The sequence below is a fragment of the Oribacterium sp. oral taxon 102 genome, from assembly GCF_013394775.1.
Classification (GTDB): domain Bacteria; phylum Bacillota; class Clostridia; order Lachnospirales; family Lachnospiraceae; genus Oribacterium.
The window spans coordinates 2,395,172-2,452,842 of the sequence record NZ_JABXYT010000001.1 but is presented as its reverse complement, the minus strand read 5'-3'; the positions used below and the strand labels follow the sequence as shown (position 1 = coordinate 2,452,842).

General features: G+C 47.6%; 54 protein-coding genes and 3 pseudogenes (1 of these 57 cut by a window edge). 46 read left to right on the top strand and 11 right to left on the bottom strand.

Annotated elements, in window-relative coordinates; genetic code table 11:
• Window positions 1–276 precede the first annotated feature (276 nt).
• On the bottom strand, window positions 277–1,521 hold the full coding sequence (locus HW273_RS10975; protein ID WP_179012295.1) for an IS256 family transposase: 1,245 nt from the start codon (window positions 1,519–1,521) through the stop codon (window positions 277–279).
• A 656-nt stretch (window positions 1,522–2,177) separates the two neighbouring features.
• Here HW273_RS10975 and HW273_RS10970 point away from each other — a divergent pair.
• The 35 genes and pseudogenes from HW273_RS10970 (at window position 2,178) to HW273_RS10800 (ending at window position 37,621) form a co-directional block, all read left to right on the top strand.
• Window positions 2,178–2,381, top strand: a complete 204-nt coding sequence (locus HW273_RS10970) for a helix-turn-helix domain-containing protein (RefSeq protein ID WP_179012551.1) — start codon at window positions 2,178–2,180, stop codon at window positions 2,379–2,381.
• A 17-nt stretch (window positions 2,382–2,398) separates the two neighbouring features.
• On the top strand, window positions 2,399–4,123 hold the full coding sequence (gene dptF, locus HW273_RS10965) for a DNA phosphorothioation-dependent restriction protein DptF (RefSeq protein ID WP_179012292.1): 1,725 nt from the start codon (window positions 2,399–2,401) through the stop codon (window positions 4,121–4,123).
• Window positions 4,120–5,535, top strand: coding sequence for a DNA phosphorothioation-dependent restriction protein DptG (gene dptG / locus HW273_RS10960; protein WP_179012291.1), 1,416 nt, complete (start codon window positions 4,120–4,122; stop codon window positions 5,533–5,535). The genes dptF and dptG overlap by 4 nt, the downstream gene beginning before the upstream one ends.
• Window positions 5,516–10,861: a helicase HerA domain-containing protein gene (locus HW273_RS11605; RefSeq protein ID WP_179012289.1), complete on the top strand. Its 5,346-nt coding sequence runs from the start codon at window positions 5,516–5,518 to the stop codon at window positions 10,859–10,861. Before dptG ends, HW273_RS11605 begins: the two co-directional genes overlap by 20 nt.
• Before the next feature lie 85 nt (window positions 10,862–10,946).
• Complete coding sequence (gene dndB / locus HW273_RS10950) at window positions 10,947–12,026, top strand: DNA sulfur modification protein DndB (RefSeq protein WP_179012287.1); 1,080 nt, start codon at window positions 10,947–10,949, stop codon at window positions 12,024–12,026.
• A gap of 10 nt (window positions 12,027–12,036) precedes the next feature.
• Window positions 12,037–13,563 carry a DNA phosphorothioation system sulfurtransferase DndC gene (gene dndC / locus HW273_RS10945; RefSeq protein WP_179012285.1) on the top strand — a complete coding sequence of 509 codons (1,527 nt, stop codon included), beginning with the start codon at window positions 12,037–12,039 and terminating at the stop codon, window positions 13,561–13,563.
• Entirely contained in the window at window positions 13,560–15,512 is a 1,953-nt protein-coding gene (gene dndD, locus HW273_RS10940; protein ID WP_179012283.1) for a DNA sulfur modification protein DndD, read from the top strand. Before dndC ends, dndD begins: the two co-directional genes overlap by 4 nt.
• 2 nt (window positions 15,513–15,514) lie before the next feature.
• Window positions 15,515–15,895, top strand: coding sequence for a DNA sulfur modification protein DndE (gene dndE, locus HW273_RS10935; protein WP_243206797.1), 381 nt, complete (start codon window positions 15,515–15,517; stop codon window positions 15,893–15,895).
• A complete protein-coding gene (locus tag HW273_RS10930; protein ID WP_179012280.1) occupies window positions 15,892–17,043 on the top strand; it encodes a cysteine desulfurase family protein in 1,152 nt (383 codons plus the stop codon). Before dndE ends, HW273_RS10930 begins: the two co-directional genes overlap by 4 nt.
• 217 nt (window positions 17,044–17,260) lie before the next feature.
• Window positions 17,261–17,725 (top strand): hypothetical protein, encoded by a 465-nt coding sequence (locus tag HW273_RS10925; RefSeq protein ID WP_243206796.1) that lies wholly within the window; start codon window positions 17,261–17,263, stop codon window positions 17,723–17,725.
• Between the two features lie 97 nt (window positions 17,726–17,822).
• Window positions 17,823–18,859 (top strand): annotated as a pseudogene (locus tag HW273_RS11600) (IS3 family transposase); the annotation flags it as partial.
• A 53-nt stretch (window positions 18,860–18,912) separates the two neighbouring features.
• A pseudogene (locus HW273_RS11870) lies at window positions 18,913–19,143 on the top strand (SIMPL domain-containing protein); the annotation flags it as partial.
• A 34-nt stretch (window positions 19,144–19,177) separates the two neighbouring features.
• Window positions 19,178–19,342 (top strand): hypothetical protein, encoded by a 165-nt coding sequence (locus HW273_RS10910; RefSeq protein ID WP_179012277.1) that lies wholly within the window; start codon window positions 19,178–19,180, stop codon window positions 19,340–19,342.
• A gap of 564 nt (window positions 19,343–19,906) precedes the next feature.
• On the top strand, window positions 19,907–20,515 hold the full coding sequence (locus tag HW273_RS10905) for a hypothetical protein (RefSeq protein ID WP_179012275.1): 609 nt from the start codon (window positions 19,907–19,909) through the stop codon (window positions 20,513–20,515).
• A 23-nt stretch (window positions 20,516–20,538) separates the two neighbouring features.
• Window positions 20,539–21,531 (top strand): hypothetical protein, encoded by a 993-nt coding sequence (locus HW273_RS10900; protein ID WP_179012273.1) that lies wholly within the window; start codon window positions 20,539–20,541, stop codon window positions 21,529–21,531.
• A gap of 744 nt (window positions 21,532–22,275) precedes the next feature.
• Window positions 22,276–22,446 carry a hypothetical protein gene (locus HW273_RS10895; protein WP_179012272.1) on the top strand — a complete coding sequence of 57 codons (171 nt, stop codon included), beginning with the start codon at window positions 22,276–22,278 and terminating at the stop codon, window positions 22,444–22,446.
• 52 nt (window positions 22,447–22,498) lie between these two features.
• On the top strand, window positions 22,499–22,690 hold the full coding sequence (locus tag HW273_RS10890; protein ID WP_179012270.1) for a hypothetical protein: 192 nt from the start codon (window positions 22,499–22,501) through the stop codon (window positions 22,688–22,690).
• Window positions 22,691–23,079: 389 nt separating this feature from the next.
• Entirely contained in the window at window positions 23,080–23,274 is a 195-nt protein-coding gene (locus tag HW273_RS11595) for a hypothetical protein (RefSeq protein ID WP_243206795.1), read from the top strand.
• A gap of 9 nt (window positions 23,275–23,283) precedes the next feature.
• Window positions 23,284–23,811 carry a cysteine hydrolase family protein gene (locus tag HW273_RS10880; RefSeq protein WP_179012268.1) on the top strand — a complete coding sequence of 176 codons (528 nt, stop codon included), beginning with the start codon at window positions 23,284–23,286 and terminating at the stop codon, window positions 23,809–23,811.
• Window positions 23,808–24,479, top strand: a pseudogene (gene sfsA / locus HW273_RS10875) (DNA/RNA nuclease SfsA). The gene HW273_RS10880 and the pseudogene sfsA overlap by 4 nt, the downstream one beginning before the upstream one ends.
• A gap of 1 nt (window position 24,480) precedes the next feature.
• Entirely contained in the window at window positions 24,481–25,086 is a 606-nt protein-coding gene (locus HW273_RS10870) for a DNA-3-methyladenine glycosylase I (RefSeq protein ID WP_179012266.1), read from the top strand.
• A 1-nt stretch (window position 25,087) separates the two neighbouring features.
• The gene (locus HW273_RS10865) at window positions 25,088–25,696 is read left to right on the top strand and encodes an SOS response-associated peptidase family protein (protein ID WP_179012265.1); all 609 of its coding nucleotides are present in this window, start codon (window positions 25,088–25,090) and stop codon (window positions 25,694–25,696) included.
• A 17-nt stretch (window positions 25,697–25,713) separates the two neighbouring features.
• Window positions 25,714–26,217 carry a rhodanese-like domain-containing protein gene (locus HW273_RS11415; protein ID WP_207718946.1) on the top strand — a complete coding sequence of 168 codons (504 nt, stop codon included), beginning with the start codon at window positions 25,714–25,716 and terminating at the stop codon, window positions 26,215–26,217.
• 40 nt (window positions 26,218–26,257) lie between these two features.
• Window positions 26,258–26,380: a cyclophilin-like fold protein gene (locus tag HW273_RS11865; protein WP_207718988.1), complete on the top strand. Its 123-nt coding sequence runs from the start codon at window positions 26,258–26,260 to the stop codon at window positions 26,378–26,380.
• Between the two features lie 102 nt (window positions 26,381–26,482).
• Window positions 26,483–26,707, top strand: a complete 225-nt coding sequence (locus tag HW273_RS10850) for a hypothetical protein (RefSeq protein WP_179012263.1) — start codon at window positions 26,483–26,485, stop codon at window positions 26,705–26,707.
• Between the two features lie 126 nt (window positions 26,708–26,833).
• Window positions 26,834–27,286, top strand: a complete 453-nt coding sequence (locus HW273_RS11860; protein ID WP_442950862.1) for a transposase — start codon at window positions 26,834–26,836, stop codon at window positions 27,284–27,286.
• 284 nt (window positions 27,287–27,570) lie between these two features.
• A complete protein-coding gene (locus HW273_RS10840) occupies window positions 27,571–28,917 on the top strand; it encodes an ABC transporter substrate-binding protein (protein WP_179012259.1) in 1,347 nt (448 codons plus the stop codon).
• Window positions 28,918–28,985: 68 nt separating this feature from the next.
• Window positions 28,986–29,867, top strand: coding sequence for a carbohydrate ABC transporter permease (locus HW273_RS10835; RefSeq protein ID WP_179012258.1), 882 nt, complete (start codon window positions 28,986–28,988; stop codon window positions 29,865–29,867).
• Window positions 29,864–30,691, top strand: coding sequence for a carbohydrate ABC transporter permease (locus HW273_RS10830; protein ID WP_179012256.1), 828 nt, complete (start codon window positions 29,864–29,866; stop codon window positions 30,689–30,691). Before HW273_RS10835 ends, HW273_RS10830 begins: the two co-directional genes overlap by 4 nt.
• 15 nt (window positions 30,692–30,706) lie before the next feature.
• Window positions 30,707–31,564, top strand: coding sequence for an MBL fold metallo-hydrolase (locus tag HW273_RS10825; protein WP_179012254.1), 858 nt, complete (start codon window positions 30,707–30,709; stop codon window positions 31,562–31,564).
• Between the two features lie 46 nt (window positions 31,565–31,610).
• The gene (locus HW273_RS10820) at window positions 31,611–32,636 is read left to right on the top strand and encodes a LacI family DNA-binding transcriptional regulator (protein WP_179012252.1); all 1,026 of its coding nucleotides are present in this window, start codon (window positions 31,611–31,613) and stop codon (window positions 32,634–32,636) included.
• A 25-nt stretch (window positions 32,637–32,661) separates the two neighbouring features.
• Entirely contained in the window at window positions 32,662–34,017 is a 1,356-nt protein-coding gene (locus tag HW273_RS10815; protein ID WP_179012250.1) for a glycosyl hydrolase family 28 protein, read from the top strand.
• A 257-nt stretch (window positions 34,018–34,274) separates the two neighbouring features.
• A complete protein-coding gene (locus HW273_RS10810) occupies window positions 34,275–35,099 on the top strand; it encodes an MBL fold metallo-hydrolase (RefSeq protein ID WP_179012248.1) in 825 nt (274 codons plus the stop codon).
• An 11-nt stretch (window positions 35,100–35,110) separates the two neighbouring features.
• A complete protein-coding gene (locus HW273_RS10805; RefSeq protein ID WP_179012247.1) occupies window positions 35,111–36,274 on the top strand; it encodes a CdaR family transcriptional regulator in 1,164 nt (387 codons plus the stop codon).
• A 12-nt stretch (window positions 36,275–36,286) separates the two neighbouring features.
• A complete protein-coding gene (locus HW273_RS10800) occupies window positions 36,287–37,621 on the top strand; it encodes a GntP family permease (RefSeq protein ID WP_179012245.1) in 1,335 nt (444 codons plus the stop codon).
• Window positions 37,622–37,745: 124 nt separating this feature from the next.
• On the opposite strand, the gene HW273_RS10795 is transcribed toward HW273_RS10800, so the two are convergent.
• The 3 genes from HW273_RS10795 to HW273_RS10785 all read right to left on the bottom strand — a co-directional run bounded on the left by HW273_RS10795 (window position 37,746) and on the right by HW273_RS10785 (window position 40,178).
• Window positions 37,746–38,636 (bottom strand): selenium metabolism-associated LysR family transcriptional regulator, encoded by an 891-nt coding sequence (locus HW273_RS10795; RefSeq protein WP_179012243.1) that lies wholly within the window; start codon window positions 38,634–38,636, stop codon window positions 37,746–37,748.
• Window positions 38,590–39,753 (bottom strand): aminotransferase class V-fold PLP-dependent enzyme, encoded by a 1,164-nt coding sequence (locus HW273_RS10790; protein ID WP_179012241.1) that lies wholly within the window; start codon window positions 39,751–39,753, stop codon window positions 38,590–38,592. The genes HW273_RS10795 and HW273_RS10790 overlap by 47 nt, the downstream gene beginning before the upstream one ends.
• A 71-nt stretch (window positions 39,754–39,824) precedes the next feature.
• Window positions 39,825–40,178 carry a hypothetical protein gene (locus tag HW273_RS10785; RefSeq protein ID WP_179012240.1) on the bottom strand — a complete coding sequence of 118 codons (354 nt, stop codon included), beginning with the start codon at window positions 40,176–40,178 and terminating at the stop codon, window positions 39,825–39,827.
• Between the two features lie 292 nt (window positions 40,179–40,470).
• On the opposite strand from HW273_RS10785, the gene yedE reads away from it, so the two are divergent.
• The 4 genes from yedE (at window position 40,471) to proS (ending at window position 43,638) form a co-directional block, all read left to right on the top strand.
• Entirely contained in the window at window positions 40,471–41,541 is a 1,071-nt protein-coding gene (gene yedE / locus HW273_RS10780) for a YedE family putative selenium transporter (RefSeq protein WP_179012239.1), read from the top strand.
• 23 nt (window positions 41,542–41,564) lie between these two features.
• Window positions 41,565–41,774, top strand: a complete 210-nt coding sequence (locus tag HW273_RS10775) for a sulfurtransferase TusA family protein (protein ID WP_179012238.1) — start codon at window positions 41,565–41,567, stop codon at window positions 41,772–41,774.
• Window positions 41,775–41,776: 2 nt separating this feature from the next.
• Window positions 41,777–42,040, top strand: coding sequence for a DUF3343 domain-containing protein (locus HW273_RS10770; protein WP_179012237.1), 264 nt, complete (start codon window positions 41,777–41,779; stop codon window positions 42,038–42,040).
• A 161-nt stretch (window positions 42,041–42,201) separates the two neighbouring features.
• Window positions 42,202–43,638 (top strand): proline--tRNA ligase, encoded by a 1,437-nt coding sequence (gene proS, locus HW273_RS10765; protein WP_179012236.1) that lies wholly within the window; start codon window positions 42,202–42,204, stop codon window positions 43,636–43,638.
• Window positions 43,639–43,759: 121 nt separating this feature from the next.
• Here the strand turns inward: proS and HW273_RS10760 are convergent, their stop codons facing one another.
• Window positions 43,760–44,419, bottom strand: coding sequence for a hypothetical protein (locus tag HW273_RS10760; protein WP_179012235.1), 660 nt, complete (start codon window positions 44,417–44,419; stop codon window positions 43,760–43,762).
• Between the two features lie 197 nt (window positions 44,420–44,616).
• On the opposite strand from HW273_RS10760, the gene rho reads away from it, so the two are divergent.
• Window positions 44,617–46,389 carry a transcription termination factor Rho gene (rho, locus tag HW273_RS10755; RefSeq protein WP_179012234.1) on the top strand — a complete coding sequence of 591 codons (1,773 nt, stop codon included), beginning with the start codon at window positions 44,617–44,619 and terminating at the stop codon, window positions 46,387–46,389.
• A gap of 73 nt (window positions 46,390–46,462) precedes the next feature.
• Here rho and HW273_RS10750 read toward each other — a convergent pair whose 3' ends face one another.
• From HW273_RS10750 to HW273_RS10735, 4 genes are read right to left on the bottom strand one after another with little or no spacing between them, the layout of a single operon-like run.
• Complete coding sequence (locus tag HW273_RS10750; protein ID WP_179012233.1) at window positions 46,463–47,236, bottom strand: Rossmann-like domain-containing protein; 774 nt, start codon at window positions 47,234–47,236, stop codon at window positions 46,463–46,465.
• Window positions 47,214–47,987: an ATP-binding cassette domain-containing protein gene (locus HW273_RS10745; protein WP_179012232.1), complete on the bottom strand. Its 774-nt coding sequence runs from the start codon at window positions 47,985–47,987 to the stop codon at window positions 47,214–47,216. The genes HW273_RS10750 and HW273_RS10745 overlap by 23 nt, the downstream gene beginning before the upstream one ends.
• Window positions 47,980–48,783: an ABC transporter permease gene (locus HW273_RS10740; protein WP_179012231.1), complete on the bottom strand. Its 804-nt coding sequence runs from the start codon at window positions 48,781–48,783 to the stop codon at window positions 47,980–47,982. The genes HW273_RS10745 and HW273_RS10740 overlap by 8 nt, the downstream gene beginning before the upstream one ends.
• Complete coding sequence (locus tag HW273_RS10735; RefSeq protein ID WP_179012230.1) at window positions 48,780–49,646, bottom strand: substrate-binding domain-containing protein; 867 nt, start codon at window positions 49,644–49,646, stop codon at window positions 48,780–48,782. Before HW273_RS10735 ends, HW273_RS10740 begins: the two co-directional genes overlap by 4 nt.
• Window positions 49,647–49,967: 321 nt before the next feature.
• Here HW273_RS10735 and HW273_RS10730 point away from each other — a divergent pair, with 321 nt between their 5' ends.
• Together HW273_RS10730 and HW273_RS10725 are read left to right on the top strand one after the other, a co-directional pair.
• Window positions 49,968–50,642 carry a Crp/Fnr family transcriptional regulator gene (locus tag HW273_RS10730; protein WP_179012229.1) on the top strand — a complete coding sequence of 225 codons (675 nt, stop codon included), beginning with the start codon at window positions 49,968–49,970 and terminating at the stop codon, window positions 50,640–50,642.
• A 142-nt stretch (window positions 50,643–50,784) separates the two neighbouring features.
• Window positions 50,785–51,591, top strand: coding sequence for a class I SAM-dependent methyltransferase (locus HW273_RS10725; RefSeq protein ID WP_179012228.1), 807 nt, complete (start codon window positions 50,785–50,787; stop codon window positions 51,589–51,591).
• A 140-nt stretch (window positions 51,592–51,731) separates the two neighbouring features.
• Here the strand turns inward: HW273_RS10725 and HW273_RS10720 are convergent, their stop codons facing one another.
• Together HW273_RS10720 and HW273_RS10715 are read right to left on the bottom strand one after the other, a co-directional pair.
• On the bottom strand, window positions 51,732–52,763 hold the full coding sequence (locus tag HW273_RS10720; protein WP_179012227.1) for a glycosyltransferase family 2 protein: 1,032 nt from the start codon (window positions 52,761–52,763) through the stop codon (window positions 51,732–51,734).
• 74 nt (window positions 52,764–52,837) lie between these two features.
• Entirely contained in the window at window positions 52,838–54,337 is a 1,500-nt protein-coding gene (locus HW273_RS10715) for a L,D-transpeptidase (protein WP_179012226.1), read from the bottom strand.
• 414 nt (window positions 54,338–54,751) lie between these two features.
• On the opposite strand from HW273_RS10715, the gene HW273_RS10710 reads away from it, so the two are divergent.
• The 4 genes in view from HW273_RS10710 to HW273_RS10695 are tightly spaced (at most 19 nt apart) and all read left to right on the top strand, a layout consistent with a single transcriptional unit that may run on beyond the window.
• A complete protein-coding gene (locus HW273_RS10710) occupies window positions 54,752–55,864 on the top strand; it encodes a DegT/DnrJ/EryC1/StrS family aminotransferase (RefSeq protein WP_179012225.1) in 1,113 nt (370 codons plus the stop codon).
• A 19-nt stretch (window positions 55,865–55,883) separates the two neighbouring features.
• Complete coding sequence (locus HW273_RS10705) at window positions 55,884–56,906, top strand: ATP-grasp domain-containing protein (protein WP_243206853.1); 1,023 nt, start codon at window positions 55,884–55,886, stop codon at window positions 56,904–56,906.
• Entirely contained in the window at window positions 56,894–57,607 is a 714-nt protein-coding gene (locus HW273_RS10700; RefSeq protein ID WP_179012222.1) for a glycosyltransferase family 2 protein, read from the top strand. Before HW273_RS10705 ends, HW273_RS10700 begins: the two co-directional genes overlap by 13 nt.
• Window positions 57,604–57,671, top strand: the 5' end (the start) of a protein-coding gene (locus HW273_RS10695) for a polysaccharides export protein (RefSeq protein WP_179012221.1). Its footprint extends 1,300 nt past the window's final position; 68 of the gene's 1,368 nt are visible here — the first part of the coding sequence; its start codon is at window positions 57,604–57,606; the stop codon falls past the right edge of the window. Before HW273_RS10700 ends, HW273_RS10695 begins: the two co-directional genes overlap by 4 nt.

Sequence of the window (57,671 nt, the reverse complement as noted above, 5' to 3'; positions counted from 1 at the left end):
ATGGCAAAATGGATGTTGAAAAGATAAATAATCGAGAGTATGAAAGTTTTTTCCTTGTAGCCGTTACGGTAGTCGTGGGAGTCGAAGCGCTCGGATTTTCATATCGAGTGTGTGAAGGAATCTCTGTAAATAGGATTTCCTGTGATAGGATTTATGCCTGAGGGATTACAAAAAGCAGCGTTATCGGCCTTCAGATGGTTGCTTATTTTATAACGGATACAGGTTGACATGTCAACAGCGGGCGGAGAAATCCGCTCGTTTCGGCTGTTTATCGTATCATTCGGGAAGCCGGTCTTCGTACATGATCGACAGCTCGCCGTAACCCTGCCCCCAGTTCCGGATTGGCATGCTCCATTTTTTCGCAGCTTCAAAGGTGGCCAGATACAGGGCCTTCAGAAGAGCCTGGGCACTGGGGAAAATGCTTCTCTGACGGTTCAGCTTGCGGTATGTGGCGTTCAAACTCTCGATCGCGTTCGTCGTGTAGATGACAGTTCTCACATTTGCGGAAAACTTGAAGATCGGAGTGATGACATCCCTGTCGCGTTCCCAGCGTTTCAGGGCGTTCGGATATTTCTCCGACCACTTTTCTGTGATCCGGTCCCGGTTGGCGCGCTCCTGTTCCTCGTTGGGAGTATTATAGATCGTTTTGAGGTCATTGGCGAAGGCCTTGCGGTCTTTGCCTGCCACGTATTTTAAAGTGTTCCGAACCTGGCGGACGATGCAGCGCTGATATTCTGTCTTCGGGAAAGCCGTCTGGATCGCCTCGCGGATCCCAGTCAGCCCGTCAGTGCAGATGATCAGGATATCCTTAACCTCACGGTTCTTAAGGCTGTTGAGGACGGCCAGCCAGTACTTGGCATTCTCGTTATCGCCGACCTCGATCGTCAGGACGTCTTTCTTTCCTTCGCAGCTGATCCCGAGGATGACGTAAGCCGTCATCCTCCGAATGATCCCATTATCCCGGACGGAGTAGTGAATTGCGTCGATGTAGAGGACGGGGTAGATGTCGTCGAAGGGCCGGTTCTGCCAGTCCTCGATCTGGGGCAGGATCTTATCCGTCACGTCCGATATGAAGCCCTCAGAGGCCGCAAAACCATAGATATCCATGAGCGTGTCGGAGGTCTGACGGGTGGTCATCCCCTTGGCATATATGGAGATGATCTTCTGATCGATGTCAGAAATGTCTTTCTGCCGCTTCTTGACGACTTTGGGCTCAAACGTGAACTTGCGATCCTGCGGGACGTCGATTCGCATGGAACCGTAGCTGGAGTTGACAGTCTTTTCCTTGTAGCCGTTACGGTAGTCGTCGGAGTCGAAGCGCTCGAATTTTTCATATCCGAGGTGCTCATTCATCTCGGCTTCCATCATCTCCTTGAGGGTACCGCCGAGCAGGTCTTTGAGAGCATCCTGGATATCCTCGGCAGTCTCAATGTCGTATTCCTGTAGGAGTTGCTGGATGATCTGGCGTTTGCCTTCGGTCATCACGACTTTGTGGACGGGTTTCTTTTCTCTTTTTGCCATAGTAAAGGCCTCCTGTGATTAGTGTATATCACAGGAGAGCCTGAAGGAATTCCTTATTCCGTTTTTACAGAAAAACTTTCATACTTTCGCCCCTGACTCTGTATTGACATGCACAAATGCCACGATATAACGCGGATAAGGGGAAAAGCCGATATCATCAGCCTTGCCCCAGTGTATCAATTGCCTCAACTAATCGAACTCATCTCAAAAAAGAAGGCAATGCTTAAAACTCAACAAAGCACAATCCATGAATCTCAGACGAAGTTTTAAGAATTATGGGCAACAAAAAGCCAGTACAGGAAATAACGAATGAAGAATCGATCCGCGGGCTCTATGGCTTGAAATGAAAAGTAATATCGAAATATCTGTCTATCACTGAACAAAAACACTTCTTCGTAGCGAAAACCAATAAAAAGTAATACCGAATTCATTTCATAAAATCCACGTTTTTAAAGCATTTCAGTAAGGGTTCGGTATTACTCGTCATTCGGTATAACCAAGTCATGCCAGGTGTGCATTTTGGTCTGATACCTTTGATCTGATATAGCCAAAATATGTTTTGCGGTTGCGAAGAATTATATATGAATTTACATAAATTAATGCTAATATATGCATGTGCTTTTGTATTTCCATCATTTGATAAATGGAGCGTCATCATGATTGTGTCATATAACGGTTTATGGAAATTACTGATTGATAAGAACATGAAGAAAATGGATCTGGTTCAGAAAGTGGGAATCAGCACTAGTACACTAGCCAAGATGGGAAAAGGTGAGCCTGTATCGCTTGAAGTGTTGGGGAAGATCTGCGATAAGCTCGGATGCGATTTTGGTGACATTATTAATTTCACCAGAAGCTAATAGAGGGAGAATTCATAATGGGAGTTTGTGCATTAGTTGACGAATTGAATCGACTTAGAAAATCGTCTAGCGATTCTATCGATAGTGAGAAGAGCTTCGATGAATTTAAAAGATATATGCATATCCGCAGAAATGTGGAGGATGATCTGAAAAGTATTCTTCGTGATGTAAGGACTGGTGAAATCAAGAGCCTGTTTCTGCTATGCGGCAGTGCTGGAGATGGTAAATCTCATATACTTTCGTATTTAAAGAATTGCAATGAGGAGAATTTGCTTGATGGATTTCGAATTCATAATGATGCCACGGAAAGTAGTTCGCCAAGTAAGACTGCCGTTGAAACACTGAATGAAGTGCTGGACGGTTTTTCAGATGAAAAACTTGAGATGCCGGGTGAAAACATGATCCTGGCAATTAATTTGGGTGTATTAAATAATTTCATTGAGTCGGAATTTGGCCAAAGATTTACGAGACTCAAAGAATATGTTGAAAGTCATAGCATTCTTACCAATGATGTCGTAGATAACCATTATGAGGAATCGAGCCATTTCCAGCATGTGAGTTTTGCAGACTACCAGTTGTTTACCCTGTCCTCTGCAGGCGCAAGGTCAAAATATATTGAGGAGATCTTGGAAAAGATATTTGGATCTGAGGATGAAAGTCCATTTCTTCAGGCATTTCAGCATGGATGTGGGCAATGCCCTCTTCAGAAGAAGTGCCCGGTTCGCTACAACTATATGTTCATGCAAAAAGAAATTATTCGTAAATCTGTGGCGGATTTACTTGTGAGGGCAATTGTCAAAGAAAAGGAGATACTCACTACACGAGAAATTCTGAATTATTTTTATGATATTACTGTCCCGCAAGATTTCACTTACAATAAACTCAATGATTCCCTTTCCAATACAGAAAGTGCGATGAAATTATTTGTGGCTGATATGACACCTAATCTGATTTTTGATCAAGATGGTGTTTCGAAGCTAATGAACATTGTAAAGAAAAATGATCCCCTCCTAGAAAGAAATGAGGCAGGGGATGACTTTGCTGTTGAGTATTACGTAGCAACTGATTGCTCTCATATTCTGAAGGAAAATTTTAAAGATAGAGAATACGGGGAGTACATTCTGCAACCTGAATGTATAAAAACTATTAATCAGGACAGAGAAATTAAAGCCGAACTTTTTAAAACCTTGATCAGAATCAACGCTATGGAGAATAATAATTTCAATGATTATGTATATCAATATTACATACACGACTTATATATTTTTAATGCCGGGAAAAGAAAAAAACTCGGTTCAATATACAATGCAGTTCAAAAAGCTGTAATGCAGTGGTGTGGAACAGACGGAAAACATCATGTCTGTCTGGATTTACGGAATAACAAATATTCGCTATACGAAGAGGTTGAATTTGAAGAGAATCTGGAATGCATACCAGCCGAAAATAATGCAGAGGAACTTCAAAGGTTTTCTCCAGAACTTCTAATCGGATATGAGTCGGAAAATCAGCAACCGGTTTTCTTAAATATTGATTTTCAGCTTTATAAGTTATTGGTTAGATTAAACAATGGCTACGTGCATACAGCAAGCGATAGAAGCAATCATGCAGATTTTATTAGCTTCGTTAACAGAATTTTGAATACTGGAAATGCCAATAACGAAGTCTTTGTGTTATCTGAGAATGGTGAACATTCAGCACTGTTAAGAACGAAATTTGGCTATAAGTATGAGGTGATCCGATGAAATATATCATTTCTGAAGAAGCATTTAAGGAAAAATTCAATTGGAAATCAACCGAAGAGAAGAGTGCTGACTCCCTTCGGATCACACATACACAAGATCAGAGATTTCATCTGTTCCCTTATAAAGCTAGTGGAAAAACCGCATCACCTCTAGTTGTAAATATGGCTGAGGCGATTGCTGATTTTATTAAGGAATCACTAAGAGTAAGTTCCCCTGATACTTCGTTTGAACATGTATGGAAAAAGATACTTGATGAGGTAGATGTTGAGTCCAAAGATGAAGAGCCTCTAAAAAAAATAATAAGTTCTCTTTTTTATAAGGATAATGAGTTCATTGCGGATAACATCGGGCTATATGCATTTCAGGGAGATTCTCAAAACAAAAGCGCCGTAAGACTGGCACAATTTCTTCGAGATGTATTTGATATCGATGACAATGTTTTAGAAGCCATTAAGATAGCGATGAAGAATTATCCATATAATGCGCTGGAAAGATTGATGACAGAGTGTCTGGGAACAGAACAAAGCGTTTCTACTAAAAATGATCCTGTATATTTTAGGATTTTTGATGACGCTTCAATAAAGTTCGAACGTGATTTTCGTTATATGTTGGAAAATGGAATGACTTCCCCAGAAGACCTTTCTAATCTGATTTCTCTATATTACTTGTACTATACCTCGCAAACCTGCATTATGCTCGATCACTTTGGGAGCGCTAATCGGAATGCTCCAGTAGAAATATATTTTGCTCTTGATTGGGAGAAGGTAAGTGCGAATAGAAAATGCTGCACCGGAGGATGGCGAAAACTCCAAGAAAATGTGTCACATATATTCAGCCACGCAGTCACGTTGGAGCTTTTGAACCAAACAGAAGAGCCAAATGAGATGCTGGATTACAAAAAGATTGCGGATTACGTTAAAGGAGGCCTATTAGATGATCATGCCACTGCATCAGAGGTCAAGAAGATTGAAAATCAATATATAGATGCAGTGGGTGATTACAAAAAGTTTGATCAGGTTCAGAATGAGGAAAGCTTCAGTGAAACGGATTCAGCTATTAGACATTTATTTGGTTGTGTGCTTGTTCAATTCCAGAATACTGAACGAAAAAGGGCAAATGATTTCTATGTTGAGAAATTAACTGAATTTTATAGAAATAGATGGCTCAAGAACAGGCGTAAAAGTGGATTGGTTTTCAATTTAACAGAAAGCGACATTATTTTTCTAACCAAAATATCTATACAAGATAAGGAACGCATCAGATTGGTGGACTTGTTTAAAGAATATGAAACAAGAGGAATCTACCTGGACAACACATCAAAGGCATTGCTTCAGGAGTTCTTCACAAAGCTGAATCTTTTGGATAAAAAGAGCGATAGCGGGGATGCACAGTATGTTAAACGAATTTTATGAGTTTATTGCAAACAGAATAAATCAGTATTTCCAGGAGCAATCTGGTGCTGGAATGCTACTACCAGGAGAGAGTTTCTGCTTAAAACTTGACGATGACGACATGGTTCAAAAAGTAAGCCATGCGCTAGAGACGTTATTAGATAAAAACGGAAACAAGGGCAAGTATTCTTATTATTGCATGGATGGTTCCATGTATTCGACATTTACAATCCGTGTAAAAGACAACGAAGTGATTGTTGCCGCACAGGATCCCAATATGACGAGTGATTTTCTTGGCGCATCACTCCGGAATGCTGCAAATGAAGAGAGAAAACCGTTGCTGATGGTGACTGCAAGACCAATTGACAGCGCTCTTAGTGGATCTAGAGATATGTCCGCAAAAGGCATGCCCTTTTATGCTGACAATTTGGTTTCTGAAATAAGAGAAATGATTTCCACGAGTACAACGTTGTCTTTGGTGGAAAAAAATATTCTCAAGTATGAGCTGGATCGTAGGGAAGAAGACGTATTTAGCGATAAAGCTTCACTTTACGAATATAAAGAGTTGCTGGCAATTATGAGCAGTGGAAGTATAGATGAAAGCGTATTTCCGGGATTCCGTCTTTTTTATATCAATGGAAAAACTGAATTTGATACCTATGGGGAGAATCAGATCAAGAAGGAGATTCGAAGAGATCATGAACTTTTCGAGAGAATAGACCGAAGTGTGCACTTTGGGAATGTAGAGACTGATTTATCTGCTGACTTTGATGATCGATTCATTAACAACATTATTTCCAGAAAGAATAAGAATACCGAACAATGGAGCAGATTATTAACATATGCACAGGTACTTGCTGCTATGGAGCGTAAGCAAGCTAAGAAGGATAAGCCATTATTAATTGAAAAAGAAAATATTTATGCCTACCGGGATATGGAGCTGAATCAATATGTTGATGACGTCGAACTCTTTATTCGAAACGAGGGGTCTCAGAAGGCAAAAAAACGCACGAAGAATATCTTGATTTTTAATGCGGACAGTTATCCTGTTGTTCACTTGAAAGTGGATTGTAACATTCGGATTCTAAATTCTGGAGTGAATTCTGATGCAAATGCCTGCGAACGCGATAAAAATGCATTTATTTTTAGTTTCGAGGATGAGCAGACAGGGTTTCATAGAATAACTATCTCTGATGAGACAAACAAGATTACCTATGTATTAAAAGTTTGTATCCTAAATATTTCGGCGCAGTACATGATGCCGACGATCAAAACTTCTTTTGTAATAGATTCCAACAAGAATAAGAAAAAATGCAGGATCAAATTATTAGGGATTGGAACAGATTTAAGCTTTAACCAAACAGGCGAGACGGTTGTTCCAGAGAAGCTGGAAGATAACAAGCAATATGACTGTGACTATAGAACTCGGCTGACGCTAACCTCAACAGAGGATGAACTTTCCAATTATGGAAATGGAATCAGTCTGGATATAAATTTTGCAGGAGTTCTTGTGCCGTTTGTCCTTTATCCTGATGAAGCAAAAAGCCAAGAAATTACTGGAAGGAGAATACTGAGAGACAAGTTATCATACCACAATAGCTTTAACTTGTCTGGTGATGGACAAATCCAGAGGGATTCACAGGAATACTTTGTTAAAGGACACTTGGCAAGGGAACTGAATATTGAAAATACGATGATCAATTGCAGGGTGTCAACTGGCATTATAAATGATGATCAAGATAATAAAAATCCGAAGATTCAAGTAGTCGACTTGCAACTTAGCTCAGCCTTGAAGTCATCTTATTTAAATTATCTTGATGCATTTAAAGGAAAAGAGACTACTCCAACATTGGCATATATTGGAGATGAAGAACTCAAGAGCGCAGCTGAACAATATCTCAATGCATTTATAAATGAATTCGCCCAACTAAAAGAGCGTATGACATTGACGCTAGAGCAGCAGAATGCTTTGCAGCTTGGAATGCTTATTGTTGGAAATGATGCATCGGAAATTCTTTTAACACCGTTTCATCCGTTGAATGTTGCCTATCAACTGTTGTTACTAAATGAGCATGATATGGAACATGCGTCTGATGTCGTCATTGACAGGCTGAATTCTATATATTTATTGCCATACATTCAGAGAAAGCGAACTGTTTATAAGGTCTCTGACCAAACATATTCTCTTGAATGGAAGTACTATGCCCCGGCAAAGAATCGCAAATATATGGGCGGGCGGAGATACGTAGCAAAATTGGTGGAAGATAAAGTTGAGGAATTCACAAGTCATTTCCGCTATATATTTGATGAGATAAATAACCGTGTAATAAAGATAAATCTCATTAATATGGGCGATTGTAGAGAAATTCTTCAAGGCATAGCTCAGTACTATTGTCATGCCGTAAAGCGTACTCCCGATGTAGATAAATTACTTAAATTCGAAATAAGGGTTTATTCAAATGATACCTTGGATAATTCATTCAATTTCTTAAAGAATAGAATTGAGCTAAAAAGGTTCCTGGATGATCAGAAACTATCTATTGATTCAGGCACAGCAATGAATAATCTTGAAGGAATTATCGCTAAGAACGTTCATTGTTTCTTTATCGAGGATAGTGGGAATAATTATAAATATGCCCATATTACTTTTTACGAGATGGAATCTGAGGTGACTTCTGAGATCGCCACGATGGATCAAATCGCAACAGGCGTTTCTCTTGGCGGATTATTATCAGGTGTTCCATCGAGCAGATATGGTCAGAAGTATCGTACCGGATTTGGATCTAAATATGCCAAAAAGTCCGAATTGGAGAAATTGGCAGAACTGATAAATTCACTGAGTCAGGTGAGCGACTCCGGAAATCCATATCAGCCAGGTGTAAGTATTTCTACTCAGATCAACGATGATGCCGAAGACAAAATGAATTATATTTATCAGTCTTCAAATTGGGTAGTATTCGTAGATCCAAAGGTTGATCTGGATTTCTTCTGTGAAAAAGAAGCCGGGAATGATCTTCTGATTATTCATTATAGCGATCAGTACACTTCAAGCAGCGGATATGATGCGATTACTGTTACTCATAAATCCAAACAATATGCCAATGTCATTCAGGAGTACCTGGCTGATAAAGGAGTGATGGCACAGCCTTCTGACGTTGGAAGAATAATTAATCTTTTTAATGCCATAAATGGTGACTGGTTACTCAGACTGGTTTCTTCAAAACGGATGGTAGGAGTAAATAAGGATTCCACCTTCTCTCGCGAGAAAATAAGCATTATTGCAGCTATTAAATTGATGCTTGCCTATCTGAAGCATTCAGATATTCTATGGGTGCCGATCTCTATGGAGGAGATGCTCAGAGTGTCAGGAGGGGTAGGTCTGTCACAGAATGATGGGATTTTATCAGCAAAGAATCTTGGATTTGAAAAAGGTTCAACGAGCGACGATTTGCTTTTTGTTGGTATACATCAGAACAAAGGCCAACTGAGGGTATATTTTTATCCGACGGAAGTGAAGACTGGGAATAATGCACCATCCGTTATCTCAAAGGCATTTGAACAAGCTGCGCATACAGCGGATGGCTTGCAGAATGCTTTTAATCCGGATGAAGACAAAGATTCCATCATGTATAAAGTGAATCGTAATTTTATGATGCAGCTGGTTATTAATAGCTGCAAAAAAATGCAGGTTTATCATGTGGATGATTCACAGGATTGGAATATTGTACTGGATACCTTCAGAGAGCAGCTTTTAAACGAAGAGTTTACCGTATCTACTAACATCCGAGATCTTCTTGGGAAAGGGGCGGTTTTATCTTTTAAGAAAGGACTCTTGGAACGCACAACATCCTTTAAGGAAGATGCAATTAACTTTTTGGAGTTGCCCGAAGCTGATGAATATAATCTGATACTTAAAGATGTGAACAATATTTCTGAAATCCTAAGAAATCCTGGTAGTGGAATTGTGCCACTTGGGAAAATGCAGGTAGATGATCTGAACGGAAATGGGGAGAGTATAAAATCAACGCCATATGATGAAAAAGATGACCCGGTAAAACCTATATTGTCAGATCAGCCGGAACCTTTTGCAACAAAACCCGAACAACCAGAGATACCAGACGAGCCGGAGAAACCAGAACTTCCGGAGCCAAAGACAGACAAATCTGATGTTGTCAAACTTGGAAATGGAATTAGAGTTAAATTCGGTAATAACAGGATGGATGGTTCACCTGTTTTTTGGTATCCAAATGATACTCGGCAGGTATTCCATACCAATACAGGTATTATCGGAACGATGGGAACAGGAAAGACTCAGTTTACGAAGTCTTTGATTACCCAATTGTATCGTAATGCTTCGAATAATGTGGATGGAGCTCCGCTTGGAATACTTATTTTCGATTATAAAGGCGACTATAACGATACAAAACCTGATTTTGTAGATGCGGTTCATCCGCTTATTGTGGCTCCGTATCATTTACCGTTTAATCCACTTAGCTTGATCGAAGGTGGAGGCAAAAAGAACCTATTACCAATACATACAGCCAATGCTTTCAAAGAAACATTATCAACGGTATTTAACCTTGGCCCTAAACAAGACAGCATCTTGATGCAGTGCATGACAGCTGCATATCAGAGTAAAGGAATTACTCCGGCAAATGCATCAACGTGGTCAAGTACACCACCAACATTCGAGGATGTTTTTAACATCTACATGGATGATGATGACATTAAGAAAAACGACTCATTGTTTGCTGCAATGTCAAAACTGCATGATTTTGAAATATTCGAACCGGATGCAAATAAAACAAAGTCACTGTACGATTTATTAAATGGTGTGGTGGTGGTGGATTTGTCCGGATTTGCTGGGCAGGACGATATACAGGATCTTGTAGTGGCCATCACGTTGAATCTGTTCTATTCTCAGATGCAGACATATGGTTCAAGTAAATTAGACGGCAAGCTTCGTCAACTCACAAAGTTCATATTAGTTGATGAAGCGGATAACTTTATGAGTAAGGATTTTCCAGCGCTAAAAAGGATCCTTAAGGAGGGACGTGAATTTGGTGTTGGTACGATACTGTCGACGCAGTTCTTAAAACATTTTGAAACAGGAGAAGATAATTACGCAAAATATATTCTTACCTGGGTAGTTCACTGTGTAGCAGATTTTAATCCTTCTAATGTAGATTTCGTTTTTAACACAGAACCAAAGAGTAAGGAGGAGCAAAAACTATTTAACGACATTAAGCAACTTAAGATGCATAACAGTATTGTTAGAATTGGAACTGGCAAACCAATATACCTTGAAGATTTGCCTTTTTGGAAGCTTATCAAAGGCGAAGAATAAGCGCATCTTGCAAAATACAATAACAGGTTGAATAAAGAGTAAAGAAGCAGTATACTTAAGTATACTGCTTCTTTGTGAGGATGATATGGATTACGTATACAAATTTCCGGTAGTGCGAGGCATACAAGCAAGAAGAGAATACTACATCGCGATGGTTCCACTAAAAATGATTTCACGTTTGTTCCCGAACGATGAGGAATATGTTTTACCAGAATACCGTGCACAGCGGAAACTGAATGAGGCGAGGGTTCCTGTTATAAGCAGATATATTCTTGATAATCGCGATAATTATGTGTTTTCAGCCCTGGCTACTTCCATTGATGGAAAGTTTTCATTCAGGCCCAATAACGAGAACAGGGATACCGGTGTTCTTGAGGTTTCAATGGATGCCAGATTCCTGATTAATGATGGTCAGCACAGGAAAGCCGCTATACTAGAAGCACTCAAGGAAGATGAAACTCTGGATAATGAGACCATTCCTATTGTTTTTTTTGAAGACAAGGGACTGGCGAGAAGCCAGCAGATTTTTACAGATTTAAATAAAAACGCTGTCAAAACTTCAAATTCTATTTCTGAGTTATACGATTCTAGAGATACGCTTGCTGTGATTACCCGGAATGTGGTTAACGCAAATGACTTTTTGAATGCCTACACGGATAAGGAAAAGGATATTTTAGGCAAATACTCTTCGAACTTATTTACGTTAAACACGTTCTATACGGCGAATAAATATATATTCCAAACTGGGGATATTCAGAATAAGAAGCGCGATGAAGCATTTCTACAAAGATTCTGGGATTCCGTGGCTAATAACATGGTTCAGTGGAATGAACTTCAGTCAAAGGAGATTTCCAAAGTCGATTTGAGAGAGAACTATATTGCAACCCAAGGGATCGTGATTCAGGCTCTGGGAAGAGTCGGGCGTTATTTCTTTGAACATTCTGAATCTAATATCGAAGGAAAGCTGGAGGGTCTTAGGAAAATCAACTGGAAGCGAAATGCCAAGCAATGGCAGATGCGGGCAATCCGAGAAAATGGCCGGATTATCACAAATAAACATGCAGCAATTTTGATTGCGAATACGATAAAAGAGAAGATCGGCATTCCTCTTTCGGACGACGAAAAATCCGCGGAAGAGAATTTTAAGAAGATCATAGTTAAGTGATTGGAGAATTATGTCTAGTAGTATCACGAAGGAAACAATTGAAGGAATGATGGAGACGGTTAGGAATCTTTATCTTGCAGACTCTATTCCGTGGGTTATTGGATATTCAGGGGGAAAGGACAGCACAGCGACCCTTGAACTTGTCTGGCTTGCGATAAAAGAGTTACCTGAAGAAAAGAGGCTTAAGCCAATCCATATTATCAATACAGATACATTGGTTGAATCGCCGCTTGTATCAAAGTGGGTAGAAAAATCCCTGGAGAAGATGGAGGCCGAGGCTGGAGCTAATCATCTACCATTTGTTACGCATCGCCTTACTCCGGAAGTCAATAATACCTTCTGGGTGAACTTGATTGGAAGGGGGTATCCGTTCCCGCGACTTAAGTATAGATGGTGTACGGACCGCCTGAAAATTCAGCCGGTGAATAAGTTTATTAAGGACCGCATAGCGGAGCACGGAGAGATCATTCTTGTATTAGGAACAAGAAAGGCAGAAAGTTCTCGCCGTGCTCGGACGATAGCCTTTTATGAGAAGAAAAGGGTTCGTAAACTCTTAAGTCCTAATCCGACCCTGGAGAACGAGCTTGTCTTTTCTCCTTTGGAAGATTGGACCGATGATGATGTATGGGTATTCCTGATGCAGTACAAAAATCCATGGGGTTATTCCAACATGGATCTGCTGACTCTGTATCGTGGTGCCACAGCTGATAATGAATGTCCTTTGCAGGCAGAAAAGAATCTCCCGAGCTGCGGGAAAAGCCGCTTTGGATGTTGGGTATGCACCATGGTCGAAAAAGATAAGTCCATGGAAGCAATGATAGCAAATGATGACGAGAAGGCTTGGATGACGCCGCTTCTAAATTTCAGAAATGAATTCGGATCAGAGGATGGCGATCGAAAACGCCGCAGCTTCAGAAGAATGAATGGCTCATTGCAGGGAAGCTACGGACAGCTTTATCACGGCCCATATAAGAAAGAAGTGCGGGAGAAGTGGCTACGTGAACTTTTGACGATGCAGAAAAATATTCAGGAGCACGGTCCGGAGGACTTTAAGAATCTGGAACTGATTACGATTCTGGAGTTGAGAGTCATTAGAAGAATCTGGGTAAATGAGAAGCGTGAATTCGATGACGCTGTACCCAGAATCTATAAGGAAGTTATCGGAAAAGAGTTTGTAGATCCTGAATGGATTGGTTCCGAGTCTTTTGGAAAAGAAGAATGGGATATTCTGATGGATACCTGCCATGACTTATATGGAGACGAGGAACTGATGCCTGAGTTAATGGCTAGTCTCATCGACGTTGAAGTTGAAGCAAATGGTATGGCAGAACGTAAGGGAATCATTGAAAAATTAGATGGCTGTGTAAGAAAGACTTTTTATAAAAATGAAGAAGACGCCACGAAGTTCTATTTAAAAAGGGTTAATCGTCAGAAGGACGTTGGTGGTAAATACGATGAAAAGTTTCTTGAAGAGTATGTTCGTGAGCATGGTACCTCATATGCTGCGAGAACAGAGTACGAGGATGTAGACGCATGATTATTAAACGCTTAACGATGCATAATTTTGGCGTGTATGCATCTACAAACACATTTGAATTCTCAGGGAAAAAGCCAATTGTCCTGATCGGTGGTTTGAATGGACGAGGGAAAACTACTTTTCTTGAAGCTGTATTGCTTTCTCTCTATGGCGCTAATTCCTTTGCGTATAAAGAAAGCTCATTTAATATATATGGACAGTATTTGCGCTCATTTGTAAACCTTTCTGATGGAACCAAGAAAACTTATGTGGAGTTGGAATTTGATCTAAATAATGCGGACCGAGATCTTTACATGATCAGGAGAGAATGGTCTGCAGTAAATAAAGTCCGCACAACAGAAGAGATACATGTTCTGAAGAATGGATCCTATAATTCATTTCTTACTGAAAACTGGTCAATGTTTGTTGAGAATATTCTTCCCAGTGCACTTTCTAATTTCTTCTTCTTTGATGGCGAAAAGATAGCAGAGCTTGCGGTTGATAATACGAATTCTCAGCTTAAAGAGTCAATCAGAGCTATGCTGGGGATTTCTATCCTGGATACACTGAACAGCGATATGCATAGGAACATAAGAAAGCTTCAGAAAGCCGTAAGTGCATCAGCAGAAACAAAAGAAATTGATAGGCTTCGAACCCTGAAAGAAAATGCTGAGGAAAAATTCAGCCAGGTAGAAGCAGAGATTACTACGAAGGATGCAAAGCTCGCAACATTAAAAGAACAGTGCGAACAAAAGAAACTGGATTATTCTGCCCGAGGCGGAGATGTTGTCGGTAAAAGAGATGGATTGCTGGCTCAAAGAGCAGAGGTACAGGCTCAAAGACAGCAGAGCAGAGAAAATCTTTCTCAGTTGGCGGCAGGAGAACTTCCGCTGATATTGGTAAGGGATCTTCTGAATAATATCATTGAGCAAGCTGTGAAAGAAAAAGAGGTAGCTGTAAGGAAACAGGCAGTTACATATGTGAATAGCGTATTTACCAAGTACATAAAGAAAAATAAAGATGCGGAACAGGTATCTTCATTTATAAATTACCTTGATACTGACTCTGCGAACAATTTAGTTAAACCAGTCTATAATCTTTCAGACAATTCATTGCTTCAGGCACGTCAGTTAATAGATGGTGGCCTGTCTAATACTGTAGAGAGTGCTGCGCAGGAGCTGGATCGACAGAGCAAATTGAGTAAGAAATCAGATGAGATTGAGAACTACCTTTCCATTGATATCAATGAAGAGGAACTCAAAAAGGTCTATACCGATATCCGCCTTATGGAGCAGCAAATCAGAGATACTGAGGCAGATCTGGCTATTCTTGAACAGAAGAGGAGTACTGCTAACGGCGAGCTGATGAAGGCAACGTCTGAGTTCAATAAAAATGTTTCTGTGCTGCTTGACAATCTCGAAGCAGATGATGATAAGAAGCGTGACATCAAATATTCCGAGATGGCGGTAAGGGTACTGAATGAGTTCTCAGTACGTCTGCAGAGAAAAAAGACAGGTCTTTTAGGAGAAACGATAACATCCTGCTATAAGAAACTGGCTAATAAGAAGAACCTGATTGATCAGATCACAATGGATCCGGTAACGCTGGATCTTACTTATCTGAATAAGGATGGCGTGGAAGTAGAAAAGACTGCTTTGTCTGCAGGGGAAAATCAGCTGATGGTAATCTCAATCCTTTGGGGGTTGGCAATTTGTTCAAAGAAAAAGCTTCCAGTTATTATAGATACTCCTCTTTCAAGGTTGGATTCGAATCATCGTAAATCATTGATTCAGACTTATTTCCCTCAGGCGAGTGAGCAGACAATCATTCTTTCAACCGACTCTGAGATTGATCAGAACTACTACCAGCTGATGAAGGAAAATGTTGGGGATGAGTTCACACTCTGCTATGATGATGAGAGTAAGAGTACAACTATTCTGAGGGGATATTTTGTGGGTGACGAAAAATGATAATGAAGCAGATCCGTTTATCACAGCGGTCGAAAGAAAAATTATCCCGATTGAAGGGAAAGACAGGCATCAAAAACTGGAATATATTATGCCGTTGGGCTTTATGCTATTCACTTAGTGAGAAGACGATCCCGACTGATGTTGAGATACCGGCAGACAGCAACTTGGAAATGTCCTGGTATACATTTGGCGGGGAATACAGCGATCTATATGATGCTTTGCTCCGTGCCTGGTGCATTGAAATGGGGTTGCCGGCAGATGATGCAACATTGCAGAAGTACTTTCATCTAAATCTTGAAAGAGGAATAGCACATCTAAGCGGTACAGGATTTATTAAGAGCCTCGACGATTTAATTTCGCTGGCCGTGAAGGAGCGGAAATGAGCGTTTATCTTGATTATAATGCAAGCACGCCAATCGACCCAAGAGTCCTTGACGTTATGATTGAAGTCTATCGCAACGATCCAGGTAATGCCGATAGCAGAACCCATGATTTTGGCGAGCAGGCAAGGAAAGTTACAGAGAATGCACGTAAACAAATCGCTGAACTACTTGGTGTGACTCCGGAAGAGGTCTTTTTTACAAGTGGATCAACAGAAAGCAATAATATCGTGATCCAAGGCTTAAAAGACTATGCTGAATCGACTGGAAAAAAACATATCATTACAACTGCAATAGAGCATAAATCAGTGCTTAATACAGTGAAATACATGGAGTCCCAAGGATTTGATGTTGATTATGTATCTCCGGATCTTTCCGGTAGAGTATCGGCAGAAGATGTGCTTAGTCGTGTCAGAGAGGACACACTCCTTGTTTCAATCATGCATGTGAATAATGAGACTGGGACGATTCAACCCGTAAAAGAAATTGGCGATGCATTGGCTGATAAAGATGTTTTTTTCCATGTTGATGCTACCCAAAGCTGCAGCAAATTGGTAGATCAGATCCGTGACCTGCATTATGACATGTTGTCTATGAGTGCGCATAAGTTTAGAGGTCCCCAGGGAATAGGAGCACTCATTCTAAGAAGGCGCAATTACAAGCTTCCACCGGTTAAGAATGTTTACTTTGGGGGACAGCAAGAACATGGATTACGCCCCGGAACGACTCCAGTTGCGCTTGTTGCTGGTATGGGAAAGGCCTGTGAACTGGCTCAGGCTGAGTATAAGGAAGAGGCAATAGAAAATAAAGCGATTCGAGATGAGATGCTGAATCTCTTAAAGAAAGAAGGGGTTCGATATGAGCTGAATGGGGATCCTCAATATTGCATAGATAGTACCCTGAATATCTGCTTCGATGGAGTTTCTTCAGAAGCTCTGATGCTGTCAACAAAGCAGTACTGCGCTATTTCTAATGGTTCAGCATGTACGTCAAGAAGCTATGACCCAAGTTACGTGCTGGCAGCCATGGGAATTCCGGTTGAAAAGATTGAGAGTTCTGTGCGGATCAGTTGGGGATCTGGAGTAAATAAAAGAAATATTCTTGACAACTTTAAGAAAATGTTGAGTGTCATAATAAGCTTGGCGATTTAAGTATGAGGAAGGAATATGCATGGATTACGATTTATCTGTAGTGTAATCGATATTCAAGAAAAAAAGCATTCCTGTGAAGCTGACTTCTATTCACAAGCCGGTTTCTGTTATGAAAAAATGCATTTGGGATAAAAAAGCCTTTGCTTTTTAAAAATTGAAAATTTTAAATTTGCCGCACAACTTTGAGATCCTAATTGTTGGATCAAAAGATTTGTTTTTGATGAATCAAGAAGGAGAGAAATTATTCAATCTTGAACGTTCTTTCAAAATACAAGGGAGAAAAGTGGTCAGTAATTTAATAAATATGGATTTTCTGTCAGATGGTGCTGTGTTTGAGCAGTATGCGACTTCTGGGAGATGTCCACGCCGACTGGTAGCATACAATGAACAAACGGCGAGAAAAATCGCTAATAGTTATTCCTTCAGGTCAAAGGTTAGTGCTAAGTTTGGAATTGAACTCAATCAGGATGACAAATTGTGCATTAATTCAAAGGAAGATGCTGAAAGGTTAGTTGATATACTGTGCGGTCGAGCAACAACTGATTTTTTGACGAGAATAAACCGGTGCAAGTGGACCACAAGAAAGCATGGGGAGCCAGGATATGAAACAGCGATTATTTTTAACGACTGGATTCATAATGTCCTATCTTCCGCTTTGGATAATAGTGAGGTGGTATACTAAAATTGTAACACCCGTGGCTTAATGAGTATAATAAGCTTAGTAAAGGAGCAAATCATTATGTCGCAAAAGTATGAACCAGAATTTAAGCGTAAAATCCAGCAAAGAATGCCAATCCATAAGCCAGAATAATCCGACTGCTTTTAATGAGGCAGATCTCATGAAGGAGAACTATCGGCTTCGTCGTGAGCTGGAAGAATCCAAAAAGGAAGTGCTCTTCTAAAAAAAAGCAGCGGCATTCTTTGCGAAGGAAATCGGTTAACGGCTTACCGATTCATCGACAATTATAAAGATCTTTTCGGCATCCGTTGGCTGCTGCACAGACTGGATATCTATCCAAATGCATACTATAGCTATAGAAGGCATCGCAAGGCGGCTTACTGGGAAGAAAAACAACGCATCAAGGATCAGATTGAAGAAATCTATCACAAACACAATGGCGTTGATGGTTACCGTATGATGCGGGCCTACCTGAAACGAGCAGACATTGTTTTGAGCCCCCTGACAGTGTATAAATACATGAACATGGAACTGGGATTATGTCTGTCACCCGCCGTAAACGCCCTGAATACCGTAAGGAGACAGCTCATAAGGTATTCCCCAACATCCTGGAGCAGGATTTTGACAGCAATGAGATCAATACAAAGTGGTGTATCGATTTCACCTACTTGTTTTTAGAAAACGGAGAAAAATGCTACAACTGCACAATCCTGGCTGGATCTTCACGATCGAAGCGTTATTGCAAGCATCACAGATAGGAATATGACTGCAGATCTGGCAGTTCGAACCCTTCGTAAAGCGATAGAATCACAGCCTGAAATCAAAGGCGTACTGATTCTGCACAGCGATCAGGGAAGTCAATACATATCAAAGGAGTTCGTCGAATACTGTGAACGTATGCGAGTCACCCAAAGCATGAGCAAAGCCGGGTATCCATACGATAACGCCCCGATGGAAAGGCACTTCAATACACTGAAGAACGACCTGATCAATGAGCACAGCTACAAAACGGAGGACGAACTGTACAGAAACATTGAGGAATACGCTTATGTCACATACAACCATGCCCGTCCACATTCATACAACGGATATAAAACTCTGTTCGAGGCCCGGAACTTTATGAAATTTAAGCCATAAGTGTTACAAAAACGCTTGACCAGAACAAGTGATATTAACAATACCAGAAAGATATCCTCGGTGGTTTTGGCTTTGAACGGTCTGATTTGAAAACACTGAGTTTCAATGTGGATGTTGAATATGAAAGCTATAAGGAAAGGGGCACATATAAGAAGCGCTTTGTTGGCTATAAATTTCGTCATATGCTGAAAGTGGAATTCCTCTCAGATAATGATCGGCTGGGCAAGGTGCTGTATGCACTGGCCAACTGCTCTGTGAAACTGGAGTTCCGCCTTAGCTATACCGTCTCTGATCCGGTAGGCGGTGAAGAAAGAACTGTTGGGAAAGGCGGTTACCGACGCGAAGGAGAAGGCAGGCGTTCTGATGGCGGATGGGTGCCTTACAGCACCGATTGCGGCCGGCGATGCAAGCTACGATATGGATATAGAACCGGATGATATAGAGGTTTCGGATACTGTGACCGTGATCTGGGAAATTGAATAATCAGATTTTTTTCTAAAACGGGATTTTAGAAGCGCTTATGTTATCATTACGGCGATCCTCGGTACAATTGGCTCTTGAGCCGGTACAAAGGGAGCGTTTTTCCTATGGAAATCCAAAGAAAATTGTGTTGCGTTTTTTAAGTCATGAGTTGAGAATTGAGCAAGGGAACGATATGCTTCTGAACACCATTGAACTGAATCGGAAGACACGGTGTACCGAGAGTGGAACCACGCAGACAGCAGTGGCGGAAAAGTAGATGTATCCCTTTCTTATGTGAACCGTATCGTTCGCGGGCGGGAGCAGATTGTCAACAAGACTGGGGCTGTTCGGCTGAAGGTCATAGCCTATCTTTTGAATACGCTCAATGTTCCTGCGTCCATGCTGCAGGTTGAGGAGCATCTTTCCCATTTTCCCATTATGCACGGAAATCCAGGGATCGGGCAGACATCGTGATCCTTGGTAAAAACAAGGACGACAATGCTTTTCTGCTGACAGTTGTAGCGTACAAGGCGGAAACGGTGCTGCTCGATGAAAAAGCGCTGAATCAGACATTGAATTACAGCGATGCCCTCGGAAGCATATTATACCCTGCTGATCAATGGTGACCGCTTTTTCTGCTATAAATACGCCACCAACGCCAATCAATATATTCAGATTGAGGATCTGCCGGAATATGAAGCAATGCTTACCGGTGAATGTGTGGCGGTAGTGGATAACGGGTCGCTCAATACCGAAGGCAACACAGAGATTTTCTCCATAGGATTTGTGACATACTGGAAAGCATCCTGGACAGATAAAAACGGAAAGATGAGGCTGGACAGGCATCCGCTGATCTGTATCTGTGTGGAGCACGACGATGAGAAAACATTCCATCACGCACTACAGCTGCTGGTGGATAAGGATGCCGTTTCCGATGGAAAGACGATCAGGTTTTACCACAACGGCAGGATCGCAGTTGGTAAGATGGGAAGCGGTAAAAAATCTGAGCTGTGCGACATGGTGGCCAAACGCTATCCAAAGATTCTGGATGGTGAAAAATACTATCTGGGAAGCATTACCGCAGACTATCTCCTGAGACTGGATGAGCCGGATGTCATCGACCTCATTATCAATCTGATATCCTATTTCATCGTGCGGGATGAATTCCGGGAGATTGTGAAGAATAGAACCTGATAACAGGAAGGGAGGAAGCGAGAATGTCATACCCCAAGCCATTATCTGAGAAGTCCATAGAAAAGCTGTATCAGCAGGCTGATTTCTCTACGGAAGTCCGGGATTTCTTGCAGAGCTTTTTCAACGCATGCGCGAATCTCTACGGGGCAATTGCTCTCCGGGATGTATGGCATATCTATGGAGCACTAACCGATGCACCAAAACTGCGGAGGAAGGATCTTCTTACGTTTTCCGGCATTGTGCGCCGGGAAGAGCACTCTTACTATGTTTTTGAGGTTGACGAGCTGTATAGCGCGGAGACTCGTAATGATTTGGACAGATTTATTGTATCCAAAGAACTTGTGTCCAGCGGGTACGGCAAGTTTCACCTCTTCTATCGTTTGATGGAGGAACTGGACAACAAACCCTACTGCATGCCAGTCCAGTTTCTTTCTTATGCGGAGCCGGTTCCTTCTGCAGAGGAGACCGCGCTTGTAGCGTTTCTCTCCAATCTTACATCCGTTACAGATGAATGCGCTCCGAAACATGGAAAAGCAGTGCCGAATGAGCATAAGGGCATGAAACTGGGAGAATTTTCTTTTCTGAATGCCAGCGAGCGCTTTGAGGTTGAATGGCTGAAAAAGAGACCGTCGGCTTTGAAAGAATTTCTCGAGGATTGTTCCGGTGCGGTTTCTGAAAAAATTATGCGGTTCCTTAAACGCGGAGATCATCTCGGAAGGCAGAATCCGGTGGAAAGCCTGCAATGGCTCATAGATGATTTGGAAGAAGCTGGCGTAGAAATGACGTTCGATAAAGTAGATGCACTCTCGAAGTTGGTCATGGATTTTCACAACAGCAGCCATCTCTGGTGTCTGTCAGGGTGGCAGCCTAATGAGTTGGTCAAAATGTATCATGGGAAAAGCTTGACTGCCATTTCTTTTGGTCCAGAGATGCAGAAGACCTTTGCAGATGGATCCTTGGACAAAGACGAGCTGGTAAGAGAAATTCGCAAGATGGGATTGGATGTCATCGAATAAACATATCCGAATAGTAGCTTTGGCAAAAGCATCCGTATGAACGATAGGGCAACTGGCGAGGTAGGATATGAGAAGCGCAACTTAGAATGTTGAGCGTCTGAAGCACAGGCGGAATCTTGATGAAATCCACAGTCTGTGCGATATGGCTCCGGTGGATATCCTTGTGCTGACAGAAACCGATGAACGGCTCAAGCCAGACTATAAGTGCTGCTTTCAAACCGCATCCTTAAAAGGCATCACCACTCCAACACATTATGCGGACACGGAGAACCGAGTTTCCATTTATACGAATTACAAGTGCTTTCAGATGCATTTAACCTTTGATGAAGCCACGGCTGTATGCGTATAGTTGGTTACGGGATACGGAAATCTTCTTGTATACGGGACAATTATCGGCATCAGAGGGAACCGTGATCCGAATTATAAAGGAGACTTATCACGGCAGCTTGCGGACAACAACAAAGAGATTCTGACGGCGGGTCTGTCGGAATGCATTGACCATATCGCCACCTCTGTGGATTTCATTGGAGGCAAGAGTATTTGGCTATGGGAGTGGAACGATGACAAGTGACTGTCCGATCACAAGGGTGTTATTGTGCAGATTGGATAGAATACACAAGTTATAGATATTTGTGAGGAAGGCTTGAGGAAAATTTATGGGTAATAGGTTGAACTCTGATTTATGCACATGAATTGCCAGTTGGATGACAGACCCAAGATAAAGGTTCCCAAAAGGTTCAATGTATGAGTAAGCACAAGATGGTCGACGGCAGGCTGCTGCAGATGAATAAGAGCTATGGACAGCTGAAGACAAAGCAAAAAGAAAAAATTGTGGCATGGATCTGGATTCCGGATTATATGATCAGCCGGAGAAGGCTCTGGATTACAGCATCATTGTACATTCGCGCCGCCTGAGGCCAATGGAAAATGCGTTTACTGCAATCACTGTGAGCCATATCCCGCAGGCTTGGATATCGGCACGATCAATAAATTCTATGACCTTGCGAAAATCGGCGATGATATGGTGCAGCAGCATTATCTGGCACTGAGCAAAAACGCGTCTGACTGCATTGTCTGCGGACACTGCAATTCCAGATGTCCTTGCTTCGTGGATCAGATGACACGAATGCAGGAAATTGTAGCATACTTCGGGAAATAAGGAAAATGTCATGCCATCGATTCGTGAACAAATCTATGCGTATGTGAAAAAGAAATATAAGGCGGAACCGGAGTACCTTTGGCGGCGGTATCCGGACTACGCCGTGCTCCGTCATGAGGATAACCGCAAGTGGTTCGGCCTGATTATGGATATTCCTCGGAGTAAGCCTGGGGCTTCCCGGTGACGAATGGGTAGATATTCTGAATGTGAAGCTGGATGATCCGCTGTATGTGGATATCCTGGTGAAGCAGCTGGGATACTTCCGGGGATAATATCTCCAAAGGGAACTGGATTTCCATCCTGCTGGACGGCACTGTACCATTCGAGGAGGTCTGCGGCATGATCGACGCAGGGTATCTTGCGACGGCGCGGTGTTGTACAGATGCAAGGTGACAAAGACGGATATCCCGTTCGAGTATCAGGACAGGGATCTGACGATCAAAGCCCTGATGAAGATCAGGCTGCAGAAACGATATACTCCGGATAGGTTCACGTTCGATATCCTGAAATCAGAGTATGGCATCTACGCCGTCCGGGGATCGCGGGGCATTCCGAATAGCCTTAGAGAAGCATTAAAGAAATGAGGACACGAGATGAGAAAGATACTGATCGTTATTGACATGCAGAACGATTTTATCGATACTGCGCTGGGCACCAAAGAGGCTGAGGCTATCATTGATGCCGTGAAAGAGAAGATTCATTCCTATCCGGCGGCGGATGTGATCGCAACCATGGATACCCATGGTGAAGACTACATGGAGACACAGGAAGGGAAGTATCTTACCGTTCCGCACTGCATCAAGGGCTCTGATGGCTGGAAGATCCGTGCGGATATCGCGGAACTCCTGACCGGTGCAAAGATCTATGAGAAGCCGACCTTTGGAAGCACTGCACTTGCGGCAGATCTGAAGGCACTTGCGGATACGGAAGAGATCGAGCTGGAACTGATCGGCCTCTGCACCGACATCTGTGTGGTTTCTAATGCACTGCTCCTGAAGACCACGGTGCCGGAGGTAAAGATTAGCGTGGATGCCAGTTGCTGTGCCGGCGTGACTCCGGAGAAGCATCTTGCGGCACTGGAGACTATGCGTTCCTGCCAGATTCAGATTGTAAACGAATAAGTGATGCGCTACTAGAATATCAAAAAGGGAATCTTCAGAGACCGCCCAACCGATTTATTGCACATGTGGAGATTGCGGGTCATACGGAAACAGTTCATGTGAAGAATACTGGCCGGTGCAAGGAATTGCTTCTCCCAGAGGCAGAGGTATATCTCACGGAGCCGGGGACTCCGGGCAGAAAGACCAGATATGACCTGATCGCGGTACGAAAATCCAATGGCATCCTGTTCAATATCGACAGTCAGTCTCCGAATAAGGTCGTGAAGGAGTGGATGGAAGCACAGGACTTTGATCGTGTAATCCCAGAGTATTGCTGTGGTAATTCACGAATCGACTTCTACATGGAACGTGGCATGGAACAGTATCTGATGGAGGTGAAAGGGTGCACGCTGGAAGTGGACGGCATCGGGTATTTTCCAGATGCACCGACAGAGCGCGGCGTAAAGCACATCCGGGAACTGACACGTGCTGTGTTTGAAGGATATTATACGATTGTTGCTTTTGTGATCTAGATGGATGGGATCACGGAAGTAAGGCCGAATATTGCCACACATCCGGACTTCGGAACAGCTCTGGAAGAAGCAAAGATGGAAGGTGTCCGCGTTTTACCGCTCCCCTGTCATGTGGAGCCAGACAGTCTGGTGATCCTGCCGGGAATGGAGATATAGTATGGGCTATTGCGGATGGGCGTCTATCGACGAACTGGACAGACAGTACCATGACCATGAATGGGGTATCCTGGTGCACGATGACTGGCGTATGTTCGAGCATCTCACCTTAGAATGCCTGCAGTGCGGGTGCTCCTGGGCGCTTATGCTGAAGAAGCGGGAGATCTTCCAGCAAGGTTTTGACAACTTTGAGTTTGATAAGGCTGCTGCTTACGATGAATCCGACATCGAGAGGATCCTTAATACGGAAGGTATGATCCGTTCCCCGCGCAAGGTGTGGGCAATGATCAATAACGCCCAGTGCTATCAGAAAGTCAGGGAGGAATACGGATTTTTCTGCGATTATATCTGGGGCTTTGCCGGAGGCAAGACTATCCTGTACCAGGGTCACGCAAGCGGCCCGATTCCTGTGAGCAACGGATTATCGGCCCGGATCAGCAAGGGCTTGAGGAGGCGCGGGTTCAAATACGTGGGAGCGGTGACGATCTATTCACACCTGCAAGCCTGCGGCACTATCAACGACCATGACAAAGAATGCCCCTGCTATCAGCATATCGTGGCGAATTACCCGACCGTGAACAAACGGCGTGATCACGAGGTGATATGAGATGTGTACTCGATTCTGGACGGAGAAATCTCCGGAGCTTCGCCCTATTGTAGAAGAGATGAACCGATCTCCGCTGGTATGGAAATGGCAGCAGACGTGTGCTGTCAAATCCTACGGAGAAATGCGCCCGACGGATGTCGTGCCGGTGATCGCACCGAACCGGAGCGGAAGCAGGGCGGTTTTCCCGATGAAATGGGGCTATGCCGGAAAAACATTGCTGATGAACGCCAGAACGGAGACAGCGGCGGAAAAGCCGACATTCAGAGAGGACTGGCATAAACACCGCTGTATTGTCTCTGCTTCTTGGCACTACGAATGGGAGCACAAGCTTAAAAACGATGGCAAGAAGCATACAGGCGATAAGTACATGATTCAGCCCAGAGGCGTTACGGTATCATGGCTCTGTGGCTTGTACAGGATTGAAGATGGTCTGCCGCATTTCGTGATCCTGACCAGAGAATCGGGCGAAGAGATTCGTTTCATTCATGACCGGATACCGCTGATCATGCCGGAACAGCTGGTGAACGAATGGATCTGTCCAGGCGTGAAGCCGGAAGAACTTCTGCTGATGGCTTTGTTTTTACTTTCCGAATGCTCCGGTAAAGGATAGGTTATGGATGGTCCGGCATGGTAAACAGTTACCACCAGATCTCTCAGAAAGAGGCTGCCCGGATGATGGAGAAGGATGACGGGCATGTCATCGTGGATGTCCGCAGGCAGGACAAGTATGATGCCGGGCACATACCGGGAGCAATCCTGGTCCCAAACGAGAGCATTGATGACGAATCGCCGACGGAACTGCCGGACAAGAATCGGATTATCCTGATCTACTGCCGCAGCAGGAATCGCAGCAAGCAGGCAGTGGAAAAGCACTTTAAGATGGGATATACAAAAATCTATGAGTTTGGCGGGATTATAGACTGGACAGGTGAGATCGTGACGGAGAATTCAGAAGAACAAGTGGAAACGGTTGATTTTCATGAGGCAGAGGCGGATCCAATGAAGCCGACAGCAGTGCTGGTCATGGAAGTTAACGGGAAACAGTTCTACCCAACGCCTGCGAACAATTCCTCTGCGGAGGGCCTTCCTGGAGAAACTGAATTCGGAAACGATAAAACTGTAGCTTCATGATTACGGCAGTTTTGAAAAGGTAGGCCCCTTTCCTTGGGAACTGCCGAGAAATGACGAGCAGATCATCACCGTGCCCGGCGACATTATCCTGTACCAGGGAAATCAGATCACGATTTATTACGACGAGAATACCTGGAATTTCACCCGGCTGGTGCAGAAATGAATGGGACAGCACCGTGACCATGAAAATCCAGGGAGAGGAAGAAAAGATTGACCAGGTCATCATGGCAATCGAACGAGGAACTTATGTACGGATAGTCTGAAGTTGAACTGCTATCTGGATGTGACCATAGAAGTTGAATTGAATTCGGCTCCGGAGAAGATTGCGGGGATTATAAATGAGCAATATGTGTATATCATGGTGGGAGATTCCATGATTTTATCAGAGGCTGACGATACCCACTTGACAGTGTTTAATCCGGATGAGGAGCTGCTCGAAATAATAAGGACTCTGGCATCGGCAGAGGGTTTGTTTGTACAGCAGCCGTGAGGAATTGAGCATGAAGGCATATGGGAATGGAACGAGTACAAACGGCTGTCCGCTGACAGGGGGTGCCGAAGTGGAAATAGTCTGAGTCAACCGACGGTCGGATGACGCCAGAAACATAAGGGGGAGATTTATCTGAGCGTTATATTGGATCTGTGCGATAAGCGGCCGGTTGCTTATGCTAATAGTGATCGCAATGATAATTCGCTCGTACTCACAACGTTTGAAAAAGCTATAAAAAGAAATCCGAAAGCAAGCCCTATTCTCCATAGCGACAGAGGGTGCCAATATACATCAAAAGAATTCCGGAAGAAAATCGTAACTGCAGGAATGACGCGAAGCATGTCAAGAGTAGCCCATTGCATCGACAACGGGCCTATGGAAGGCTTCTGGGGAATTATGAAACGTAAGATGTACTATGGACATCAGTTCAGGACGAAAGAAGAACTTCTTATAATGATTAAGGGATACATGATCTGCTATTCAACAAAACGCGTACAGAGAAATCTAAAAATCATGCCCCCAATGGAATACCATAAAATGATCAGCCCCCAGACGTCCGCCAGATCTGAATTAGAATAGCGCAAACCTTTGATATTAGTGCGCATCCCATAAAGCAGATAATCGAAAAAACAAAAAGTTTTCCTGCCCAGAGTTATTCTCTGGGCAGTTTTCATGCGCTCTCCGGCATGATTTCTGGAAGTCCACATAAGAGATTGCCATGATTATATAGTTGATATGACAAAGAATGGCTAATATATTCAAAAATTAAATGTAAAAATTGTGAATTATTTAAATTGAAAATCTAAAAATTCAGTGGTATTTTATAACAAATGGAAACGTTTCCACAATTATAGGAGGGCATTATGAAGAGAAGGGTACTATCAGTTATATTAGCTGCTGCAACAGCAATGACTGTTGCAGCGTGTGGAAATTCAAATTCCTCAACCGTAGCACAATCCGTGGCGGCAGACAATTCTTCTTCAGCAGCGACAACAGCATTTGCAGATACTGCTTATACGGGAGATCCCTATGAAATAAAAATGGTCGTTTGGTCAGCTGAATGGGGAAACAAACTGGACAGGATGATGGAGGCCTTCAATGAAGAGCACAAAGATGATGGCCTTACACTTACGATAGAGATGCAGTCAGGAGATTATTCCAATTTCCTTGGCAGCTGCGCAGCGACAGGAGAATACCCGGATGTGTTTATTCTTACCCCGTATGCCCAGGTTCAGCAGTATGCTAAGAATGGAAGCATTAAGGATCTGAGTGGAGAACCATTTGTAGATAAGGTTTATAAGGGATCTCTTGCCTCTGTAACGTATGATGGAAAAATTTATGGATATCCGGCAAACTATGAATATCTAGGAGTGTTTTATAACAAAGATTTGTTCGAAAAGGCTGGAATAACAGAAGTTCCGACTACTCCGGATGAGTTCAAAAAGGATTGTCAGGCATTGCAGGATGCAGGAATTACTCCTATTGCGGCAACTTGGAAAGAGTCCTGGACGTTAAAGCATCTTCTTAGCATGCTTATTTCTCCTTTTGTGGCTGACAATGAAGCAGGATTTGTTTCTGGTCTTAATGATGGAAGTCAGACATTTGATCAGGATTGGATGACGCAGGTGCTTGATTTTGCAGATATCATCAAGGAGTATTCCGGAAGTAATAGGATGGATCTTGATTCCACTGCAGGATTTAATGCGATGGCTACCGGATCCGCAGCAATGCAGTTTACTGGAGAGTTTAGTACGGAAGTTAACTACGCCATGGATCAGCCGCAGAATATTGGAGTATTTGCAGTTCCGGTATCTAAGGATCCTTCTCAGAATAAATTAGGAGTAGATGTAGGCATTACGTATTGCGTAAATGCAAATACATCAAATTATCCGGCAGTACAGCAGCTTCTTAAATATCTGTCAGATCCTGATGATCCGAACGGCTATATTGTAATTAACTGCAGTGCGCCAGGAGCAGCGCCGCCGGCAATGCCTTTTGATGGTCTGTATGATAGCCCTTCAAATGAAGATTATAATAAGTATAATGACGATAATATGACTTGCAACTGGATATATCAGCAGTATGTAAATGGTTTTGATGTCATGTCTGGTGATCTTTTCCAAGGCTATTTTGCAGGGACTGAGGACAGAGATCAGTTCATATCTGATTTGAAGGATCAGTATGCGTCGTACGTAGAAGCAAATCAGTAAATTATTAAAATATAGCCGGGAAAATTTGATTTCCTCGGCTATATTTTTGCAAGAAACGGGGTATTTCGATGGGAAAGACATATAAGAGGAGATTAAAATATTATCTTCTGCTGATTCTTCCGGCACTGTGCATATATATTTTTGCTGAAATTTTTCCTATTATAAGCACTGTGGGATATTCATTTTTGAAATGGAATCTCATGACAAATAGAAAGGCTTTTATTGGGCTGCAAAATTACATTAAAATATTTTCTGATACGGCTTTTTGGAAGTCGTTTGGAGTAAATATAGAGCTCGGAGTATGGACAATCATTGGGAGTAATATTCTTGGATTTATTATTGCATATTTTTTAAATGAAAAACTGTATCGCCGTGGGGCAATCAGAACATTATTTTTCATTCCAAATGTTATAAGTACAGTTCTTATATCTTTTATATGGGTATTTATATATTCACAGGTAATGCCGGCAATTGGCAAAGCAATAACTTGGGACTGGCTTGCCAATGCCAGCTGGTTCGGGACAAGAAGAATGGCAATGATAACTATAATTACCGTTTCTATTTGGCAAAATATAGGATTTCTTATGCTGATCTATACGGCAGGGCTTCAAACCATTTCCAAGGATATTATCGAAGCAAGTGAAATGGACGGATGCACAGGACTGAATAAGATATTTAAAATACAGATTCCTCTTTTAATGCCGTCTATCACGATTAACCTATTTGTATCAATAGCATCTTCATTTAAAGCATATGATATAGCGAATGCTTTGACAGGGGGAGGCCCTTCTGGATCGACACAGCCTATGTCTATGAATATTTATCAGGAGGCATTCGTAAAGTATAATTTAGGATATGGATCTGCAAAGTCGGTTATTCTTTTTATAATTGTAGCAATTATCACTTGCATACAGTTATATTTAACGAGTAGAAAGGAGGTAGAAGCATGAAGAAAAAGAGAATCGAGCACAATGCTATTATAACCGTGGTCTTTCTCGCCCTCGGAATTATTTTTTGCTCTCCATTCCTGCTTCTTCTGATTAATGCTTTTAAGCCATACAATGATATGGTTTCAAATTTCCTTGCATGGCCTAAATCATTTTATCTGGATAATTTTGTAAATGCAGTAGTACAAATGCATTTCCTTAGAGCAGTTGGAAATTCTGCAATAATTACTATTGGAACAATGGCAGTAGCTACTATTATTTCATTTACGGCATCTTATGGTATATATCATATACAAGGAAAATTAGGAAGATTATTATACCTGTTTTTTACCCTTGGTCAAATTATACCATTTCATTCTATTATGATTGCTCTCTCCGTGCAGCTTAACAAACTTGGACTAAATAATAAGTACATTGCACTTATTATTCTGTATTCTGGATTTCATTGCTGCTTTGGGGTGTTTACTTATTATGGATTTTTAAAAAGTATTCCAAAAGAACTTGAAGAAGCGGCAGAAATAGATGGATGCAGTGTATTAAAGAGTATGACTCTTGTTGTATTTCCGCTCTTGAAGTCAACAACAATAACACTTAATGTTCTTTTCTTCTTATGGACATGGAATGACTTCCTTATGCCAAGTCTTTACTTGGGAAAGAACAAAAAAACTTTGACAGTTATGATTTATATGTTTAAGAGTACATCCGGATCCAAATGGAATCTTCTCCTTGCCGGGCTGGTACTTGCAATAGTTCCTGTAGTAGTTATATATGTAATAGCCCAGAAATACATTACGGAAGGTCTTACTGCCGGAGCTGTGAAGGGATAATGCGGAGAAACAGAAATGGATAATTTGAATATTGAATATATAGAAGGATTTGCAGTTCAACTTGTGGGATATAAAACATGGGCTATTGATGAATTTGGAATAGCGCAATGTTATCTGATTGAAGGTGAGACACAAGCTGCTTTGATTGATACCGGGGTGGGACAAGGTAACCTCCGTGGCATTGTAGATAAGTTGACAAACAAGCCTTACATAGTAATTAATACTCACGGTCATACCGATCATATAGGGGGTAATGATGAATTCACAGATCATCCTATCTTTATGAATGAGTATGATGATAATATTTCTCACATAGAGAGACTTTCCGATGAAGATCTTACAAAATTCTTTAAAAAAAGTTTTAATGAGCCGGGTTTTTACGGTCAGAAGATATACAATATGAAACGCCGTTATGGAAAATTCACTTATAATAATATAAGTGAAGGAGATGTGTTTGATCTTGGAGGGAGAACATTGGAAGTAATTGAAACTCCGGGGCACACACAAGGTTCAATTGTACTCTTTGACAAGGAAGACAGATACATGTTTTCAGGAGATACAATTGTCAGCACCCCTATCTTGATTTTCAATGGGCTAAATAGTGCTACGGTTGAAAAATTTCATAAATCTCTGGATAAACTAATGTCTTTTCGTGAAAAGACCGATATAATATATCCTGGGCATTATCTTCGTCCAATAGGGACAACATACATTGATGAATTATGGGAATTATCTGAGATGATATATAAAGGAGAAGCGAGCAGTAGTTCATTCGACTTATCTCATATGACCACAGAAAAAACTATTATTAGTAAATATAGAAAAGCTTCTATTGTCTATACGCCGGATTATGTACTTGATATGGCAGATTAATATCAAATATGATTACTGTATTTACTTTATATGTACATGAAATAATATGATCACTATAGTTGATATAGCAAAGGCAAGTGGTGTGTCTGTTGGAACTGCATCACGCGCATTAAACGGTAAATCCAATGTAAGTGAGAATGCTAAAAATAAGGTTCTTGCTGCAGCAGAAGAATTGCACTATATACCTAATGAAAGCGCCAGGCTGATGAAACTGAATGATACCCATTCAGTAATCATTATTGTCAAAGGCATTTCTAATACATTTTTTTCACCTATTATTGACATGATTTCAGAGAGACTTGAAGAGTCGGATTATTCGATAATACTAGCGCCTGCAGATAGAGTAAATGATATTGTTTTCTGGGCAAAAAAATTAAATTGTGAAAAAAACCCAAATGGAATCATATTTCTTGGAGGTGATTTTACACAGTCAATTGAAGAGTTAAAGCATTTTCCGGTGCCGTTTGTTTTAAGCTCTATTGGCTCCATTGATGATTCGATGAGGTTTAAAAATGGCTCAGTTGTTGGAAGCGATGATTTTTCTCTTGGTTATCTGACGACAGAGTATCTCATTTTAAAAGGACATAAGAAAATTGCTTTTTTGATGGCAGATCCTGATTCTGCTATGTGTAAGCTGAGAAAACAGGGATGCAGGAAGGCTATGGAGGATCATGGTATTGATCTTAATGAATCCCTCATTTTTTTAGCAGGAAATACAGAATCATCCTTTTCTATAGAGATGGGATACAGCGCAGTCGCAGACAGTATAAATAATCTTGAATTTTCAGCGCTAGTGGCATTTTCCGATACATTAGCATTTGGAGCAATGAGAGCTTTAAAGGAAAAAAATATTCATGTGCCATCTGATGTATCAGTAATTGGAATGGATGGAACATCTCTTGCGCGATATTCAGTGCCATCTATTACTACAGCCACGGTAGATATTAACTATTTAGCAGATGAAACAGTCAAGGAGCTCTTGTCACTTATGAGAGGTGAGTCTAATGGTACGATATGCAAAAAGCAACCGCATATTATCATAGGTGAATCAACATCAAATTATATATTTTAGTTATAATTATATATGGGGGCTACGAGTGAAACAGTTTATTAAGCAGGAATTTATACCGAAAAAGGCAAGCAACATTCCGTTGTGGCCTCTTTCAGAAATGCATAATATTGATAAATCTGAGGAGATTATTGTATCTTCAAATGGGAAAAAAGAACAAGTATATACTAATAAATTTTTTTCGTTTGTAAATGTAGTTGTTGAAAGCTTTGATGCCACAATAATCATAGACGTTTTGTTTTTGAAGGCTTCAGATATCAAAATTAAAGGAATAAAAGAAAATCAATATTACGTTAAAAACAGAGGAGAAGTTAAGATTACATTTCCTGAAGAGGGCAGAGCTGTACTTGAACCGGATGACGACTTGACAAATGCCCTTTATATTACAGTATCCAGACGGATAGAGAAGCCTGAAAATATAAGCTATTACTTTAGAAAGGGAAATATCTATAATATAGGTAATGTGCAGCTTAATAGTGGCGATACAGTTTATATAGAAGATGGAGCCATTGTTAGTGGATATCTGTCGTCAAATGGTGCAGATGATATTAAGGTTATAGGCAATGGGATTCTTTACGGAGGAAATTGGCATGAAGAAGAAGGTAATGGCGGGGAAAGGTTAATTGCATTGGTTGGCGGGAATAATATAGACATAGAAGGGATTACTCTTTTGGATGGCGGTTCATGGCATCTTGTTCCAATTGGCTGCAAAAATGTACATATCAATAATGTAAACATTTTAGGAAAAGTAATAACAGGGGATGGAATTGATATAGTTGGATGTAATGATGTGCTGATAGAAAACAGCTTTATTAGAGCAAATGATGATTGTATCTCTATTAAAGCATCTGGGTATATGGGTTCACAAGGAAATCAAAATACTCACAATGTAGTAGTGAACAATTGCCTATTTTGGAATGCAGAATTTGGAAATGCATTAGAAATAGGATATGAGACAACTTGCGACGAAATTTCTCATATCTATTTCAATAATTGCCGCATATTACATTGCGAATATGAGGGGAATCAGTCTGGAGGATGCCTCACAATACACGATGCGGATAGAGCTTTTGTACATGACATCCATTATGAAAATATAGTAATTGAAGACGCGCAAGAAAAATTTGTAGATATTAAAGTGCTGGATTCAAAGTATTCTTCTGATACAACAAGAGGTAAAATATCAAACGTTTATTTTCGTAATATAAGTGTGCTTGGAGATAAATTTCCTGTTTCAATTATCCGAGGATTTGAAATGAAACATGAAGTATCAAGACCAACAAATATATATTTTGATAATGTTACTGTTTGCAACAAACATGTGATGAATTTCCGAGATCTCCATCTTATTAAAGAATTAACGGATGACGTATATTTTTTATAGTATTCATATTTAAACGAATTATGGTTGCGGAACAATTCGTTTAAAATATCCTGAAGTGATTTTATTCCAGGTTTGAGCAACATAAATTGCTCAGACCTGGAATTTCTGGTTTCACCTCAGGATATGGACCTTGAAATTGGGACAAGAACCAGAATGGCAAGGGAAGAGGGAGATATATTGGTATCTATACCAATGAAATTTATTTTTAATGAGTATATAATAAATTATATAATGGATGCATCAGAGGAGGTGCTCTTATGAAACTCATTACCATTCTGGATGACAAGCCCAGTGAGCATCTTGGACTTGCTCATGAGCATGGGTTATCCTTTTTTGTTGAGCAGAATGGGCATCGTGTGCTTTTTGACTTTGGCTCCGGTATCCATACTCTGGAGAATATGAGAAGGCTGAATATTGCTCCGGATTCTGTCGAATATGCAGTGGGAAGCCATGGACATTATGATCATGCCGGAGGCTACCCCTTTTTGGAGGAGGCAGGGATGCATTGCCCTCTGGTAACAGGAGAGGGGTATTTTTTGGAAAAGTACGCCGGTGAGGGAAGCCGTTATACATACCTGGGAACCGGCTTTGATGCGGATCTTCTGCAGAGGAAGGGTATTCGGCACAGAGTCTGTTCTTCGGAAATAAAGCTGAATGCGTCCATGACGGTTATGACAGCATTCGAGCGCAGATGGGACTTCGAGACCATTCCGGAGCGGTTTGTACTGCGAACGGAGAATGGCATGGTTCCGGATCGGTTTGCGGACGAGCTATGTCTGATAGTGCAGCTGAGGGATGGACTGATGGTAATAGTCGGCTGCAGTCATCCTGGTATTCTGAATATCCTGACAGCCGTACAGCAGCGCTGCGGGCAGCCGATCCGCATCGTCGCAGGCGGAACACACCTGATGGAGGCGGACGATTCCAGGATTCGTGAGACCCTGGAGACAATGAAACGCTTCGGCACCCGAATCATCGGCTTTAATCATTGCTCCGGAAGCCGAATTCGAGAGATTGTGAGAGAGTTTCCGGAACTGAATGCAGAGTATCTTGGTGCAGGGGATTGTTTGATCGAGGATTGATGAGGGAAGAGATGAGCAGACTGGATATACATGAGTTTACCCATCTGGTACAGGACTTTGTGGAGGCTACTTCCCAGCTGGTTAGTGGAAGAATCATAAATATTATGGATGCAAACGGGATCATTGTGGCATCTACCGAAAAGAGCCGGGTGGGGGATTTTCACCAGGGAGCATGGGAAGTCATTCGAACCGGAAAGCCGGTGCAGATCCATAAGGAGGATCTGGAGAGATACGCCGGCTCCCGGGAGGGCTTTAATATGCCGATCACAGATGAAAAGGGGGAGGTTTTTGCTGTGGTCGGGATGTTCGGGGAGGAAGCGGAGGTAAGGGATGCCGCCAATCTGCTTCGAGTGTATGTTACCCAGTTTTTGAAGACACAGCTGGAAAATCGGGAAAAAGCCTATATGCGAGATATGCGGGGCAGGCTGCTGGACTTGTATCTGCTGGGGGATCCGGATAATATCGAGACGATTTTGCAGATTCAGGCTGCCGTTGGAGTCAGGCTTCGGTACCCTGTGCAGGTGCTGATCGCAGACTCCAAGGCCTGGCTGGCTTCGGAAAATCCGGAGCAGGCAGATGTGGAGAAGGTACATCATTTACTTTGGAGCCTGGAGACCTATGCTGAAACTGACATTTATGCAATCAAGGATAGTCATCTGATTTGGATTCATTCTTTGCAGGGAAAGGCGTGGGACCAGAGCTTTGAGGAAAGACTGAAGACCTATGCAGAAGCGCAGAATGCCCGGGTATCTGTAAGCAGCAGGTGCAATGGAATGGAGAGCATTCCGGAAGGATATAAAGAAGCGAAGCTGCTGCAAAGGCTTCCGGGAGAGCATGGAGGGCTTCTGCGGATGCAAGATCCCGATATTCGTGTTCGTTATTTTCTCAACCGGATTCTGGCACATGGCGGGGAGGCATATACGAGGGAGCTGTATGAAAAAGCGGTTGAGAGTATCGGGCGGAAACAGATGGAGCTGCTGCTGGAAACGGCTGCGGTTTACTACCGGGCCGGCGGGAGCGTCAGGACGGCTTCGGAGCTGCTGCACATTCATAAAAATACCTTACAGTACAGACTGGGACATCTGTATGAGGCGCTGAAACTCGAGGGAACGAGTGCGTTTGGGCGAGAGCTCTTTATCAGAATGTTAGAAGAATGGCATTCTGAAAAAAAATAAAGGAGGGTGGGTATGTATTACTTTATTATCATTTTTGTCGCAGTTCTGCTGATGATTCTGGCGATCCAGAAGTGGAACATGCATCCGTTCATCGTCATGCTGCTGATCTCTGTCATTGTCGGATTGGCCTGCGGGCTGGGAACAGAACAGCTTATCTCTACGGTGAAGAGCGGATTCGGCAACATTATGGGCAGCATCGGGATCGTCATCCTGTGCGGCACCATCATTGGTACGATCCTTGAGAAAACCGGTGCGGCGCTGACGATGGCAAACAGTATTCTGAAGCTGGTAGGGAAGAAGCGCAGTGTTCTGACTATGGCGATCACCGGCTATATCACAGGCATACCGGTATTCTGTGATTCCGGGTTCGTGATCCTGAGCCCGATCGCGAGAGCACTGGCGGATCAGTCTAATATTTCCCTGGCGGTCATGGCGACAGCGCTTTCCGGCGGTCTGTATGCGACGCATTGTCTGGTCCCGCCGACCCCCGGACCGATTGCGATGGCAGGTACCCTGGAAGCGGATCTCGGGTTGACGATTCTGGTTGGTTTGCTTATTTCAATCCCGGCCACCATTTCCGCATACATCTATGCGCGCAAGGTTGCCGGTAAGGTTGATATCCCGGCGAATCCGGAGTGCACCGTAGAGCAGCTGCTTGAGAAGTATGGGCATCTGCCCGGGGCGCTGCATAGCTTTGCTCCGATTCTGCTGCCTATTATTCTCATCGCGCTGAAATCCATTGCGGATTTCCCGGCGGCGCCCTTTGGCAGCGGTGTATTGAAGAATGCGATTTCCTTCATCGGAAATCCGGTCATTGCGCTGGTGCTCGGTGTATTCCTCGCCATGACGCTGATTCCGGAAGCGGAGAGAAAGAACACGCTGAAGTGGGTTACGGAGGGCGTTACCAATTCTGCAGGTATCCTGGCGATCACCGGTGCAGGGGGTTCCTTCGGTGCCGTCATACAGCAGCTTCCCATCGCGGATGCATTGAGCAGCTCTCTGCTCGGTCTTGGAGTGGGCGTTCTGCTTCCCTTCCTTATCGCCGCTTTGCTGAAGTGCGCAATGGGAGCTTCCACAGTTGCTATGATCACCACATCTGCAATGATGGCTCCATTGATGGCATCTATGGGCTTTACTTCTCCGCTTGCCAAAACTCTGGTCATCATGGCGATCGGTGCGGGCTCAATGACGGTTTCTCATGCAAATGACTCCTATTTCTGGGTTGTTTCTCAGTTCTCCGATATGAATACCTCGCAGGCATATAAATGCCAGACCGGTATGACCGGCGTTATGGGTATTACCACGATCATCGTGGTTACCATTCTATCGCTGATTTTTGTTCATTAAACCAAGCCGCGCTGCCATTCTCGTGATACATTCTTCGTTTTGTCTCGAATTGGCAGCGCGGCTTGCTGTTTGCGGAACCCTTGGCATCATGGACGGAGAAGGAAAGAAGGGGCTGCGTTCCATGCTATAGCGTATAGAAGCTCCGGGAGAATCCGAGGAAGCTTTCCTCTGTCGGGGAGAGGCTTTTATCCTTTTTTTGAATGATGTAGAAGCGCCGCGGGTGCGGCGTGTGCAGCGGGTAGGCGAGGAGCTGCCCCCGCGCCAGCAGATCGGAGACGGAGAAGCCGGAGAGGATGGAGACACCGGTCTGATTCAGGATCATCTGCTTGATCGCTTCCAGGTCGTTGACGTTCCCGATGATGTTCAGCTTGCTCATATCGACATGCTGCTCGAGAAGGTAGCTGTCGAGGGCGTGGAGAGTGCCGGAGTTCGCCTCGCGGAGGATCAGGGGCTCTTGCAGGAGCTCCTGCAGGGAAGGGCTGCGGTCGAAGAGCCTCCGGTAATATTCTGTGGCGGGAGCGACATAGAGAAGGCTGTCTTCGCAGAACGGATAAGAGAGGATGTTCTTTTCTGTACTGTCCATTCCGACGAAGCCAATATCCAGCGTGTTGTCGCCGATCATTTCTTCGATCGTTCCGCTGTTCCCTTGCACTACATTAAAGTAGATATCGGGATGCAGCTTCCGGTATTCCTTCAGGAGACGGGGGAGGATGTAGCCGGAGGGAATGGTGGATGCGCCGATGCGGAGGATCTGCCGCTGCTCCTGCCGGAGCTTCTGAAGCGCCGTATTTTTCAGGTCTAGGATTCTGCGGACATAGGGATAGAGGGTATTTCCCTCCTCGGTGAGGGACAGGCTTCTGGTGCTGCGGGAGACGAGCTGACAGCCGATCTCCTCCTCCAGCGCCTTGACATGCGCACTGACGGTGGGCTGTGTGAGATAGAGCTCTTCGGCGGCGCGGGAAAAGCTTCTAAGCTCTGTGACCTTCGCAAAGGCCTCTAATTGCTTGAATTGCATAGTCAATATCCTTTTCTGTGTTGAAGTAACCGAAGGAGAAGCGCAGCGTGCCCTCCGGATAAGTGCCGAGCGTTCTGTGCGCGATGGGAGCGCAATGCAGGCCGACGCGGGTTGCGATACCGAACTCGCTGTCGAGACGGTAGGCGATTTCCGCGGGATCCCGGCCGGGGAATTGCAGGGAGACAACCGCGAGGTATTCGGTGCTGCCGCCCTCCCGTCCGATCAGGCGAAGTCCCGGAAGTCCGCGGATACCAAGGAGAAAGCGCTCACAGAGTGCCGTCTCCCTGCTTCGGATCGTCGCGAGACCGGTCTGCTCGAGCCAGGTAAGAGAGGCGTTCAGCCCGTAGATCCCCGGCAGGTTCAGCGTCCCCGCCTCGAAGCGATCCGGCATGAAGTCTGGCACCTCCTCTGTGTGGGAGAGGCTGCCGGTACCGCCGGAGAGGAGGGGCTCGATTTCCCCGGCAAGCCCCTCCCGGAGCAGGAAGCCGCCGATGCCCTGCGGGCCCAGCAGTCCCTTGTGGCCGGTGAAGCAGAGTCCGTCAATGCTGTCGCGTGCCATATCGATATCGAGCACTCCGGCGCTTTGTGCGCTGTCCAGAAGAAAGAGGATGCCCTGCTCCCGGCAGAAACGCCCGAGCGCCTCTATGGGTTGTATTGCACCGTTGACATTGGAGGCATGGGTGCAGACGAGCAGACGGGTGTTCGCTCTTTTCAGCGCGGGAAGCGCGGAAAGCTCCATCCTTCCGTTCCGATCTGCCGGAATCCGGCTGAACTCGACGCCCTGCTTCGCGAGCTGCGTCAGCGGACGCATCACGGCGTTGTGCTCCATAGAGGACACCAGTGCATGGTCGCCCGGATGGAGCAGCCCCTTCAGCAGGAGATTCAGCGACATGGTGACATTCTGGGTGAAGACTGCATTCTTCGGATCGTCGCCGTGGAAGAGACGGCAGAGCCTCTCTCGACAGGTAAAGACAGCATCCTCTGCCTGATAAGCGCTCTCATAGCCGCCGCGATTGATGTTGCTGCCGATCTCTGTAAGATAGCGGTATATGCTGTCGGCGAGCACCGGCGGCTTCGGAAAGGAAGTCGCGGCATTGTCCAGATAGCATTTTTTCATCCTGTCCTCCTCTGTATCATAGATTGTTTATTGAGCCTTCCCCGATCCCTCTCGATTCCGTGCTGCGGTGCTTATTTTCCGGACAGCTTTTTCGCTTCGGAGGAGATCCATTTTCTTCGGAGCAGAACGGAAGCGATGTAAGGCAGGAGAATAAGCGGTGACCAGACAGCGGCTCCAAGCAGAGCCATGCTCCTGTAGGAGTGGGGGCCCTCCGTGAAGCTGTTTGTAAAATCTGCCATACGATTAAAGATTTTCCCATCATTTACCGTGAACAGCAGGACGCATTCCGCGGTGAGAACCAGAAAAAACAGAATGATCATCCTGATCGCTGTGCGGCTGCAGATTTCTATTTTCTTTTCTATAGGGATCGCGTCTGCATTCGCGATAGCGCGAAACCATTTCTCCGCACGTTCCTCCTTTGTCATAGCTATGTCCTCCTGTAATGTGGAAGCAATCGTTTATGTTTTGATGCATTGCGAGCAGTGTATCCGGACAGCTGCCATAAATCCGATGCGCTGCCTGCCGGTGGCTCATGCTGAAAATAAATCAGGATTTCCTCAGAAAAAGCAGAGGAGGTTTGATTTATTTATAGCGGTTTCACTATGGTATTCTCCTTATTTCTCTATAATACAATAATACTTTCTATTTATCCATGTTATAATACAAAAAATAAATTTGTTTTTTTAATGTCCTTTCATAGGGGACGAAGGAGGGAGTATGAATTTCAAAGCGGAGCGTATTTACATCGCTATCGCCGGAGGGGTCATAGGCTTGATCTCAGTGGCGCTGGTGCTGCTGGGGAATCCGGCAAACATGGGCTTCTGTCTTGCCTGCTTCATTCGCGATACTGCGGGGGGGCTGGGACTGCACAGGGCGGAGCCGGTGCAGTATATCCGTCCGGAGATTGCGGGTCTGATCCTCGGTGCGATGGGGCTTTCGATGCTGCGCGGAGAGTTTTCGCCCCGCGGCGGATCATCCCCGATGACGCGGTTTATCCTCGGATTTTTCGTGATGGTCGGCTGTCTGATGTTTCTGGGCTGCCCGTTTCGCATGGTGCTTCGTCTCGCGGGCGGAGATCTGAATGCGCTGACAGGGCTGCTGGGCTTCGTGGCTGGTATTTTAGCCGGCGTTTTCTTCCTGAAGAGGGGCTATTCCCTGCGGCGAACCTACCGGCAGCCTCAGGCGGAGGGGCTGGCACTGCCGGTTCTGCAGCTGGTACTGCTCGTGCTTCTTGCAGCAGCTCCTGCATTTGTATTTTTCACGCCGGAGGGAGCCGGTCCGGGCGCGAAGCATGCAGCGCTGCTGGTTTCTCTCGGAGCCGGTCTTCTCGTGGGAGCGATCGCGCAGTATACGCGGCTCTGCATGGTCGGCGGCTTCCGGGATATGATCCTTTTCCGTGAGCCGAAGCTGCTGATCGGCTTCTCGATGATTTTCGTTACGGCGCTGATCGGAAATCTGGCTTTAGGGAAGTTCCATCTCGGATTCCTGGAGCAGCCGGTAGCGCACAATGATGCGCTCTGGAATTTCCTCGGCATGACGCTTGCCGGCTTCGGCTGCTGTCTTCTCGGCGGCTGCCCGCTTCGGCAGATGGTCATGGCAGGAGAGGGCAATACCGATTCGGCGGTCGCTTATATGGGACTTCTGGTCGGAGCGGCATTCTGTCATAACTTCGGACTGGCGGCTTCCGGGAAGGGACCGACGGCGAATGGAAAGATTGCGGTGCTGATCGGGCTGTTGGCAGTTGCCGTCATTGCCGTAAGCAATACCTATAGAAAGCAGGAGTCCTGAATGAGGGACAGAAGGGAGAGCAAATGATTGATGCGAGAGGACTTTCCTGTCCGCAGCCGGTGATTCTTCTGAAGAATGCCGTGGAGAAGACCAGGGAGGAGCATTACGAGATCCTGACCGACAACATGCCCTGCGTGGAGAATGTCTGCCGTTTCGCGGCGAATGCGGGCTATCGGACGGAGTATAAGAAGGAAGAGGGCGGAGAGTACAGAGTGACCCTTACGAGGCAGTAGAAGTGGAGCGGGAGTATATCGCTACCTTTTACAACCATTTCGGTGCGGTGCGTTTTCACAGAGAGAGATTGCGGGAGGGAAGGGCAGCGCGGATGCAGCCGGTTCCGAGGGATCTCAGCTCTTCCTGCGGCACGGCGGTTCGTTTCACTGCGGATTATCCGGAGGAGCCGGAGCTGCTGGAAATTTCCGATCCGCACGGGGAGATTGAACAGCTGGTGGAGCTCTGCAGGGAGGGCTACCGGCTCCGCTACCGTTCCTCGGAATAGGCTTGCGGCTTTTCCGGAATCCGGGTATAATCAAGGAGCTTCTCCGATGGAGAGGCTCCTTTGTTTTAAGGAAAGGATCGGCGGGGCGGCAAGGCTGAATGGTTCAGCGAGAGATGCCGCTCCAGAATTTGCCTGAGGGCACAAAAGGAAAGGCTGTTGTTATGGCGGACAAGAAACTGGTGGAGCAGATCACTCCTATGGAGGAGGATTTCGCGCAGTGGTACACGGATGTGGTGAAGAAGGCGGAGCTTACGGATTATTCCTCTGTCAAGGGCTTCATGGTGATCCGGCCGGCAGGCTATGCGATCTGGGAGAATATACAGAAGGAGCTTGATGCCCGATTCAAGGCGACGGGTGTGGAGAACTGCGCGATGCCGATGCTGATCCCGGAGTCGCTGCTCCAGAAGGAGAAGGAGCATGTGGAGGGCTTCGCGCCTGAGGTGGCATGGGTGACGGAGGGCGGCTCCAAGAGACTGGAGGAGCGGATGTGCATCCGCCCGACCTCGGAAACTCTGTTCTGCGACTACTATGCGAAGGTTGTGAAATCCTACCGGGATCTCCCGCAGCTTCTGAACCAGTGGGTGTCTGTCGTGCGCTGGGAGAAGACGACCCGTCCCTTCCTCCGGACGAGAGAGTTCCTCTGGCAGGAGGGGCATACCGTACACGCTACGGCGGAGGAAGCGGAGGAGAGAACCATCCAGATGCTTTCAGTCTATGCGGATGTCGCGGAGAATGTACTGGCGATTCCTGTGGTGAAGGGGCAGAAGACAGAGAAGGAGAAGTTCGCGGGCGCGGTGGCGACCTATACGATCGAGGCGCTGATGCATGATGGGCAGGCGCTGCAGTGCGGAACCTCTCATAATTTCGGTCAGGACTTCGCGAAGGCATTCGGTGTACAGTATCTGGATCGGGACAATACGCTGAAGCCGGTGCATGAGACCTCATGGGGGATGACCACGCGGATGATCGGCGCGCTCATCATGGTGCATGGCGATGATTCCGGACTGAAGCTGCCTCCGCGGATCGCTCCGGTGCAGGTGATGATTGTCCCGATTCAGCAGAAGAAGGAGGGGGTTCTGGAGAAAGCGTACGCGCTTCGGGACAGCCTTCGGGCAGCGGGGATCCGCGTGAAGGTGGATGCTTCCGAGAAGTCGCCGGGCTTCAAATTTGCGGACTGCGAGGTGCGCGGTATTCCGCTTCGGCTGGAAATCGGCCCGAAGGACATCGAGAATGGACATGCGGTGCTCGTCCGCAGAGACACAAGAGAGAAGCTTCCTGCCGCCTTCGAGACGCTTCCGGAGGAGGTTATGATGCTTCTTGAGCGAATCCAGCGGGATATGCTGGAAAAGGCAAGGGCTTTCCAGGAGGAGAGAACCACCGAAGCGCATACGATAGAGGAGATGATCGAGTCTGTCAATACGAGACCGGGCTTCGTCAAGGCGATGTGGTGCGGCTGCAGGGAATGCGAGGACAGATTGAAGGAGCTCTCCGGCATTACCTCCCGATGTATCCCGTTCGAGCAGGAGAAGCTCGCGGATAGCTGTATTGTCTGCGGAAAACCTGCGCAGAAGATGGTATATTGGGGGCGGGCGTATTAAACCTGTGCCGTCTGAGAGGGACTTATAAAAACAGCCTGAATCCACACAGAAGAGGATTCAGGCTGTTTCATTTATCTTAGGGGGGGGCGAAGCGGTATCCCATACCGTTTCGGAAACGGATTCAGCTCACGCTGAAATTCACTGTCTGCTGGTTTCCTGCCAGATCCTGCACATAGACATTCAGGCTATCCCCCTTCATAGAGAAGGTGATCTTGCCGCTCGTCCTCTGGATGTCTGTCGGCTTCAGATGGCTGCCGTCACTGTCGGTCGCATAGATACTGTCGAAATTCACGCCGGACTGGGAGTCGCTGACCTGAAATTCGACATAGCCTGCTCCGATCACGGCACTGCTCTCCTCGATGCTCGGGGCGGTTTCATCCAGAATATTGATGGAGATATGCTCTACATCGGTCATGCGATTCAGGGATTCCACGGAAATCGTCAGATTGCCGTTTGCCTCCAGCTCTGCGCTGTAGACGCTTCCCTTTTTCGTCAGCTCTATGGGATCTCCCTCGAGGGTCGCCTTCACAGAGCGCATCGGCAGAAGCGAATCTATCTCGAAGCGGATGGCGGCATGCTGGTAATCTGTGGTATCAGGCTCCTCGGCGCGGATCGTCGGCTTCGTGATCACCAGAAAAAGCAGGATGCCGTTGATCACGAGGTAGGGCAGCAGAAAGCCCAGCAGAAAGCGCAGGGCTCCGTTCTTTTTTCTATTGCGCAGCGGTCTCCCATAGGCATCATAGCGAAGGGGCTGACGCTGTGCGGGTATCTGTCTTGTCATCATTTACCTCTGTATTTTCGCAGTTTCCTTACAGATCTGCCAATGAGTATAGCAAAATCGCGCTTGCGATACAAGGCTGAACTTGCTATACTCTGTAAAAGAATGTCTTCAGCCGGGGGATGGAAGAGAGTTCTTCTCTTCACCCTCGGCATATAGTTTTGAATCACAGATTTCCCAGAGGATGTAAGGGTAACAGAATGAGTGAAGAATTAGAGAAGAGGGATGCGGAGAGACCGCTTCGGCGGAGGGGACGTCCGAAAAAGGCGACAGAGGCAGAGCAGCGCACCGCAGCGGAGGAAAAGACAGGAAGGAGCGCGGAAACGAAAGACGTGGGACCGGAGCGTCCGAAGCGAAGCTCCGTGCGAAGCAAACGTACGGGCGGGACAGAGAGTACAGAGGGACGGCGCAGGAAAGCGGCAGCGGAGGGAGAAGTCCGCAGCGATCCGGTGCAGGAGAGAGCCAAAACAGAAACAACAAAAGCATATCGTACAGGAGAGAGTCACGGCGAACCGGCGCAGGAGAGAGCGGCAGAGAAAACACCGGAAACGAGTGTGGAAATAGAGACGCTGTCAGAGGAGAAGCAGAGAGCGCGTCGCCGCAGCGCAGGCAAGGCGCTTGCGGCAGCTTTGGAGGAGGAAAAGCGGCAGGGCTCGGAGAGCGTGCCGGAGGAGCATGCGCCGGAGCAGGGCGGCATTCCTATGCAGGAAACGGCACAGAATCCCGCAGCAAGGACAGAGGAGGGCGCAGTCACGCAGGGACATGATCCCGATTCCAAGTCGGTGCATGGAATACTGGAGGTGATGCAGGACGGCTTCGGCTTTATCCGTTCTGAGAATTTCCTGCCCGGTGAGCAGGATGTCTATGTGAATCCGCAGATGATCCGTCGCTATGGGCTCAGGACGGGAGACATGATTCAGGGCTTCTCGAAGTCGAGGAACCCGCAGGAGCGCTATGGTGCGCTGATGTACATCGAGACGCTGAACGGGCTGCCGCTCTTCAAGGCATCCCGCAGGGTGAGCTTCGAGAAGCTCACGCCGATTTTCCCGAACGAGAGGCTGCACCTCGAGGTCGAGGGGGAGAAAACGCCGACAGCGCTGCGGGTGCTGGATCTGCTGGCACCGATCGGGAAGGGGCAGCGCGGTATGATCGTGTCTCCGCCGAAGGCGGGAAAAACGACCCTGCTGAAGCAGATCGCGAAAGCAATCGTGCGGAATGAGCCGGAGATGCACCTCCTGATCCTGCTGATCGACGAGAGACCGGAGGAGGTCACGGACATGAAGGAGGAGGTCGAGGGCGGACGTGTACAGGTGATCTACTCCACCTTTGACGAGACACCGGAGAACCATCGGCGGGTCGCGGAAATGACGATCGAGCGCGCGAAGCGGCTCGTGGAGCAGGGGGAGGATGTGACGATCCTTCTGGATTCTATCACGAGACTGGCGCGTGCCTACAATCTTACGGTGACCGCCTCCGGCAGGACGCTCTCCGGCGGACTGGATCCGGCGGCACTGCACCCGCCGAAGCGTTTCTTCGGCGCAGCGCGGAACATGAGAGAGCACGGCAGTCTTACGATTCTTGCGACAGCGCTGGTGGATACCGGTTCCCGCATGGATGACGTCATCTATGAGGAGTTCAAGGGAACGGGAAATATGGAGCTCGTACTGAACCGCGAGCTGCAGGAGCGTCGGATCTTTCCGGCGATCGACGTCCTGAAATCCGGGACGAGGCGGGACGATCTCCTGCTTTCGGAGCTGGAGCAGAGTGCGTCGGACATCATACACAGAGAGCTTCTGAATGAAGACCGGAAAAACTCTGTGGAGGAGCTTCTGACGCTCTTTGACCGTACAGAAAACAATAGGGAGCTCTGCGAGTTTCTCGTGAACCGTAAGCCGATCTCCTCGGGGACGGTGAGCGGGAGCAGTGGGAAGGGAGGCTCGAAGCTCCTCGTGAAGATAAACAGGCAGAGCTGATCGGGGGCAATCGACATAGATACTTCCGATGTCTTTATCGTGACAATCGTTTGAACGCAAACGCCGCAGGCGTTCAGGAATAGAGATCCGCGAAGCAGACCCGCGGGAGTCCCATCAGAACGGCGGCGCCGGACAGACTCGTGCCGAAGAACAGGACCTCGGTAGTAAGCCCGAGATAATCTGTGATGGTGCCGTTGCAGACCGTGCTGCCGGTGCAGAGGATCAGATCCGTGCTGCCGTTCACCACATCCGCGTAGGCGGCACGGCCGTCCTCTACGATGACGCCGTAGCGCGGTTGTCCTATGTTGGCGGGATTCAGATCCAGTACGCGCACTTCGTAGCCGCTGTTCGTAAGCATATCCAGAAGCGCCGGCTGGTAGCCGATCAAGGCGATGTATCGGACGTCCGGATAATTTGCTTCCAGAAAGCGGCGCATATCCTTCGCGCAGAGCTCCGGTCCCTCCGTCCGGCAGTGAACCGTGCCGCGGCAGCTGCCAAGCGACGCCATGACTGCGTTCAGTACCGCGATGAAAAGACTGCGGGCGTGCGGATCCGCTGCGATATCCATGGCGAGAACCTCGGAAAGTGTACCTGTGAAGAGGAGCGGGGCATCGGTGAATGCCTGTCCGTGGGCGCCGCGGAACTCTGCCTGTATCATGACGTCCTTTCCTTCTAAAATCGGGAAGTCTCTTCGTTTTGTGTGTCCGATTGCCTCCTCCGGTGTCAGCGTCCGGCAAACGACGGCGACCGTTTCATCCCGCATCCTGCGTCCGTTTTCCGGAGGACAGGCATCTAAGACAGCGCAGAAACGCTGCCTTAGAGTTTCATAAAATTCTTTCGCTGTCATGAGCAGCCTCCTTTTTCTTTTCCTGATCTGTAAGTCCGAGAAATTCCCGGACATCCCTGTCCCAGTCGGCGCTAAACAGCTTCCGGCTGTCTGTGATGCCGCGCAGCTTCCCGGAGATCAGGATGCCGACCCGATCTGCCAGCTGCTCAGCCTCGGCGAAATCATGCGTAACAAACAAAATCGCACAATGAAATTCCGCGCGGATATCCAGTAACATCTGGTATAGCATACGCTTCGTAACCGGGTCAAGTGCCGAAAACGGTTCGTCCAGAAGCAGCAGCTGAGGGTGCATCACGAGTGCGCGCGCCAGCGCCACGCGCTGCTGCTCTCCGCCGCTGAGAACACCGGGATACTGCTGCAGAATGGGCAGAATACCGAAGCGCTCCGCTATTTCCGAGATCTGCCGCCGGATCTCTGCTTTGGGAATGCGGCGCATTCTCAGGCTGTAGGCGATATTCTCCTCCGCCGTCATGTGCGGGAAAAGGCTGTAATCCTGATAGAGATACCCGATGCGCCGTGCATGGAGAGGAATCTCGTGCACAGGCATGCCCTGATACAAGACGGCGCCGCTTTTAGGAAGGAAAAACCCCGCTGTAGCCTCCAGCAGAACGCTTTTCCCTGCGCCGGTCTTTCCGATGATGGCGAAGATTTCCTCCTCCTGCACAGCGAAGCAGATCTGCTCCAGCAGGAAATCGCCGCGCTGTACAGTCAGCGCCTGAAAATCAAGGATGGTAGAGGAGGCTTTAGACATAACGGGTCTGCTTTCTGTTTACCCGGGTCAGGAAGTTGGCTAACCCCAGGGAAACGGCGGAAATCAGGAGCAGGATAAAGGCGCTGGCAAGCGCCCCGCTCAGTTCATTGGTGCTGACGTCCAGATAAATGCTGGCGGGGAGCGTCTCCGTCTTCATACGAGTTACGCCCACCAGCATGAGCGTTGCGCCGAATTCGCCGAGCGCACGGGACCACACGAGGATCAGCGCGCTGATCAGGCTGTTCCTCTGCAGCGGCAGCAGAATGGTGAAGAAGCGAAGGGCAGGAGGTGCGCCCAGAAGTCCCGCCACATATTCAAGCTTTTGATCTACGCTTTGAAAGGCGGCGGAGACCAGGTTGATGGCGAAGGGGAGGTTCACCACCAGCTGCGCCATGATAATGCCGTTCTGACTGAAAACGACGGGGAAGCCCATGGCTTTCAGCCATTTCCCGGCGGGGGAGGAAAAAAGGATCAGCAGACTCAGCCCCAGTACGATATAGGGCAGGGACATCGTCAGCTCCAGGATCATTCCGATCAGCGGCCGGAGAGGGAGGCGGGAACGCGTCAGGGTATATGCAGTGGGAACAGCGAGCAGAAAGCAGAGCAGCGTGGAAATACAGGCGCTCCTTATGCTCAGCCTTATGGCGAAGAGAGTTTCCGGATGAGAAACACATTCCGGAAGACTGCGCATCCCCCGGAATGTAATAATCAGAATATTGCTTCCGATCAGCAGAATCGCGAAAATTGTCAGGATTCCGCAGAGGATCTGGAAGCCTCTTCGATCAGGGTGTCTCATTCTGCCAGCTCGTAGCCGTAGGATGTCCAGATATCATGGACGGTATCTGTGTCGAGGAATGCCGCGAAGGTATCAGCGGTCTGGTCGCCTGCTGCGAAGGAGAGTCTTGCTGCCGGAATGAGCTTGACATATTTGTCCATGTCAGCCGTTTCACAAACCTCTACACCTTCGGCATTGCAGTTTTCCTTCCAGATGATAGCGGCATCTGCTTCTCCCAGAGCGACGACAGTCGCGAGCTGCGGAGCGGTGGCAGTCGTCGCACCCAGATGGACGGTATCACTGACACCGAAGTCGGAAAATGCCTTCTGTGCGATCTTTCCGATAGGAGTGGACTGCGGATCGCCGATCACGGTGACTACATCCTCACGCGCCAGATCCTTGATGCCGGTGATACCCTTCGGATTGTCGGATGCCACGGCAAGCACAGGAATATGCTTCACCAGATTTTTACTGCTCTCCACAAAATCTGCGATCGGCTTTGTCTCCTCCACGGAGCCGGCAATGAAGAAGGCGCCCTCCTTGGATTCCTGGATCTGCGTCTGGATCTGTGCTGCATTCGCGTAGGTGACGTTCATTTCACAGCCTGTTTCCGTCTGAAATGCCGATGCGATTTCCTGGAAGGGCTTCTGCATGCCGGCACCGCAGTAAATCAGCAGGCTCTTGCCGCTGAGATCTGTTTTTTCCGGCTGCGATTCGGAAGCAGACGGGGCTTCGGCGGTTGTTTCCGCTGCTGCGGCAGAGGTCTGTGCAGGCGTTTCTGCCGCAGAGGATGCGCCGCCGGATGCCTGCCCGCAGCCTGCCAGAAGACCGGCGCAGAGGAATGCCGCGAGAAGCGACGCAGAGATTTTGCTTGTTTTTTTCATTGGATTTTACACTCCTTTTTCTATTTTTGAACACAGACCGATCTCTCGATCCGGCGTTCTTCAGGTGGAAACATAAACTACAGCCGCAACAAGACGACAGCATTTACGGAACCGCCCGCATCCCGCCGATATTCCCTGAAGGAAGAGAATGATAGAATATTCCCTGCCCACGGAAATCGGATATCCGGCAGAAACGAACGATCTCATAGATGCTGTATCCGACAGTGCGTTATAGAATAATTTATGGACATTATAGCATTTTACAGATAAGATGTAAGTTGTCAAAACAACTTTTTAGGTGCTTCTATGAATGAGATCGTTATGAATGAAATCATCCCAATACTCCGGCGCTGCAAGCTTTTTTGTGAGCTGGAGGACTCTGTCATCGCAGAGCAGATCCTCCCCGCAGGGAATATACTGAGGTATCCGGAGAAGACAACGCTGATTCTGGGGCAGGATACGGTGGACTGGTTTGCGGTGCTTCTTCTGGGCCGTGTGCAGATTTCGCAGATTCATCCCGACGGGAGGCGGAATCTGATGGGGATCCTGCGGCCGCCTGCTGTCATCGCCGCAGATTTGATCTGCACCAGAACGCGCCGTTCTCCCTACGATGCGATCGCAGCCACAGATGTACGGCTGCTTCGTTTTCCGATGAATTGGCTGTTCGAGCGGAAGCTGAATCCGGATATACAGATGTCCGTATATCGGCAGCTGATGACATTGGTATCGCACGATAATATGCGCAGGTATTACCGTATCGCCATCCTGTCGCAAAAGGGGCTGCGGAGCCGTATCCTGACCTATCTCACTATGCAGGCGGAGCGGCTTTGCTGCAGCAGCTTTACGATTCCGTTCAACCGCGAGGAGCTTGCGGACTATCTCTGCGTGAATCGGAGCGCCTTGTCCCATGAGCTGAAGCGGATGGAGCGGGAGGGCATACTGCGGACGAGGAAGAATCTGTTTGTACTATGTCAGGATGGGGAAAGAGAGGGATGAGTTATGTAATCCAGACCTTAGAGTTCTCACTTTTGTGCCCCTGTCTCCGCAGTAAAATCTCCTTGCCGCGCAGGAAAAGAGAGAGTATACTAAACTGTTAGTAATAACTAACTAGGTTCTTCACAGAAAGCAGGGGCATAATATGACGGAGAAAAATACGGCGGGACAGGGAGCGGATTATAAGAATTGGGTGCCGAAAAGGCTGCTGGCAGCGATATTCTGCTGTTTCCTGGCGGCGCTGGGGGTTGCGGGCATCACAGGAAGAATGTCGCAGGGTGGATGGAGAACGGCGCTGCTGTGGATTTTCGTGCTGCTTTCCGTGTTTTTTATGGTGCTTTTTATCTGGATGAGCTGCCTCTATCGGGCATTTGACTATAAGGGAAGCCGCAGGATGTCGGCACAGATCATCGATGGGATCGCGGCGCGCGTAGAGATTCCGGAGGGCGGCAGGGGGCTGGACATCGGCTGCGGCAGCGGCGCGCTCGCCATCGCCTGTGCAAAACGGAATCCGGCAGCGGAGATTCTGGGAGTGGATCGCTGGGGAGTGGACTACGGCTCCTTCAGTAAGGGGCTATGCGAGCGGAATGCTGCAGCGGAGGGCACCGGAAATGTGACCTTTCGGCAGGGAGATGCGTGCAGGCTGAATTTCCCGGACGAGAGCTTCGACGCGGTATTCAGCAACTATGTATATCACAACATTCCCGTCAGGGACAGGCAGGCGATTCTTCTGGAGACGCTGCGTGTGCTCAAAAAGGGCGGAAGCTTCGCAATTCATGATATTTTCTCGAGGGCGAAATACGGAGATATGGATGCGTTTGTTCGAAAATTGAGAGATATGGGCTATGCGGAGGTGCGGCTGGTCGATACGACAGACGGGACGTTTATGAGCCGCAGAGAGGCGGCGTGGCTCGGGCTCTCCGGCTCGGCAATGCTGCTCGGCAGGAAATAAACCGTTTGGAACGTGCCATAGGGGAGGAGCAGGAGGAGCCTGCCCGAAGGCCTGAGAAAACACGGATTAAATCAGAAGCATTACGCGCCAACGGCACGTGAATCATGAATAAAGCAATGCGCCCTTGGCGAAGCGGTGATTCAGGCGGAGCTCTCCTTTTTTTTCGCTGTCCTCCGCATTGCTCTCTTTCTCATACGGAGCAGGTATTCTACTGTAGCTAAGAGGAGCTCCCATTCGATTCGTAGGAAGCGGTGGAGAGGGATATCCGAGAAATGAACCCGCTGCAGCCTTCCTGCGTTTCGGAAGCCCTCCCGGAGCCCGGCGCGGTAGTCTCTTCCGAAGCCCATCCTCTGGAAGTAGAGCAGCTTTACCAGATATCCGAGTGCGAGGAAGGGCGCATTCAGCAGGAGCTGCGCATTTGGCATATTCTTGTAGGGAAGATACCAGCTGTTTCGTGCGGAGAGCCGAACCTTGAAGCTGTTGTATTTGCTTCCGCTGGTTCCGGAGCCGACGTGGCGGCAGACTGCGGTCGGGAGATAGAGGATGCGGTAGCCCAGAAGCCTGGCGCGGTAGGAAATGTCGAGGTCCTCGAGATAGGCGAAGTGCGCGATGTCGAAGAGCCCGGTTTTTTTAAGGGCGGAAAGCCGGTAGAGCGCCGCGCCCGCGCAGGCGGAGAAGACGAAGGCGGGACGGTTCCAGTCCTGTACCGGCTCCTCCAGACCGCGCTGAAACTGCCAGCCGAGGAGGGTGTACTGGTCGCCGGCATCGTCCATCACGGAGCTGTCGTGCATTTTGACCATGCGGGAGCTGATGGCGAAGAGCTGCTCTGTGCGATCCTGTTCCATTTCCGACTCGAGCCGTTCGAGGAAGTCCGGAAGGACAGAGGTGTCATTGTTCAGCAGCAGGACATAGGAGAGATTCTGCGCAGCCGCACGGCGGATGCCGAGGTTGACTGCGGCGGAAAAACCGAGATTCTTCGGATTTCGGAGCAGGAGACGCCGGTCGGGTGCCTCCGCGCTCCAATGAGAGAGCCAATGCAGGCTCTCGTCGGAGGAAGCGTTGTCGACGACGATTGTCAGGAAGTCCTGTCTGCTTTGTCTGTCCAGCGCCTCCATACAGGCAGGCAGGAAGCGGTATCCGTTGTAGTTCGGGATGATAACGGCGGTTTTCATAGGGATATCCTCTCTTTTCAAAAGGAGGGAGCCGTTTATGGAAAATGGCTCCCTCCTTTACTGTATCAGGCGGTTCAGGCGTTTGGCTCGACCTCTCCATTCGCCGCTTCCTGTTCGGCGGCCTCCTGTGCGGCTGCGGCAGCGGCAGCATCTGCCGCGGACTGCTGGCTCAGGATCACCGGATCGGTCGGATCGTAGTTCTGCGCCAGCGGGATCGCCTGCTCGATGGCATCCTTCTCCACCGGGCCCTTGTCCCAGCGATCGGCATAAACCGTGACAGGCGTTCCGCCCTTGCAGTTGTTGTAAACCCATGCGCTGTCGGAGGCCTTCAGGCGGACGCAGCCGCCGGACTGCGCCTGATCCATATAGTTATAGTTGGCTGCCGTAAAGCTGTAGAGATCCGGCTTCGTGTACAGCAGGGAGTGGATCAGGAAATGCCCGTTGAAACGGGACAGGAACTGTGTATAGCAGTCCGCGTGCATGAAATGCCAGCGATACTGCTGGTAAATCTTGAAGCTTCCGATCGGGGTATCCGGACCGACCGTACACATGAAGGTCTTGTATGGAATGGTATACTGCCCTGCGGCATCCTTCGTGAGGACGTAGAAACTGCGGGTTGCCTTGTTGATGCGGATCGCATAGGAGGACTGCAGCCCCATCACCGGCTCGAGATCCTTCGCCAGTATGCCGTTCTCATAGAAGTAATAATTGTAGCCCTCGATCGCCTTCCAGCCCGTGGAGGCGAAGCCGTTCTCGAAATAATACTGATTGGAATCCTCGTCGAATGCCCAGCCGGTATAGGCGTGTCCGTCTGCGGTGGAATAGCCGACACCGCCGTCTGCCTTTACGATGCCCTCGTTATTCTCGTTGGCGAGCGGCTTCTCGACAGCGCCCTCGAAGGGAACCGTCCGGTTCCAGAGCGCGAGCTTCAGTGCCACGATGTAGCGCTCGCCGCCGATGACGCCGCAGGCCTGCCCCGCCCTCGCCCAGTCGGTCGTCGTGCCGTCATTGAGCACTGCACGATAGTAGAGCTCGCCGAATTTGTGCGTATAACCCTTGACGCGGAACATCACTGCCTGCACCTGCCCGCGATCCGGCGTCGTCTCTCCGCTGATTGCCCACGGCCCCCAGCCGGTATTCGCAGAGTAGGTTCGATAGTACCAGCGCCCGACGTTCTGATGCTCGAGCAGGATGCGGTTGAAGCCGCCGCCTGCATAGGCGAAGGAATCTGCCTCGTGGGTATAGCCATAGTCAACGCGCTGTCCGTCGCCGTCATAGAGGTGGTAGGTCGCGAGCGGCACGAGACCGAGAACCGGATCCTGGCCGAGGTCGCCGTTATGGCTGAGCGCCATTGCAGGACGGATCGCAGCCAGCGGGTCCGCCGATTTGGAAGCATCCTGCCCTGCGGAGCCGGAAGCGTCCGTCGTGCCGGAGGAAGAGCCGGAGCCTGCGATGATCGGTGCGTTGCTGCTGCTGAGTCCTTCGCCGGGACCGGCGGCGAGAGACGGAAACGGCGAAAGAAGCGCCATGACAGCGGCGGCAAGCAGCGCAGCTGTCCTGTGAAAACGATACATGATGATCCTCCATTCCCTTACTTTCAATATCCGGCAGTATAGCATACTTGCCGGAAAGATACCAGCCAGGATTTACTTTTCAGGCGCTTTGGGATAAAATTGTAAAAAGTTTGTAATCAAGTGCCAAAATCCCGAAGCCCTCGGCGTGCTTGCACGCCGGAGGGCACAGGGATTTATGGCACGCCCCACATGGAGCGCGGAGCACGGCGAAGCAGCGCGGGAGCGCGGAATGCGGGGGGATTGCGGAAATCGAGAATCGATGGAGCAATCCGGATTACAAGGAAATGAAGTACCCCGAAAGGGCTCGGAGTGCTTGCACGCCGGAGAGCGCAGGGATTTATGGCACGGCAGTCATAACGGTATTACATGCCGGAGTACGGCACGGTACGCGGCAAGAGAGGAGGCGGGACTGCGATGAGCGGAAAAACGATCAATGTAACGAGGGCGAGCCTCCCGCCGATTACAGAGTATGAAGCGATGCTGCAGGAGATCTGGGACAGCGCATGGCTGACCAATATGGGCAGGTATCACGAGACACTTCGGGCGGAGCTTCGCCGCTATATGGGGGTTTCGGACATTGAGCTTTTCGTGAACGGACACAGCGCGCTTGAGCTCCTTCTGCAGGCGCTTGAGCTCAAGGGGGAGGTGATCACGACGCCGTTCTCCTTTGCCTCCACGACGCACGCGATCGTGCGGAACAGGCTCCGGCCGGTTTTCTGTGATATCAATGAGCGGGACTATACGCTCGACGTGGAGAAGCTGGAGGGGCTGATCACGGAAAGGACGGCGGCGATCCTCCCGGTGCACGTCTACGGCAACATCTGCGCAGTGCGGGAGATACAGGAGATCGCAGATCGGCACGGGCTGCCGGTCGTCTATGACGCGGCGCACGCCTTCGGGGAGGAGTACGAGGGGAGAGGTGTCGGGAGCTATGGCGACGCATCCATGTTCTCCTTTCACGCGACGAAGGTCTTCCATTCCATCGAGGGCGGCGCGGTGTGCTGCGGCGCGCCCAGAGCGGCGCTGATGCGGAAGCTGTACGAGCTGAAGAACTTCGGGATTCTCGGGAAGGAGGAGGTCGCCTCTGTCGGGGCGAACGGGAAAATGAACGAGTTTGCCGCGGCGATGGGACTCTGTAATCTCCGGCATATCGCGGAATATATCGAGAAGCGGCGGCAGATCTTCGAATGTTATCTCCGGCTCCTCGGCGGGGTCGAGGGCATCTGCCTCCCGGTGCTGAATCCGCGCACGAAGCCAAACTATGCCTATATGCCCGTCCGTTTCCGGGGCTATCGCTTTACGAGGGATGAGATCTACCGGAATCTGGAGCGGGAGGATATCCATGCCCGAAAGTATTTCTATCCCTGCATCAACGATTATGCCTGCTATCGCGGGGAGTATGATGTGCGGGAGACGCCGGTCGCGAAGGTGGTGTCGGAGGAGATTCTGACACTGCCGATCTATCCCGACCTCGAAATGGCGGATGTAGAGCGGATCTGCCGGGTCATTCTGGACGGGAAGGCATAGAGGAGAGACAGATTTGGAAATGAAGATCGAGACGAGAGTGCTGCTGACCGCGATCGGCTCCTTTTCCGCGCCGGCGGTGATAAGGGGGCTGCGGGAGATGGGATTTTCCGTCATTGGCACAGACATCTATGAGAAGGAGTGGGTGGCGGAGAGCGCGGAGGTGGATCGCTTCTATCAGGCCCCGCCGGCGGCCGAGGAGGCGCGCTACCTCTCCTTTCTGCAAGAGCTTATTATAAAGGAAGAAATTTCTTTTTTGGTTCCGCTGATCGATGCGGAGATTGACGTTCTGAACCGGAATCGCGCTCTGCTGGAGCGGTTGGGTGTGACCCTCTGTATGTCGGGGGAGGCGGAGATCAGGCTGCTTCGGAGCAAGCTGTCTCTCACAGAGCGGGTTTCCGGCTGGCTGTCGCGTCCGGAGAATGCGGCATTTTCCGGACAGTTCCGGACGATTCCCACAGAACGGGCGAGCGAGGCGGACTTCGAGACAGTGCGCTACCCGCTGATCCTGAAGCCGGATGACGGCAGGAGCTCGAGCGGCCTTTACCGCATTTATCAGGAGGATCAGCTGGGCTTTGCCTTCTCGAATATCATGGATCCATCGAAGCTGTCGGACGACAGCCTTACGCGTTATCTCGTACAGCCGCTGCTCCGGGGCAATGTCGTCACGGTGGATGTGGTGCGGGATCATAGGGGGAACTGCCTCGTGGCGGCGCGGGAGGAGCTGCTTCGCACCGCAAACGGTGCGGGGCTTTCTGTAAGACTGTTCCGGGATCCGGAGCTGGAGCGCTTCTGCCGGGAGCTCGCCGGAGAGCTTGGGATCCTCGGTGCGGTGAACTTCGAGCTGATTCGGGGAGAGGGCTCCGGCATTTATTATTTCGTGGAATGCAACCCCCGCTTCTCCGGCGGGACGGCGTTCACCGTCCTTTCCGGGCTGCCGCTCGTCCGGGACAGTATGCGGGTATTTCTGGGGGAGGAGCTCGGGGCGCAGCCTGCGCTTCGCGAGGGCTATATGACGAGGAAATATATAGAATGCAGAATGTGACGGAAAAGGACAGAGGAGGCGAGGTGCTGCTCATCATTCCCGCGCACAACGAGGAGGAGAACCTCGTGGAGGTGGTGCGGGATATCGAAGCGCAGGAGGAGAAGCTCTCCTATATTATCGTGTCGGACGGCTCCACTGACGGAACCGTAGCGCTCTGCCGGAGAGAGGGCTACCCCTGCATTGTGCTGCCGGTCAATCTCGGGCTGGCGGGCTGCTTCCAGACCGGCATGAAATACGCGTACCGGGAGGGCTATCAGTATGCCGTACAGTTCGACGGGGACGGGCAGCACAGAGCGGCGGATGTCGCGGTGCTGAAGGAGAAGATGGAAGAGGGCAGCTATGACCTTGTACTGGGCTCCCGCTTTCTGGAGAGGAGGAAGGGAAGCTCCGCAAGGGAGACCGGCTCCCGGCTCCTGACGGCGGTGATCCGCCTCACTACAGGGAAGACGGTCACGGATCCGACCTGCGGGCTCCGCCTCTACAGCCGAAGGGCGATTGGGGACTTCGCGAACCGAATGAATTACGGGCCGGAGCCGGATACCGTGTCCTATCTTATCAAGCGTGGCTACCGTATCGCGGAGGCGGCGGTGGAGATCCGGGAGAGACAGGCGGGACAGTCCTATCTGCGTCCGCTGAATGCTGCATGGTATATGCTGCGGATGCTGGTCAGCATTCTCTTCGTACAGAGGTTTCGGACTTGAGCAGGGGGCGCAGACTCTGGGAGAACGATGTTCTCTGGAATGCAATGGGGAGCCTCTTTTATGC

Excerpts from the sequence above, each read along its gene's own strand:
- HW273_RS10975 (WP_179012295.1), bottom strand. The coding sequence starts at position 1,521 with ATGGCAAAAAGAGAAAAGAAACCCGTCCACAAAGTCGTGATGACCGAA.
- HW273_RS10970 (WP_179012551.1), top strand. The coding sequence starts at position 2,178 with ATGATTGTGTCATATAACGGTTTATGGAAATTACTGATTGATAAGAAC.
- dptF (WP_179012292.1), top strand. The coding sequence starts at position 2,399 with ATGGGAGTTTGTGCATTAGTTGACGAATTGAATCGACTTAGAAAATCG.
- dptG (WP_179012291.1), top strand. The coding sequence starts at position 4,120 with ATGAAATATATCATTTCTGAAGAAGCATTTAAGGAAAAATTCAATTGG.
- HW273_RS11605 (WP_179012289.1), top strand. The coding sequence starts at position 5,516 with ATGTTAAACGAATTTTATGAGTTTATTGCAAACAGAATAAATCAGTAT.
- dndB (WP_179012287.1), top strand. The coding sequence starts at position 10,947 with ATGGATTACGTATACAAATTTCCGGTAGTGCGAGGCATACAAGCAAGA.
- dndC (WP_179012285.1), top strand. The coding sequence starts at position 12,037 with ATGTCTAGTAGTATCACGAAGGAAACAATTGAAGGAATGATGGAGACG.
- dndD (WP_179012283.1), top strand. The coding sequence starts at position 13,560 with ATGATTATTAAACGCTTAACGATGCATAATTTTGGCGTGTATGCATCT.
- dndE (WP_243206797.1), top strand. The coding sequence starts at position 15,515 with ATGAAGCAGATCCGTTTATCACAGCGGTCGAAAGAAAAATTATCCCGA.
- HW273_RS10930 (WP_179012280.1), top strand. The coding sequence starts at position 15,892 with ATGAGCGTTTATCTTGATTATAATGCAAGCACGCCAATCGACCCAAGA.
- HW273_RS10905 (WP_179012275.1), top strand. The coding sequence starts at position 19,907 with ATGCCCTCGGAAGCATATTATACCCTGCTGATCAATGGTGACCGCTTT.
- HW273_RS10900 (WP_179012273.1), top strand. The coding sequence starts at position 20,539 with ATGTCATACCCCAAGCCATTATCTGAGAAGTCCATAGAAAAGCTGTAT.
- HW273_RS10895 (WP_179012272.1), top strand. The coding sequence starts at position 22,276 with ATGAGTAAGCACAAGATGGTCGACGGCAGGCTGCTGCAGATGAATAAG.
- HW273_RS10880 (WP_179012268.1), top strand. The coding sequence starts at position 23,284 with ATGAGAAAGATACTGATCGTTATTGACATGCAGAACGATTTTATCGAT.
- HW273_RS10870 (WP_179012266.1), top strand. The coding sequence starts at position 24,481 with ATGGGCTATTGCGGATGGGCGTCTATCGACGAACTGGACAGACAGTAC.
- HW273_RS10865 (WP_179012265.1), top strand. The coding sequence starts at position 25,088 with ATGTGTACTCGATTCTGGACGGAGAAATCTCCGGAGCTTCGCCCTATT.
- HW273_RS11415 (WP_207718946.1), top strand. The coding sequence starts at position 25,714 with ATGGTAAACAGTTACCACCAGATCTCTCAGAAAGAGGCTGCCCGGATG.
- HW273_RS10840 (WP_179012259.1), top strand. The coding sequence starts at position 27,571 with ATGAAGAGAAGGGTACTATCAGTTATATTAGCTGCTGCAACAGCAATG.
- HW273_RS10835 (WP_179012258.1), top strand. The coding sequence starts at position 28,986 with ATGGGAAAGACATATAAGAGGAGATTAAAATATTATCTTCTGCTGATT.
- HW273_RS10830 (WP_179012256.1), top strand. The coding sequence starts at position 29,864 with ATGAAGAAAAAGAGAATCGAGCACAATGCTATTATAACCGTGGTCTTT.
- HW273_RS10825 (WP_179012254.1), top strand. The coding sequence starts at position 30,707 with ATGGATAATTTGAATATTGAATATATAGAAGGATTTGCAGTTCAACTT.
- HW273_RS10820 (WP_179012252.1), top strand. The coding sequence starts at position 31,611 with ATGATCACTATAGTTGATATAGCAAAGGCAAGTGGTGTGTCTGTTGGA.
- HW273_RS10810 (WP_179012248.1), top strand. The coding sequence starts at position 34,275 with ATGAAACTCATTACCATTCTGGATGACAAGCCCAGTGAGCATCTTGGA.
- HW273_RS10805 (WP_179012247.1), top strand. The coding sequence starts at position 35,111 with ATGAGCAGACTGGATATACATGAGTTTACCCATCTGGTACAGGACTTT.
- HW273_RS10800 (WP_179012245.1), top strand. The coding sequence starts at position 36,287 with ATGTATTACTTTATTATCATTTTTGTCGCAGTTCTGCTGATGATTCTG.
- HW273_RS10795 (WP_179012243.1), bottom strand. The coding sequence starts at position 38,636 with ATGCAATTCAAGCAATTAGAGGCCTTTGCGAAGGTCACAGAGCTTAGA.
- HW273_RS10790 (WP_179012241.1), bottom strand. The coding sequence starts at position 39,753 with ATGAAAAAATGCTATCTGGACAATGCCGCGACTTCCTTTCCGAAGCCG.
- HW273_RS10785 (WP_179012240.1), bottom strand. The coding sequence starts at position 40,178 with ATGACAAAGGAGGAACGTGCGGAGAAATGGTTTCGCGCTATCGCGAAT.
- yedE (WP_179012239.1), top strand. The coding sequence starts at position 40,471 with ATGAATTTCAAAGCGGAGCGTATTTACATCGCTATCGCCGGAGGGGTC.
- HW273_RS10775 (WP_179012238.1), top strand. The coding sequence starts at position 41,565 with ATGATTGATGCGAGAGGACTTTCCTGTCCGCAGCCGGTGATTCTTCTG.
- proS (WP_179012236.1), top strand. The coding sequence starts at position 42,202 with ATGGCGGACAAGAAACTGGTGGAGCAGATCACTCCTATGGAGGAGGAT.
- HW273_RS10760 (WP_179012235.1), bottom strand. The coding sequence starts at position 44,419 with ATGACAAGACAGATACCCGCACAGCGTCAGCCCCTTCGCTATGATGCC.
- rho (WP_179012234.1), top strand. The coding sequence starts at position 44,617 with ATGAGTGAAGAATTAGAGAAGAGGGATGCGGAGAGACCGCTTCGGCGG.
- HW273_RS10750 (WP_179012233.1), bottom strand. The coding sequence starts at position 47,236 with ATGACAGCGAAAGAATTTTATGAAACTCTAAGGCAGCGTTTCTGCGCT.
- HW273_RS10745 (WP_179012232.1), bottom strand. The coding sequence starts at position 47,987 with ATGTCTAAAGCCTCCTCTACCATCCTTGATTTTCAGGCGCTGACTGTA.
- HW273_RS10740 (WP_179012231.1), bottom strand. The coding sequence starts at position 48,783 with ATGAGACACCCTGATCGAAGAGGCTTCCAGATCCTCTGCGGAATCCTG.
- HW273_RS10735 (WP_179012230.1), bottom strand. The coding sequence starts at position 49,646 with ATGAAAAAAACAAGCAAAATCTCTGCGTCGCTTCTCGCGGCATTCCTC.
- HW273_RS10730 (WP_179012229.1), top strand. The coding sequence starts at position 49,968 with ATGAATGAAATCATCCCAATACTCCGGCGCTGCAAGCTTTTTTGTGAG.
- HW273_RS10725 (WP_179012228.1), top strand. The coding sequence starts at position 50,785 with ATGACGGAGAAAAATACGGCGGGACAGGGAGCGGATTATAAGAATTGG.
- HW273_RS10720 (WP_179012227.1), bottom strand. The coding sequence starts at position 52,763 with ATGAAAACCGCCGTTATCATCCCGAACTACAACGGATACCGCTTCCTG.
- HW273_RS10715 (WP_179012226.1), bottom strand. The coding sequence starts at position 54,337 with ATGTATCGTTTTCACAGGACAGCTGCGCTGCTTGCCGCCGCTGTCATG.
- HW273_RS10710 (WP_179012225.1), top strand. The coding sequence starts at position 54,752 with ATGAGCGGAAAAACGATCAATGTAACGAGGGCGAGCCTCCCGCCGATT.
- HW273_RS10705 (WP_243206853.1), top strand. The coding sequence starts at position 55,884 with ATGAAGATCGAGACGAGAGTGCTGCTGACCGCGATCGGCTCCTTTTCC.
- HW273_RS10700 (WP_179012222.1), top strand. The coding sequence starts at position 56,894 with ATGCAGAATGTGACGGAAAAGGACAGAGGAGGCGAGGTGCTGCTCATC.